Origin of the sequence: Flavihumibacter cheonanensis, assembly GCF_022352215.1 — a bacterium.
Taxonomy (GTDB): domain Bacteria; phylum Bacteroidota; class Bacteroidia; order Chitinophagales; family Chitinophagaceae; genus Flavihumibacter; species Flavihumibacter cheonanensis.
In genome coordinates this window covers 1613991-1671661 of sequence record NZ_JAKRWF010000001.1, presented here as the reverse complement: position 1 = coordinate 1671661, position 57671 = coordinate 1613991, and the positions used below count along the sequence as shown (strand labels likewise).

Here is a 57671-nt window from a genome sequence, read left to right as displayed (position 1 = left end):
GTGCGCACCACAACGGCAAAACCATTTCCTTTTGTTACAAAAGTGCCTTTGTACAGCATATTGTCCCGTTCGGCCAGGGGAACTGTTTCCAACAATTGGCCGGTCTGTTTTTCCACCGGCAAGGACTCGCCGGTAAGTGCGGATTCATCCGATTGTAATTGAGCCGAACTGATCAGCCTGGCATCTGCTGTAACCATGTCTCCGCCTTCCACAAATAAAATATCACCCGGTACCAGCTCCTCGGAAGATATTGCACCAAGCGTCCCATCTCGCAGCACGCGGGCCGGTACGGTGGTTAGTTTTTTCAAGGCTTCCATTGAGCGTTCCGCCTGAAACTCCATCAAAAACCCGATGACGGCATTGATCACAATCACGGCGATGATGGCAATCCCATCGAGCCATTCCTGGAAGAAAAACGACAGCCCTGCAGCAATGGCCAATAACAGCACAAACGGGCTGATAAACTGGTTGACCAGGATCATGAGCGGGCTTACTTTTTTCCCCGATTCAATCCTGTTGTACCCCGCAATGGAAAGCCTGCGTTCGGCTTCCGCCGCAGTAAGCCCGGCTTCCTGCGTGGTATCCAGTTCATTCAGGATGGTTGAGCGGTCAACTGACCAGGGTTTGCTCACCTTATTAAATTCTTGTAGTAACATATCTTATTTATTAAGTCAAAGCAGTATTACTGACGTGCTCGGTTTTAGTCACTGTTTACAAATTATCCGCACCTGTCTGTCTCCGTTTTCTTTGGCAATGAAGTCCAGGGCTGGCGCAATACTTTCCTTCTGTTGTTGGCGATTTGGAGACGCTGTTACATCTTCATTCCCTCCATGCCGGTGCCCTTCTTCAGCACCAATGCGCTGTTTAACAGGTAAGCGCCACTGGTTACCACCAGTTCGCCCTCCTTGAGGCCACCGGTCACCTCCACTTCCTTTTTATTCTGAATGCCTAATTGAATGACCCGGTTTTCATACATCCCATCGCCTTTTTTCACCCATGCCGTTACCATGTTGCCGACCAGGATGGAAGACTTGGGAATGACCATCGTATATTTTTGATTCCGTTTAATATTGACGTATGCCATCATACCCGGCTTTAGCGAAGCGCTTTTGTTACCGATCAGAAATCTTACAAGGCTGATCTTTTGATCTGGTTCCACGGAAGGATTATCGAACACCGGTGTAACGGAAAATACCTGGTTGGGATAGGCATCAAAATCCGCAGTAATGATGGGCTGTTCCGTTAACCACCTGAGTTCACCGGTGTACATCTGGGCTTCAATCCATAATTGTGACAGGTCTGCCAACCGGAAAAGCGGGGTTCCGATCTCCACATACTGACCCTCGCTTACAGAAAGGTCAACCAGCGTGCCCCCGATAGGGCTATGGATGGTAATCAAAGGGGAGGCTTCGCCGCTTTGTTCGATCTGTGTGATTTGCTCCCTCGATAATCCCCACAACAGTAATTTTTTTCTCGCCGCTTCCACCAGTTGCGCCATTACCTGCTTCATATCGGCGAGTTGCACCTCCTGCCGCAGTACATTGAGCAGTTCATTTTCATCAGACAATAACTCTTCACTATAGATGGCATATAAGGGCATGCCCTTGCTGATGTTTTCCTGCGGATTGCGGACAAATAATTTTTCGAGCCTTCCCCTGATGCGTGATGTGATAACACTTACGTTACGTTCGTCAATGCTGGTAGTGCCTACCAGCGTGGTATATTCCGAAATAGCCTGCCTCTTTACCGTGTCCACCGTAATGTTGGCATACTGTTCGTCCCGTTTTGAAAGCGTCACCATCTCCATTTTTTCTGGTGCCGGTGCGTCCGCGCCATGTTGGCTATGTTCCGGCTTTTGTGCATCCCCATCCTTTCCGGTGCATGAAGCAATGGAAACAATGAGCGGTAGCGCAGTAATGATCATCCATATTTTCTTGTTCATACCTACAGCATTAATATTTGATAATTGTCTCCCCGTCTGCGAGGTAAGCAGCATCCCTGGCTATCCATTCTCCTTTTTGCAGTCCTTGCAGTATTTCGACGCGTTCGTTATCCCGGTGACCGATCCGTACCACCCTTGACTGGAAGATGTTGCTTCCGTCCTTTGTGACACCGGCCCGCACCCACACAATGGCTACCTTTCCAAGATAATAGACACTGCCTGCCGGAACCGTAAGGGAACTGGCAGTTACGGATGCCGTGGCTGTGATCAGGGAATTTTGTTTAAGTATCCCCGAGGTATTGGGTAAATACACCCTTGCCTGGCTGAATTTTTGCCCGCCCTGATACACCAGCTCCAGGAATTGAACATTGGTTGTAAAGCTCTTTTCCGGCATCAGTTCGCTGGTAATGGACAGCGGTTGGCCTTTGCGGATATATTTTTCATTCTCTTTGGTAAATGCCACTATGCCCCATGCTTCCCTGAAATCATTGATCCAAAAAAGGGTTTGGTCTTTACTCACGTACATCCCTTCACGAATGCTATTATCGCTTAACCGCGTAGCCGGACTTACCGCCGACGAACCAGTACTGCCGGCCATTCCACCACCCATTCCTGCGTCATTACCTGCGCCCCCGGCCATAGCTGACGGTGCCGATGGATCAAAAAGCACAAATCCTTCAAAAGGGCTGTAAATGGCTATGGTATAAGGCGCTTCCCCTGATTTTTCAATCTGTTTTACCTGGCTGGAGGTAAGCCCGAGCAATAAGAGCTTTTGCCTGGCCCTGCCCGCGAGAATACTGTCGCCGGAAGACTTTTGCAGGTAAAGCAATTCTTCGATATAAGTGCTTATGTCGGGGCTGTAGAGTTCCAGTATCTTTTCGCCTTTGCGCACATACTGGTAATTGTATTTTACATACAGCCTTTCAATCCTGCCGCCAACGCGAACGGGTACTTTCCGGTTGCGCCTGTAGTCAAAGTCAATATACCCGTTACCGTGAACCGTAAAGCTCGCCGGTTGGTCAAGCGGTTCTATTGCCTGTTGGGTAGAGATCACGGTTCGGTTGGTGGGCAGGGTATTCCAGTACGTTTCATCCGCTATCGTATCAGTGGACGCCTGTTCACCGGGCATATCCATACCAGCCATACTGCCATGCGCAGCATGGGCGTTGCTGCTATCCTTTACCCCGCTCATTTTCATGCCGCTGCTGTCCTTCATAGTGGCATGATCTGCGCCGCCGGAATGCGCACCATGATCTGCGCTGCGATTGTTGCAGGCAAGCAACACAAGAGCAAACCCGATGCATATAAAATATACCCGGCTTTTGTGCCCGCTGAAGCTGGTATGTTGATTATGATTACACATGCTATTTTATTTCCCGTTGATATTCGTATTCAGATTGTATCGTAAACACCTGTCCCAATTTATCGGTACGTTCAAGTTCCTTCATGAGCAGCATGTTCCATGCATCCAGCAGTACAAAGAAGTTACCTGTGTTCTGGCGATAGGCCAAAAGGTTACTTTCCAGGTTCTTTTTGTAGGAAGGCACTACATTTTTATCATAGTTATCCAACTGCCTGGTCTCATAGAGCAGCATGGTGATCTTTTCCCTTACCATTTGTGTGGCCATAAGCTGCATGGTTGATTTTTCTTTCCGCATGGCATCAATCTCAAACTCCATAGACCGTACATCGGACTTGTACATCTTCGATGACCAGGGCACAATGGGAATGGTCATCATTCCCATGATGGAGAACTGGTTGGGCATGCCGAACATCTGCCCGTGTGATATTTGCACACCGAAGTCGGGCCGGGAGCCGGTAGCGGCCCATTTCTGGTTGAATTTCATAGAACGGATGCGGCTCTCCATAGAAAGAATATCGTTTCTCAAAAGTGCTGAGGTATCGTTGACCATCAGGTAATCTGCCCGGTAGTCAACAGGCAGCAAGAGCGTGTCAATGGCAAACGGGGCATTCACGTCACGGCTCATCAGGGTATTAAGGCCGATATTGCTTTCCGCGATCTGCGCCAGGCTCATCGTTTCCATGTTTTCCAGTTCGCTCAGCGCGGCTTCCCCCTTGAATATTGCCGGCAGGTCAGACTGGTTATAGGTGTATTTATCCTTTGCTGTTTGGATCAGTATCTTCAACAGGTCGCGGTATTGTTGAATGGTCTTTAGTTTGTTTTCGGCAATAAACCGCCGGTAGTAATAAAGCCTTGCGGCAAAATGCAGGGTGTTTCGCTGCCACTCAGCGTCATTGCGCTGTACATTTTCCAGGGAACCGAGGTAATCTTTTTTTGCATTTAATTTGGCAGCGTTGGGAATCATCTGTTGCACGGACACCATCATACCCGCCTGGTTATCGGGCATCATTTCCTTTATCAGGGACAGCCGGTAAGGGAACCGGTCAAAGGCCAGTGACACGGTGGGCGGCATCCATGCTTTTGCACCGTCAACCAGCGAACGAATGGAAGCTATTTTAGCGTCGTAATACTGAAGCTGGGGATAGGATTTGTCTATAGCGGTAAAAACTTCCTGCATGCTCAGCTTCACGCTGTCTTGTGCCGCAACATTTACAGAAGCGATCAGCAGCAGGAAGATTGTATATAGCTTATTACTTTTCATGAATCCGGGTTTTAGTCTTTGATTTCAAGCACCACCAGTTTGCCATGCTTTTTCAGTTCCCATTCTTTTAAAAGATTATAGATTACCGGCAGTACAATAAGGACAAACAGCGTGGAGGTGATCAGGCCGAATACAAAGGGAATCGCAATTGGCTTCATCACATCACTACCGGTTCCTGTAGCGGTCATTACGGGTATCAGGCCAAGTATATTAGCTAAAACGGTCATGAGCAGTGGCCGCACCCGTTGGGTAGCACCCAGCAGGAAAGTTTCTTTCAGATCATCATCGCTGATGTTTTCAGGGCCGTTCCCTTTAGCTGTTACAAGCTTTTTGATGGAGTCATTCAGATAGGCGATCATCAGTACGCCCGTTTCCACGGCAACACCGAACAATGCTATAAAACCCACTGCTACAGCCACCGAGAAATTGACATTATAGTAGTACAGGGAATATACACCGCCCATCAGCGCCACCGGCACGCTGATAAACACAATAGCCACTGCCTTGAATGAATTAAAGGTGACGTAAAGAATGAAGGCGATGATCAGCATCACAATCGGTATGATTACCTTTAACCGCTGCTCTGCTCTTACCTGGTTCTCATACTGGCCGCTCCAGTCTATATAGTAACCCTGGGGAAGTTGTTTGAAGGTTTCTTCTATCCTTTTTTTGGCATCGTTTACCACGCTGCCCATATCCCTTCCCCGCACATTGAAAAGCACTGTGCCCCTGAGCATGGCGTTTTCAGAATTGATCATCGGAGGCCCTTCCGATACTTTTACATCCGCAACGGAAGAAAGTGGTAATACCCCGTACTTCATCGTTTGGATGGGAATGCGTTTGATCTCGTCAATATCATTGCGGTATTCCTGCGCCAGTCTCAGGTTTACACTGAACCTTTCCCGGCCTTCAACGGTGGTGGTGAGGATCATGCCGCCCAACGCACTTTCAATAACCATGTTCACGTCGTCAATATTCAATCCATACCGGGCAGCATCCTTTCTCCTGATCTTAATATCAAGATATTTGCCTCCGGTGAGTTGCTCAACATACAGATCTTCCAAACCCTCAATTCCTTTGAGGGACGCTTCTACCTTACGGCTTATGTTATAAATGCTGTCAAGGTTACTTCCATAGATTTTAACGCCCACATCTGTCCGGATACCGGTGGATAACATATTGATGCGATTGATGATCGGTTGTGTCCAGCCGACAACAACACCGGGTATCTGCACTTTTTCATTCATTTCCTTGATCAGTTTCTCTTTGGTCATCCCACTGCGCCATTGACTTTTTGGCTTCAGCACGATGATCGTCTCGATCATGCTGATGGGCGCATTGTCTGTGGCAGTATAGGCGCGTCCGGCTTTACCAAGTACATTATCCACTTCCGGGAAGTCTTTGATGATCTTGTCCTGTAACTGGGTGATGCGTTTAGCCTCTGAATTGGATACATCCGGTAAGGTTACGGGCATTAATAACAAAGAGCCTTCATCCAGCGGTGGCATAAACTCTGTCCCCAGGTTCATAACCAGGGGCACGCTTCCTGCAATGAGTACGAAACACATGGCCAGCACTGTTTTGCGCCATTTCAAACACCATCTTGCCACCGGCTGATAAAGGAGAATAAAGAAATTGGATACGGGGTTTCTGCTTTCCGGCACTAAGCGGCATTTCATCAAAGTGCGCGTTAACATCGGCGCAACCGTTATGGCAAGAATGGCCGCACCGATCAGGGAAAACGTTTTGGTAAGCACCAGCGGTGCAAAGAGTTTCCGTTCCTGGCCGGTCAGGAAAAGAATGGGTGCAAAGGAGATGACCATGATCACCACAGAAAAAAATACCGAGCGGCCCACCGTCCGTGATGATTCTTCTATAATAGCCACTCTTTCCGCTTCAGGGATCTCCCTGGTGTGGCCTATTCGTTCTTTTACTTTCGTTTGTTTTTCGCTTGCCATACCTGGTTACTTGTTTTCTACGTTAAGAACTCTGTTGGTTAACATCCTGTAGGCATTCTCTGCCATGACAATACCGGGATCTACCACATCACCAATGGCAAGCGCAATACCGCCCAATGAGAGGATATTGGCTGTAACCCCGAATAATTTCATGAGGATAAATCCGATAAGTACCGACAGGAGAATGGAAACAATCGCGACCAGCCCGCTTTTGCCACTAAAGAGAAATAAGATGACAACGATACAAACAATCAGTATTTCCTGCCAAAGGGCCTCTTTGAGGGTATCTATTGCAGCCAATATGAGGTCGCTGCGGTCGTAGGCCGTTTTGAATTTGACACCGGCAGGCAATCCTTTTTCAATGTCTTTCATTTTGGCCTTTGCCCTTTCAATCACGTCCTTCGCGTTTTCCCCGAACCTGGCCACAACAATGCCTCCGACCACTTCTCCTTCGCCATTCTCATCAACGATCCCGAGCCTCAGATCGGGACTCATTTGCACTTCCGCAATATCACTCAGTGTAATCGGTATGGATTTGTAGGTGCCGATAGGGATTTCCTTGATGTCGTCGAGGCTGGTAATATAGCCCTGACCCCGGATCAAATAGCCGGTTGAGTTCATCTCATACAAGCTGCCCCCGACATCTTTATTATTGGCGGAGACGGCACGGGTTACATCCATGAGTGAAACCCCATAGTACACCAGCTTATGCGGATCTATTGTAACCTGGTAGCCTTTCTGGAAGCCGCCAAAGGAAGCCACTTCGCTGACACCTTCCACATTCTGAAGCGCGAACTTTACGTACCAGTCTTGCAGCGCCCTGAGTTCCCCAAGATTATAACCCTTTCCATCGAGTGTGTACCAAAAAACATGACCCAGCCCGGTACCGTCCGGCCCCAAAGAAGGCGTAACCCCCTGTGGCAGGAATTTCTGCGCATAATTGAGCCTTTCCAAAACCCTGGTTCTTGCCCAATAAACATCCACGTCATCCTTGAACACGACAAATATGAAACTCATCCCGAACATGGATGCTGCTCTGATGGACTTGATGCTGGGTATGCCTTGCAGGTTGGAGACTAACGGGTAGGTGATCTGGTCTTCCATGATCTTTGGATTTCGCCCCATGTATTCTGTATAAATGATCACCTGGTTTTCGGAAAGGTCGGGCAATGCATCTACCGGCGTCTCTTTTATGGAGTAGATGCCACCAACTACGATCATGATAATGCCGATCCAGACAAAGAACCGGTTCCGTATAGACCATGAAATTATTTTTTCTATCATGATATCACTGTTTTAGTAGTTGTCTTTTCATAACACTACGATGGTTGTGGTTTTAATCAAAGGGCTGCCGCCCGCAAAGAGGCAGCCCCTGAATAATCAGAGATGGTTTTTCAACACCCAGTTTACTTTATACATTTTGTGGAAATTGTCATATGCGGTAAGTTCTCCGTCTTCTTTGAAGGTCTGATCCAAAGCGTCGTGGAAAGGATGGTTTTGCGGAAACGCTTTTTTCAGGTTTGTCTTTGTAAGCGGTTGCAGTACGTCGGAATCTCCCGTTGTAAAGAAATAGGTGATTGGATATTTGTCTGCCTGTTTGGGCGCATGTGCCTTGTGTTCGTATTTATACAGGACGACTTTCTCCCCGGCGTTCAGAACGGTATAGCCGTTCTTTTTAGTAGCGGTTGCAGCCGTTACTGAATTTTTCTGTGCTACTGAATTTTGTGAGAATGCCAGCAGGCTTCCTGCCAGCATAAAAAAGAAAAGGAACCTTTTCATTGTTTTTGATTTTAATTGTGAAATATTGATTAATGAACGAATTGAAATAACAAACGGCTGAGCTGCCTGCGGAAGCTTTGGCAGCATTCACCAAAGCAAACAGGACTGGAAAATCATTCATGCCAACCGAAGAATAGACATAAGTATATCTTCAGTCTGAATGTAACAGACCGGCAGCGCCGCACACAAGGGGGATCTCATCAACCTGCCTGAGCCGGGCGTGTTGGTTGATGATTTTGAACATCAAATCCGGAAAACCCGGTTTAAAACATACAGCCGGGGATGTAGCTGGTCGGGGGGATGATAGAAGGATGGTTTGGGACTGGCTGACCAGGAGAATAGTTGAAAATCGGAATGAGAGGCTGGTACCAATGCGATATCAACGTCAAATGTTTTGGACAGGTCGAAGGATACCTGCGTTGATTTTTGATGACCATCATCCAGATGCAGGTAAAAATCTTTGTCATGGCAGCAGTCCTTCATATCCTCGCTGCCACAGGCACATTTATTGGTATGGTTGTGCCCAAAAGAAACAGAGGCAACGGTATCGCCGCAATAGTGTATAGAGCCGCTGATACCTGATGATGCGATCAGGTAAACGAACATTAACGCTATGACGGCTATTGGTTTCATTGTTTATTTTACAACTATTTCAATTTCAGCAAAGTTAGTTTTAGGTGTTTTGAACTTTGTACGCATTATTTTGGATTTTGTATAAAATTTTGCACCTCTATTTTATCCAGATGAACACGCGCCGGAACCGGACTAAGCCGGTATTGTCCAGGTGTTTTTCCGGTAACTTTTTTAAACTGGGAGGACATGCTTTGTGACGAACTGTAACCCAAATCGTATGCGATATTGCTGATTGTTGTTTCGTCCTGTAAAAGCAGTTCCTTCACCCGTTCCACTTTTAACAGGATCAGGAACTTTTCCATTGTTATCTTTTCTGCCTCTGAAAAAATGCGGCTGATGTAGTAATAACTCATGCCGACTTTTTTTGCTACATAATCTGATAACCGCAATTTTGAGGTCTTGCCTATCATCTCATTCATATACTCAAAAATGGCTGTCTTTGCTTTGGCAACTACCTGCTCTGTATGTGAGTTCACCACGGTAAAGCCCCAGGTTGCCAGCTTTCGGTTTAAAGCCGCCAAATCCTTTTCTGTCAGTTTATTTTCAAGCGTTACTTCGCCGAGGGTCGTTTTCAGGGCCTTGTAATTTCCTTCACCAAGCAGTTGTTTCACCTTGTCAATACAACGTTCACAGCACATGCCTTTGATATATAACTGATTTTGTTTCATTCTTTATTACGCTTGCAATAGACTTCGCATTTTGAACGTCCTGTATTAAAAACCAGGTTGTATAAAATCTTGCATAAAGGTAAACCGTGAACAGCCGTTTAAAGAATGACCGTTATCACGGGAAAACCTGATTTCCGTCATGCGTGAAACCCCGCCTTTATTTCACTGTGCTAACCATGATGTTATGCTAACATTTCAAAGAAATCCGCTTAAAATTATATCTTTGCACAAAATATTCTTGAAGCGTTTTAGCTTTAAGTCCCGCACTGAAACTTAGGAACTTTCAAAGAGGCAATGGGACAATAAGTGAGAACGCTCATGCTACGGCGTGGGCGCACTTATCGTTGCCGGGTTTCCTAAGACCTCAGTGCGGTGAGTTTTCACTGCTGAATAAATTATCAGTCTATATTTTTATTGGAACGATTGCCGGAGCCCGGTTAGGTCACACACTGTTTTATGAATTTGGCTACTATAAGAATCATTTGCTGGAAATTATTTTACCATTCAGTATTAGAAACGGAAAATTTGAATTGACAGGATACCAGGGATTGGCAAGTCATGGCGCTGCCATTGGGATAATTATTGCAGTTATATGGTATTGCTGGAAATATAAACAATCATTTTTATGGATAATGGACAGGCTTGTAATTGTTGTAGCCCTCTCCGCTTTTTTTATCCGTATTGGTAATCTTTTTAATTCCGAAATTATTGGTAAGCCAACCAATGTTGCTTGGGCTTTTATTTTTGAAAGAGTTGATATGATTCCACGGCATCCTGCACAATTGTATGAGGCTATATCATACCTGATTATTTTTGGTATTCTCTGGTTCCTATATAAAAAGAAAATAGAAAAAGTACAGCAAGGTTTTGTTTTTGGAAGTTTTCTGATAATGCTGTTTTCTGTAAGATTTTTAGTTGAATTTGTAAAGGAAAACCAGGAGACTTTTGAAAATACTATGATAATAAATATGGGACAAATACTAAGTATTCCTTTTATTCTGATTGGTGTCATCCTAATGATCTCAAAATCAAAACAAAACGGCGATAAAGAAATACCTAGTCTGTAAGAAATCAATTATAAAAACTATCTTTCATTTCAAGACTTTTAGATAATATACTGAATCCAACTCATTAAAAATATTACTACACCAAACAAAAAAATATGAAACCGATTTACGTTTTAATTATAGCAGTTTTTGTTTTGTCCTGCAATAAAAATGAGTCCACGGAAACTATTCAGCAAGACGATCTTTCTGCTTCTGTTGCTATGACCGGGGAGTTATCCGATATGCGACAGTCAGTGAATAGCCTCATAACCGCTCCGAATCATACGCAGCGTCTTTATTGGGACAGCGTCTATCATCATCATGACTCCTTGTTCTGGCATCACCACAATGTCTATCATCATGGCACATACATTCATGATGACCATAGCCATCAATGGGTACCTTATAATCCAACTATTAATCACCATGGCCATCATCATCCCAAATATCCCGGGCACCTCAATGATTCACTTGTTACCATAACCAACAATCATCACCACGTTAACTGTGAACATCATCCGGGACATCATATTTGTCATCACCATACAATGGATTCTTTACATCATGTTCACAACTTACACCATCCATAATGTCAAATATGTTACTACAAAAAATGAATACTCTCCGGCTATTAAGCCTCTCAGTTGTTTTGTTGTTTATAAGCTGCAAAGAAGTGAATAAAGACAAGCCGGTTACTATTCTGCCAGATACGACATTTGAGAAAATAAAATTAGCAGACTTAAAAAGTAATTCTTTCAGTTTAAAAAAATATGCAGGGAAAACAATATTTCTCAATTTTTGGGCTACCTGGTGCAAGCCTTGTATTGCAGAAATGCCAACGATTGAAAAAGCACAGAATATTTTGAATAAGGAAAAAGTCGTTTTTTTAATCGCTTCCAACGAAGCAATAGAAGAAATTGATGCGTTCAAAAAAGCTCATAATTTTAATCTCACTTATTGCCAAATTCAAAACAGCGAAGAGTTAGGCCTCCAGGTTTTGCCAACAACTTATATATTTAATCCTGACGGTAGTCTTGTGTTTTCTGAATCGGGTTATCGCAAGTGGGACGAAAAGAGCAATATTGACATGATACTTAAAATTGTAAATAAAAATGAATAAGCTAGTAAGTACTTTATTATTTATCGTTGCGTTGTCTTCCTGCAAAAATTCACCAAAACAAACAGACAGTCAAAAAAATGAGTCGGCAGATATTGCTAACAGTAACTTAAAATATCTTTCATCACCTGCTGATTCAGGAAGCGCAGAACCGTATTTATTTACTGATAAAAATGGGGTGGTTTATTTATCCTGGGTAGAGAAAACAAAGGAGAAAAGTTTATTGAAATTTTCTGCTTTAAATATTGAGCAATGGTCTGAACCTATTGTGATAAGTTCAGGCGATAATTGGTTTGTGAATTGGGCGGATTATCCTCAATTGGCTACCGATGGAGGCAAAGCCATGGTTGCACATTTTTTAGAAAAAAGCGAAAAAGGCACTTATACCTACGATGTAAAAATAACTACATCTGTTGACCAGGGAAAGACATGGAGTGATCCAAACATTCTTCATGATGATGGAAAAAAAGCAGAGCATGGTTTTGTTTCAATAGTTCCATACGAAGACAATTATTTTATTTCATGGCTCGATGGAAGGAATGCTGCAATGGAAGGCGAAGGAAAACATGAAGAGGGGCATCATGGACAAATGACAATTCGTGGTGCCATAGTAGATAAGCAGGGAAAGAAATCCAGTGAGTGGGAATTGGATAACCGTGTATGTGACTGTTGCCAGACAAGTGCTGCCATCACTGCAAATGGGCCTGTTGTAGTTTATAGGGACAGGTCAGAAGCAGAAATAAGAGATATCTCTATTGTTCGGTTTGTAAACGGTCAGTGGACATTGCCGAAACCTGTTTTTTCCGACAAATGGAAAATTGAGGGATGCCCTGTCAATGGACCCAGAATTGCTGCACAGGATAATACTGTTGCCGTGGTATGGTTTTCATCTCCTGATAAAAAAACACAGGTGAATGTCGTTTTCTCTGCAGACGGGGGTGCTACGTTTAATGCGCCTGTTCGTATTGATGAAGGAAAAGGGATTGGCCGTGTTGACGTTGTTATGCTGGATGATAAAAGCGCAATGGTCAGTTGGATGGAAGGGGCCGTGATAAAAGCAGTGAAAGTTTACAAGGATGGTAAAAAAGAAGCTTCTATAACAATTGCTTCCTCAGCAGAATCGAGGTCAAGTGGATTTCCCCAGATGACAAAATCTGGTAACAATTTAGTTTTTGCATGGACGGATGATAAGGAAAAGACAATTAAAGTGGCGAATCTTGTCCTTTAGTGTACTTTGGCTTGCCTGTCGAAATACGTAAAAAACTCCTTGATTTACTGGTTTTTGCAACCATATTACCATTTTAACCTCCAATTTTATACGAATTTGCAACATATCCCGTTACTTTTGCAACAATGAAATTTTTATTCTCCTTTTTGGCTTTTTTCCTGCTCTACCTGTCATGCCTTCCGTGCAGCGACAGTACAGAGTGCAGTGCAAAAGCAGAAGTAAAAATTTCGGCTTCCACCAATCACCAGGAACATAATCATACTAAAGAGGCCTGTACACCTTTCTGCACCTGCTCTTGTTGTGCTGCATCTGCCTTTTATAATCCCTTGAACAAAACACAGGTTGTAAAAATATTTTTCAAATCAGAAAAGTATCCTCTGCATAACGAAAACCTTAATACAGAAGTTTCTTATTCCATCTGGCAGCCACCCAAATTAGCTGCTTAATTCTCCCATTCGCATCAGTGCATCAATCATGCACTGTCTATTACATTTTTATCATTTCGTTTACCATGTGGTTATGGCTAAAAACAAAAAGTCATCAACACGTAGAAAAACAGTTTACAGCAAAATAAAAGACCCTGTAAAGCCAAAGTGGATGCGGGTTATAAAAATAATTACAATGATACTGTTTGGTATTATTATGTTGATGGCTATTGCAGGAATTGCAATTAAATACTACCGATTGGTTTCTAAACACTAAAAATCATGTTTGAAAAAATCATCAAATTCTCTATAAAAAATAAAATGGCCATTGGAGCCATGACTGCCCTCTTAGTTATTTGGGGAGTTTATTCTTTAAGCAGGCTACCGATTGATGCTGTTCCTGATATAACGAATAACCAGGTTCAGGTGATAACGCTTGCTCCCACATTAGGTGCACAGGAGGTTGAGCAAATAATTACAGCTCCGATTGAACTATCAATGGCCAATGTTCCCGATGTAATTGAAAAAAGGTCCATTTCCCGATCTGGTATTTCTGTTATCACAATAGTATTCAAGGATAAGGTGGATGTTTACTGGGCAAGAGCACAGATAAATGAAAGATTGAAAGAAGCCGAAGCCAAAATTCCACAAGGTGTTGGAGAGCCTTCCTTAGCTCCCATCACAACAGGGCTTGGCGAAATTTATCAATATGTCCTGCATACCAAACCGGGTTATGAAAAGAAATACTCTGCTATGGATCTGCGAACCATGCAGGATTGGATCATTAAAACTCAATTAGCAGGCACACCAGGAGTTGCTGAAGTAAGCGGATGGGGTGGATATGTAAAGCAATATGAAATAGCTGTTGATAATGAGAAATTAAATTCTCTGAACCTAACCGTTGTAGACATATTTGAAGCACTGGAGAAAAACAATGAAAATACCGGCGGCTCTTACATTGAGCAACGCAATAATACATATTTTATCAGGGGCTTGGGTCAGATAAAAACGCTGACTGACATTGAAAAGATTGTTGTTAAAAATATCAACAATATACCCATCTTGATCAGAGATGTGGCTACAGTTCAATATGGAAATGCAACACGTTATGGTGCAGTCACCCGAAATGGTGAAGGGGAAGTAGTGGCGGGTATCACTTTGATGCTAAAAGGAGAGAATTTTAACCAGGTAATTAAAAATGTAAAAGAGCGAATGACTCAGGTTCAAAAATCACTGCCCGAAGGTGTGATCATTGAGCCATTCATAGACAGAACAGAATTAGTAGGAAGGGCCATCGGCACTGTAAGAAAGAATTTAATTGAAGGTGCGTTAATTGTAATATTTATTCTGGTATTGCTTTTAGGAAACCTGAGAGCGGGTCTTGTTGTTGCATCAGTAATTCCGCTGTCAATGCTTTTCGCTTTTTCATTAATGAAATTATTTGGAGTATCCGGAAACCTTATGAGTTTAGGTGCTATTGATTTTGGATTGATTGTAGACGGTGCAGTAATTATTGTTGAAAGTGTAGTTCACCGGATTTCTATGAGTAAGCATCATCACCAGGGAATTCCAAAATTATCCAAACAACAAATGGATGATGAAGTATTTGAAAGTTCAAGGCGTATGATGAATTCGGCTGCCTTTGGACAAATCATAATTCTAATTGTTTATTTACCCCTGCTATCTCTTATTGGAATTGAAGGCAAAATGTTTAAGCCTATGGCACAAACAGTCGCATTTGCCATACTTGGTGCATTTATCCTTTCACTGACCTATGTTCCCATGATGAGCTCATTATTTCTGAGCAGGAAGACAACACACAGACGGAACATATCAGACAGGATAATCGATTTTCTGAAACGCATCTATACCCCTATGCTTGCTTCGGTATTGAGATTTAAGAAGCTAACAATTACTATAGCTGTTTTACTTTTTGCCATATCAATTTGGATATTCAGCAAAATGGGAGGTGAATTTATTCCCAATCTCGAAGAAGGTGATTTAACTGTAGAAATAAGTATGGCGCAGGGGACATCTTTAACTCAAGTGGTAGAAACGTTTGGCAAGGCCGAAAAAATATTAAAGGAAAACTTTCCTGAAGTGAAACAGGTTGTTACAAGAATAGGAAGTTCTGAAATTCCAACCGACCCTATGCCAATAGAGAGAGGTGATATGATGGTAGCTATGAAACCGAAAGAAGAATGGAAAACCGCTAAGACGAAAGAAGAGATGATGGAGAAAATGGAAGAAGCATTATCTGTATTACCCGGTGTGAATATGGAAATAACACAGCCCATGCAAATGAGATTTAATGAGCTTATGACCGGAATAAGACAGGATGTAGCTATTAAAATTTATGGAGATGATCTGGACATATTAACCCAACATGCAAATAAAGTTGCCAAATTAATTGCACCAATAAAAGGAGTAGGCGAACCCTTTGTAGAAAAAGTGACGGGTTTACCCCAGGTAATAGTTGAATATAACCGTGATAAAATGGCGCAATATGGATTAAACATTAGTGATGTAAATATGATATTGAAAACAGCCTTTGCTGGTAATGTATCAGGAGTTGTATTTGAAGGTGAAAAGCGATTTGATATGGTCGTCAGGTTGCAAAGAAACTTGCGTGAAAATATTGTCAATATTGAGAACTTATATATTCCATTGCCTTCAGGAAGCAAAGTGCCTTTAGACCAGGTTGCAAAGGTTGAATTTAAAGATGCCCCCGCCCAGGTTTCAAGAGAAGATGGTAAAAGAAGGATTTATGTTGGCTTTAATGTTCGTGGACGGGATGTAGAGAGAACAGTTGCAGATATTCAACAAGTTCTTGATCAAAAATTAAAATTGCCAACCGGCTATTATATAACATACGGCGGGCAATTTCAAAATCTGAAGGAGGCTAAACAGCGATTGTCGGTTGCTGTGCCTGTCGCTATGTTTTTGATCCTTTTACTATTGTATATCACTTTCAGGTCTTTTTCACAAATGCTACTCATTTTTACCGCTGTTCCATTAGCAACCATAGGAGGCGTTTTCGCTTTATTGATTAGGGGCATGCCTTTCAGCATCTCTGCAGGTGTTGGTTTTATTGCGCTTTTTGGAGTTGCAGTATTAAATGGTATTGTATTGATTGGATATTTTAACCAGTTGAAACAAGAAGGTATGACGGATATATATCAGCGGGTAATAGAAGGAACAAGGGTACGACTTCGCCCTGTAATCATGACTGCCTCTGTAGCATCATTGGGCTTTTTACCGATGGCATTATCAACGGGTGCGGGAGCAGAAGTTCAAAAGCCTTTGGCGACGGTCGTTATCGGGGGCTTAATAACAGCTACCATTCTTACCTTATTTGTATTGCCAGCCTTGTACATCCTTTTTTCCGGTAAAATAAAATTCAAAAAGAAACGTATGAAAACTCCGCCACCGGCCTCCGCAATTATAATTTCGATATTATTTTGCATACTGCCTGCAACCATAATCAAAGCCCAAACAGTTCAAAAATCGTTGGATGAAACGATCAATATTGCTGTACAAAATAATTACCAGCTTAAATCTTCTTCCTTAAGTATTAGGCAAAATCAATTACTACAAAGAACAGCTTACGACATTGAGAAAACTAATTTCCTGGTGACGCAAGATCCTACAAGCGGCGGCAATATTGACAATAGCATTGGAGTTACTCAAACAATTTCCTTGCCTGGAAAATACAAAGCACAGAGTAATTTTTTACGTCAGCAAACGATTCTATCCGAAAAGTCGCTGGAGGTTGCAAAATATGAATTGATCAGAGATGTCAAGCTTGCTTATTATAATCTTATCTACGGAAAGGAAAAATTGAAATTGCTGAATTACCAGGATAGTTTGTATCGAAATTTTAATGACAGAGCACAGGTGCGTTATAATGCCGGTGAAACCTCGAACCTTGAAAGGCTTACAGCCGAAACACGATATCGTGAAATTCAATTGCAAAAGAGACAGGCAGAAATAGACATAACTATAAATCAACTGGCATTGCAAAGATTAGTGAATACCACTGATGCTATTGTGCCATTAGAGTCAGAATTTTACAAACTGGCCAAAGAGTTTTCAATTGATACTGCCGGTTTGTATAATCATCCCATAATTGATTATTATAAGCAACGAATTACTGTAGCAGAGGCCGAAATAAATGCAGAAAAGAAAAAATTGCTTCCGGATTTCAATGTTGGTTATTTCCATCAATTCGTTGTAAAGGGATTTGACCCGGCTAAACTTAACAGGGGCTACACGCCATCAACCCGTATTGCAGGTTTGCAATTAGGCGTTGCAGTTCCTATTTTTTCCAAATCTCAAAAGGCCAAAATAGAGGCTTCAAAAGTTCAATCTAAAATTGCCCAGACCGAAGTGCAACTTGCATCAGCTAATTTAAATAATTCTTACTACCAACTATTAAATGAATACTTAAAACTTCAACAAGCCATTGATTATTATCAATCAATTGGTAATAGCCAGGCAAATGAATTATTGCGGATTTCCCGCTTTTCATACGAAAAGGGAGAGATCGGGTACATTGAGTTCATCCAAAATATTACTCAGGCTATTTCAACTCAATTAAATTATATAGAAACCGTTTGTGAATATAATGAAGTTATAATCCAATTAAATTCTCTAAAAGGTAAATAATATGAACACAGTTAATAAAATTAAAGATATAGTTATTATGAGCGTTACAATAATTGTCATGCTTATTTCAGCTTTTACAATGGTCTCCTGTAATTCATCCGGTAAACAAGAAGTCGAAATATCCGATAGCACAGCGGCGAATAAAAAGAAAATTTCTGATAAAGCAGAAGAAGAACATTCTGAAGCGATTGAACTTACTACAGAACAGATGAAAGCTGTTGGAATAGAAATAGGAAAGGTTGAATTAAAAAACCTTAGCAGTGTTATTAAAGCAAGTGGCCAGCTTGAAGTTCCTCCTCAAAACAAAGCCGATGTTACTTCTTTAATAGGAGGTGTTATCAAGAGAATTTTTGTTTTGGAAGGTAACTATGTAAAAAAAGGGCAAACTCTTGCGATGATTGAAAATCCCGAATTTATCAAATTACAGCAAGAATATCTGTCTATTAAAAAAGGCCATACCTATACAATGCAGGAATTTGAAAGACAAAAAGAGTTAAAAGAAAATAATGCCGGAACGGGAAAAATTTACCAACAGGCCGAAAGCAACTTATTAGCTGAACAAGCCCGGTTAACGGGCTTGGAAGCTCAAATGAAACAATTTGGTATAAATCCGGCATCCATAGCGAATGGTAATATAGTAACCCAACTGCCCATTCGTGCTCCTATTGGGGGAGTTATAGGACACATAAATATTAATGTCGGGTCCTACGTTGATGTGACAAAATCCTTAATGGACATTATAGATAACTCGAACATTCATTGTGATCTGCTTGTTTTTGAAAAAGACTTATTCAAAGTGAAAGTTGGGCAGGAAGTTAATTTCATTTTGACCAACCAGGATAATCGCCAGATAACGGGACGTGTCTATGGTATCAACCAATCATTTGAAAGCGAAAATAAAGCGGTCATAGTTCATGCAGTTATTAAAGATGGAGCGAAATATAAATTGATTCCCGGAATGTATGTATCCGCATTGATTAAAGTTGGAAACGAGAGTGTAACCGCAGTACCTGTTGATGCAGTGGTTAAATCTGAGGGGAAGGAATACGTTTTCATTGTAGATGAAGAACTTCAGGAATCTGTGAAAGATAAAGATCAGGAGGAAAAGGAAGAAAAAACTGATAAAAAGGAGGAATCGAAAGGTGATGAAAATAAACTGGCTTTTAAAATGGTTGAAGTGATAACAGGTGTTGCTGAATTAGGATATATTCAAATCACATTTGCTGACAAAGCACCAGAAAATGCAAGAGTAGTTACCAAAGGGGCGTTTTATATTTTATCAAAAACAAAGGGTGGCGAGGAAGAAGAATAAACTAAAAACTATTTTATGACAATGCAATCTTCATATATACCAGCATTAAAGTATAACTGGTTGACAAAGTTTTATGACTTTCTAATTCAAAGATTCCTGAAAGAACAAACCTGGAAAACTTTCGTTATTCAAAGCTTCTCAAATAAAAAGCCTGAGAGGATATTGGATATTGGTACTGGTACGGCAACGCTGGCAATAATGATGAAGCGTAGTTACCCAAACGCAAAAATTGCAGGACTTGATGGCGACGAAAATATTTTAGCAATAGCACGAAGCAAAATTCAACAGCAAGGAATAAACATTGAATTGACACATGGAATGTCTTATCAACTACCATTCCCTGATAATTATTTTGATGTTGTAACCAGCAGCTTAATGATTCATCACTTAATGGATGCAGACAAAATAAATACGTTTAAAGAAGTATTAAGGGTGCTAAAGCCAGGAGGTGAATTCTGTATAGCAGATTGGGGAAAACCGAAAAGTTCTTTATCACGACTTTTGTTTTATTGGGTTCAGTTCCTGGACGGGTTCAAAACCACTACAAGTAATGTGAAAGGATTACTTCCCGGGTTCTTAAAAGAATGTGGTTATGATGATGTGAATGAATTGAAGAAGTTCGGTACAATAGGTGGAAGTATTTGTATCTACAAGGGCAAAAAGATTAATTAGCGAAGCATAGGGATTGCCAAGCATGGAAAGACAACTACTATTCAGGCTTTGAAAAACAATCACAATTAAGTTATAACCATTCAATAGTTTGTAATGAACAAGACGACTTACAAGATTTCAAAAATGGATTGCCCTTCGGAAGAAAACATAGTACGAATGAAATTAGAAGGTTTTGAAAGCATTAAATCACTGCAGTTTGACATACCTAGCCGCAAACTTGATGTAATTCATGAAGGCAAAGCCGAGCCTATAACGTCTGCCATTGACAGCCTGAATTTCAATTCAACAGTTTTGGCAACAGAAGAAATAAACGATGAAGAAGAATTATTGTTCACAGATACCACAAAACAGGAAAGGAAATTGCTTTGGCAGGTTCTGGCAATAAACTTTTTCTTTTTCGCTCTTGAAATTGTTACGGGCTTCATTTCCGGTTCGATGGGACTGGTGGCAGATAGCCTTGATATGCTTGCCGATTCAATTGTATATGGTTTAGCTCTCTTTGTAGTAGGCAAAGCGGCAATTCACAAAAGAAGAATTGCACATATCAGCGGTTACTTCCAGTTGCTTCTTGCAGTATTTGGCTTTATAGAAGTAGTGAGAAGATTTTTAGGTTATGGTGAGCCGCCAGAGTTTAAAACTATGATAGGCATTTCATTTTTCGCTCTAATCGGTAATGCAGTTTCACTTTATTTATTGCAAAAGTCAAAGAGCAAAGAGGCCCACATGCAGGCAAGCACAATATTTACTTCAAATGATGTAATGGTAAACATAGGCGTAATGATAGCAGGGGCGTTAGTGTATTTTACATCATCTAAGCTACCCGATTTAATTATAGGTATTATAGTATTTATTTTGGTCGGATTCGGAGCTTACAGGATTTTAAAATTGTAATGTGCATCAGCACAAAAAGTACACATATCTGCAGTCTAAAAAACCACTGTCAGTAAAAATGGAATACAGTACGAAATTGAAGAGAGCGAATCTTGGTGGAGCAATCACAATACAGGCTTTAAAAAAATAAAAAAAACATGATGGCAACGATACAACTTTTTTTTAATGTGACTATCAGGGGAAATGATCCCACCTGGTATGAGCATCTTACAGCTGCCTTGAAAAATTATTGCGCTACAGAACAAGTAGAGATAATTAGGAAAGATGAAAAATTCGCACAGATTTACATTAGTTATGAATTGAAAAATGCATCGCTTGACGAAATTGAATTAATAGTAACCAATACGGAGACTGCTATCACTGGAGTAAATATTCACCTGCCCACATCAGTAACGGGTATTGCAGACCCATACCATGCTAGTGGCATAAGTATTCCGTTGGAAGAGAGCTTGAAAAAGATAAAAGGAGTGTTAGGTGGTGGTATTTCATCAAATGGCGAAATAAAAATAGAGCTTGATCATTTTGCAAAGGATAAACAAGCTGTAGTGGAAGAAATTTTTAGAAACCTGCCTTTAAAAATGGATAATTTGTAGTTCTATGTTTTCAATCATAACCGGAAGTTTAATAATAAGTCTCTTACATGCTGTTATTCCCAGTCATTGGCTGCCAGTGCTTGCAATAGGCAAAAGGGAGAATTGGGATTTAGGCGAAACTGAGAGGGTGACATTTGTTTCCGGTCTGGCCCATGTTCTTAGCACTATTATAATCGGAATTTTGCTTGGCCTTATTGGGCTTGAATTAAATGAAAACATTGAACATTTCACTCGCATTATTGCTCCATCCATTTTGATACTAATCGGGCTATTTTTTGTCAGGCAGCATTATGTCCATCATCACTTTCATTTGGAAAAACAAAAAATAGCCGGTAAGTCGAAAGGCAAAATAATCAGTGCTTTGGTAATAGCCATGTTTTTGTCGCCCTGTTTGGAAATAGAGGCCTATTTTTTATTGGCAGGAACAAAGGGATGGTGGATGCTGGGATTGATAGCGATGATGTACGGTGTTATAACCATCACCGGCATGGTGATATGGATACGATTTGCTTACAAAGGTTTATTGAAACTCAACTGGCATAAATGGGAACACAATTCGGGAATTGTAACCGGGTTGGTTCTAATTGTCACCGGTATTATTTCATATTTTATTTAATTGAGCTATATGGAACACAAACACGAAGATCATCAGATTACAGAAATACAAAAAGGTGATTTGATAAAAACCAACGAAGAAAAAAAACGAACCCCTTTTGCTGATGATGGACACAATCATAAAGTAGAAAGCAAAGAAGACCCGGGATGGAAAAAACACTGGGATTTATTATTGGCCCTATTCATTTTAATCGTTTTGTTAATATTGGAATATGGCTTTAAAATTGAACTACCTAAAACACCGTCACTGGGAATAAACGGTATTGCCTATTTCTTAGCTGGCAGAAACGTTTTAGCCCTTGCTTTCAGGAAATCAAAACGAGGAGATATATTCAATGAGTTTGTATTGATGAGTGTTGCCACCATTGGCGCATTTGTAATTGGCGAATATGAAGAAGGTGTGGCAGTAATGGTATTTTATCAAATCGGGGAATGGTTCCAGGATGCAGCGGTTAATAATGCAAAAAGAAGTATCAAAGCTCTGCTGGATGTAAGACCTGATGAAGTAACGGTGATAAGAAATGGCTCACCGCTTGTTGCCGATCCCTCGATTATTGAATTAGAGGAAACTATCCAGGTGAAGCCGGGAGAAAAAGTAGCATTAGACGGAGAATTACTTTCAGAGAATGCTTCCTTCAATACAGCAGCATTGACCGGCGAAAGTAAACCTGATACAAAATACAAAGGTGAGACTATCCTTGCAGGAATGATCAACCTCAATACCGTTGCAGAAATTAAAGTAAAAGCGCTGTTTAGAGACAGCAAACTGAGTAAGATCTTAGAAATGGTACAGGATGCTACCGCAAGAAAATCACAAACACAATTATTCATTTCTCGGTTTGCAAAAATTTATACTCCCATCGTTTTCTTTCTTGCAGTGGCGGTATGTTTTGTTCCTTACTTTTTTGTGGATGATTATAATTTTCAAACCTGGTTCTACCGGGCATTGGTTTTCTTAGTTATCAGTTGTCCATGTGCATTGGTCGTTTCTATTCCGTTGGGATATTTTGGTGGAATAGGTCTTGCATCCCGCAACGGCATTTTATTTAAGGGAGGAAATTTTCTTGATGTAATGACAAAAGTGAATGCGGTGGTGATGGATAAAACCGGGACACTGACGAAGGGAGTATTTAAAGTACAACAAGTTGTTCCTGTAGATATGGATGAAAAGGAATTGGTAAAACTTACCGCCGCACTGGAAAAGAACTCCACCCACCCGATAGCCAAAGCAGTAACAGAATATGCGGGTGATACAATAAATGATATCAAGGCCGATGCAGTAGAAGAAATTTCAGGTCATGGCTTAAAGGGAAAAGTGGAGGGAAAGGATATGCTGGCCGGAAATGCAAAACTGTTGAGGAAGTACAATATACCTTACCCTTCGGAAATAGAAAAGATTGTTGACACAATCGTTGTTGTGGCAATCAACAATCAGTATGCAGGTTATATCACTATTGCTGACGAAATAAAAGAAGATGCAGTACAAGCCGTCAAAGACATGCACAGCTTGGATATTAAAACAGTAATGCTCTCTGGTGATAAGCAGTCTGTGGTTGATGAAGTCGCAAAGAGAATTGGTATAGATGAAGCTTATGGAGATTTGTTACCGGAAGGTAAAGTTGAGAAAGTGCAGAAACTAAAAGATGAAGGCAGGCATATCGCTTTTGTTGGCGATGGTGTGAATGATGCGCCTGTTGTGGCTTTAGCTGATGCAGGAATAGCTATGGGCGGTTTAGGCAGTGATGCCACTATTGAAACAGCAGATGTGGTTATTCAGAACGACCAGCCCCATAAGATTGTTTCTGCAATCAAAATTGGTAAGATAACCCGGAACATCGTTTGGCAAAATATCATTATGGCGATGACTGTGAAAATATTTGTATTGATTTTGGGTGCAGGTGGCATAGCCACTCTATGGGAGGCGGTGATAGCTGATGTGGGAGTGGCTTTACTGGCTATTTTAAATGCAGTGAGAATACAGAGAATGAAGGTGTAAAAGATGATGTCATGCAGCTTGTTCTATTATTTAAGCATTTGCTTAAATAATTATTTATCCTATCTTTGCCCTCATGGAAAATAATACTTGCATCAGGCTATTTGCAGATCAGGAGCAAATAAAGAATTGTAAAAGCAAGTTGAAGACTGCACAGAAGTCTTTTGCAAACCTGTCTAATATATTGGCTTTAGCAGGCAATGAAGTAAGGCTGAAGATCATCTATTTATTGGAAGAAGAAAAAGAATTATGTCCCTGCGACCTTGCTGATATTTTAGGCATGAGTATACCTGCCGTATCACAGCATCTGCGAAAGTTGAAGGATGGAAACATTGTCGAAACCAGGAAAGAAGGGCAAACAATTTATTATTCTCTTATACAGGAAAACTTAAAGATATTAAAGCCATTCTTCAAACATATTAATGTACAAACTCAAAAACTGGAAACAGTATGATAAGTATAAAATCTACAGGCACATTTACCGGCGCAGGTGTTCTTACTGCTATTGCAGCTTCACTTTGCTGTATTACTCCTGTTATTGCATTACTTGCCGGTAGCAGCAGCATTGCCGCTAACTTTTCATGGATAGAACCAGCAAGACCTTATTTAATAGGACTGTCAATTGCTGTATTGGCATTTGCATGGTATTTAAAATTGAAAGCAATAAAAACTAATGATATGGATTGCAATTGCGAAACAACTAAGAAGGCTTCATTCCTTCAGTCCAAAACATTTTTGGGAATAGTAACTGTCTTTGCTATTCTGATGATGACTTTTCCATTGTATGCAAAAGTGTTTTATCCAAAACCAAAAGTGCAGGCAACACTTGCAGTGGTTGATAACAAACAAGAGGTAAAGTTCACAATACAAGGTATGACCTGCGAGGGTTGCGAGGAACATGTAAACAATGAACTGTCTAAAGTAAATGGAGTATTAGCTTATAAAACTTCTTATGCCACCCGGAGCAGTTTAGTCACTTTTGATAAATCAAAAGTTGATGAAAAGACAATAGAGGCAGCAATTAATAAAACAGGATACAAAGTAAAAAGCTATGATTTTATGAATGCAGATAATACAGGCGTTTCATTCTACGAAGCTCCATTAGTTTGTCATGCTGCCCCATCAATTGGTTGCGGCAGTAAAGCAAAGTTTTTGTTAGTTGATTTAGAAAAGTATAATGATGCAGTAGAAGGGGCATGGTTAAATAAAACGGGAACAGTTGTAGCAGTAAAATGGAATACTAAAACCGAAGCAGATAAAAAAGTAGAAATTATTAAAACGGTTAGCACCAATCATAATATTGAACTTACTACTTTAGCCCAAACAGAAGCAACTGATTATGCTAATACATTTCCGAATAGCAGTGAATGGTATAGGGGCAAAGAGGTTGATAAATTAAGTAAAGAAGAAGCAGGTATTATTGCAAAGAATACTATTGCCAGTTACAAAGAAAAGAAATTGATAAAGCCATCATTTGAAAAACAGTTTCAGGCGGATATTGAAATGATTTATGCTGACCTGTTTCTTTCAATTTCTTCTTACAAAGACTTAACAACAGAAGCGTATAATAAAGTAGAGAGCCAGATACAACAAGCCGGAGAAAAATATGTAGGCAAAGGCAAAATGCCTCATGTAGAACTTTGTATTGCATCTGAAGAAAGTTGTGAAAAAGATAAATCATGTTCACCCGGAAGCGGTAAATCTTGCTGCGATAAAAACTAATAAAGAATGGAGAAAACACTAACGCTACAATCTACTATTACTTGTCCCGAATGCGGTTTTCAAAAAGATGAAACCATGCCTACGGATGCCTGTCAATACTTTTATAAGTGTACAAACTGCGAAACAATATTAAAACCAAAGCAGGGAGATTGTTGTGTGTTTTGCAGTTACGGCACAGTAGCTTGTCCGCCAATTCAGATGAATAAATCTTGTTGTGCATAGCCTTATTAAAATAGTTTCTTACATCATTATTCTTCTCGGAATAGTGCATATTAGATTTGCTTTTCCTCTATACATGAATACCGATACACTCTGGTTTGTAGGTGCAGGTATGGCAATTGTTTTTTCAGGACTACTTAACCATGTTGCAATAGACAGAGGCGGTTCAAAGTTCACAAAATGGATAGCAGCAATAACAAATGCAATTAATGGTGCAATGTATTGTTTTGCTTTACCCATACTGAAAGAACCACAGGTATATGCAGGTATCACTATTTTTCTGATAACTACTGTAGCTTTTATTGGTTTACGGCAACGGTTTTAGCAGAATAGTATTTCTGAATTGTTTAGTTCTTTTTTGAAGAGGGGGAGGTTGGGATAAAATGGAAGTGATATCATAATATCAATTATTGCATATCCGATAAAGAGGTATCGGGCAGTGAATAAAGCAATTGAGCAGGAAATAAAACAGGAGAACAGGAACCAGATCAGTCTGAATTTGTAGAACTTTTCATATTCACTCATTCTTACATCAAAATCCTCTATTGATTGAATTTTAGAAAGCTGCTTTTTCTGGTAACTGGTGTGTATCCAGGCAAGGGCAATCATTCCAAAGAGAATATGTAAGGTGAATTTTGATACAGGAATTGTATCGATAAACACCAGCCCGTTTTTTAATAATAGGTAGGAAACTAGTACAAAAATTGCCTTAACAGCAAGCGATTGAAAGAAAATGGTGCTGTACTTGTTCTTCTGAATGGGGTATAAATTCATTGTGTTTTAATTAAAATATTCTTCATTGTCTTCCCTGGTGTGGTTTGAAATCCAATCCAAATGTGTTTCATATATTTCTCTTAAAGGGGTAGGCTCATCGGCCCATACGAAAAAACCTCTATCGTCGTATAGGTGAAACCCCGTATTGTTTTCAGCATCTAAGAAATAATCACTTTGACCTATTTTGGGGTCAATCCCATTATCTCGGTTCGCTATGCCTGTAAGTATATTTTCGATATTTATTTTTTCGATTGGAAATTTTCCTATTGATATGGTAGCACCAATCTTTTCGTAATATTCGTTTCCATTTTGGTCGAAACTGATCATCCCGGAATGGACGATTTCGTTCGTTGTGATGAATTTATTATTGCTGTCAGATCCAAATTGTTGAAAGTAGTATTCATCATTGGTTTTAATAAGTTGTTTGCCATCGTATTTATAAGATATAATCCACAAAGGGTTTTGGGTTTTACCAAACAGTTTGTTCCAGATGAGGGTAGCGCGACTTGCAGCCTGACTAATCCTCTTGTTATTTTCCACAGTTTCTTCTTCAGAAGTATTGATTCGGATGGTTATTTTTCCGCCTAATGTATGTTCAGTATCTATTTGGGTATCGGGGTAAAATATTTTCAGGTAATTTTCTAATTTATGGCGGATACTATGCATAGTAAAGCGGGTGTTTAAAAGCATTTAAGCATGCCCATATTTATTGGAATGTAGTGATTTGCGTATTGTTAATCACTAATAATTCAACATTGAAGCCTGCCTTTACAAGGTTTTGAACCACCTCATCTGCAATTTGCTTTGCTTTTTGGAAGCTGCATTCTTTGTTGAAGGTCATTTGGATACCCGGTGGTTCCCAGGAATAAGAAAACTCATCACCTTCAGTTTGAAAATAGCTCCATCCATCTCGCTCAATCTTTTTTACCTGATAGGTGGTAGGAAAAAGTAAGGTGTTGAACTGCTCTGACGATAATTCATTGTCACCAGTGATTAGAAATTCAAATTTCCCAGGCATATAAGCTTGCATTACGGGGTTGTATTTAAAATAAAAGTAGATAAATTATTCGCAAGAATAAACGCTGGCACCATATTGGAGTGCATATTCCTCCGAACTGGCCACTTTATTCCGGGGCAAATTGACCACTAAAAGTAAGTGCCATTTTAGTATTTAACTAGTTAGTATCATTTTCTTGACAGATTCAAAATAGTATCTGAATTCTCCTCGTTCATATCACCAACAACTATAAATTAGCCTTGGAAATCAGTAATCAATTAAGACCAGAATCCAATGATCAATTATTTGCGGAATTCAATGGTCAATTTATCCGGAATTTCCAACTAACACATCCTGTTTTGGATAAACAAGATAAAAACGGTCTAAAGTAGTTTGTCAAGATTTCGAAACTATTGGTAAAATTTATGTATTTTCAGCACACACTACAAAGTAAAAAATAGTGATTGAATAATTCATTGAACTAATAGGTTTTGTCATTTCCATCTTATTGATATTTAATTAGTTGTGAGCTTTGTTCGACTCCCCCCAGCTCCACATTCACAATGATTTATGTTCGACTTCAATTAAAAAGGTGGCTAAACGGGTCGCCTTTTTAATTTCTGGCTTCCGATCATTTATTACACATACATTATATGACCTATTTCTTTCATGATAAGTTTATTCCTGCCTTTGAGGTTAGGATGAGGTTTCCATGAGGTTTCTATGAGGTAAGAAAAAGGTAAGGATAAGGTAAGGACAAGGTAAGGACTACCATTTTCCAAAAAAATGACTGCCTTGAAGATTCATGAAGCAGTTACAATTCTTCGAAACATTGAATCTGAAATTGATGTTGTGGTGGCAAATTTTGAATCCTCACAAACTTGACCTGGCTGATTATGGGAGCTGAATTTGGAGTTGAATTTGTTGAAACGCCTGCACGCTAAAAAATCCAATCGTTTACTTTGTTTTCGTTCTACCGTATTTATTTAGAAAAGGCTTCACCGCATTGTATAAGTTTTTCTGGTTTTCCAAATACAATGCATGCCCCCCTTCCAGATATTTTATTTGTTTGTTTGGAAAGCGCATCAATTCCGGATGCCTGATTCCGATAGTGTAGTCTTTTGTTCCGCCTATTATTAAAACAGGGCATTTAATACTGGCTGTTTCCGGTATAAAGTCTGCAAAATATTCCTTGTATCCCCAGACTTTATTGCCAAAATCCCATTCTTTTCCATACGCAAGCGTAACTGAATCATGGTACTGAAAATTTTCCCGGCTGTTAAACATCAGCCCATAGAACAAATCTTCTTCTCTAAGCTTTCCAAATGCTTGTCCCCATCGTTGCAATAATGGAAGAGAATCGTTGGTTAGTTCCGGATAGGTTTTTCCCTTTTTTTCCAGGAGTGCTACTGCATGTTCAATTCCACTAGTTGCTGAGGAATCTATATTTACGGTGCAGTTCAGGTATACCATCGCTTTAATTGCATCAGGGTGTGCTGTTGCATATGCCGTTGCCAGTATACCGCCAAAAGAATGCGCCATCACTATCCATTGTTTAATTCCCAGTGATTTCCGGACTTCTTCAAAGTCCTGTACCATTCTTGTGAGTGAATAGTTACTGCTTTCCGACTTGCCGGAACGGCCACATCCGCGTTGGTCGAGGTAAACCATTTGAACGGCCTGTTCAAATATATTTCCCCCGGTATGTTCAAAATAACCGGAGTTAGAGCCAGGCCCGCCATGGAGAAACAATACCGGTGCGCCTTTTCCACTAATATGCACAAAAAGATTAACGGAATCTGATGTTTGGATTATTCGTGTCGTATCCGAAGAAAAAGCCAGCAGGGTAGCTAAAATAAAGGTTGCCAGTAAAACAGTTATTTTCATATGGGTGCCTGTTAGGGAACTGCAAATGTACTATTGTTTCTTACTAACTTTATTGTTTGAGGTAGTATGCATAATCATCCGCTTAATCTGCTATTACGTTTCGGGCTGGAACTCGCACTGGTTGGCATCTATGCTTACTGGTCGTGGCATAGTTTTGAAGGGTTTCAAAAATACCTGTTCAGCTTGCTTATACCACTCGCTGGTATGCTGCTTTGGGGAATTTTCAAAGTTCCCGGTGACCCTGGTAAAGCGATCGTTGCCATTCCCGGTTGGGTTCGGATACTGCTGGAAGTCTTTTTATTCGTTGCAGGATATTGGATGCTGAAAAATTTGCATCTTAGTAAAGCTGCCAATCTGTTTGCGACTATATCGATATTGCACTACCTGATCTCCTGGGAACGCATCCGGTGGTTGCTTTCATAATAAATTTAATTATGAGTGAATCTTTATTTCAGGGAATTGACACCATCATTATTCGTGTTTCGAATCTTGAAAGGTCAAAATCCTGGTACTTAGAAAATTTACAGCTTGTCTGCATGTATGAAGATCCTATCCATCAACTGGCGGTGTTGGATACAAAAAGTGCTACCAGTTTAACCATCTGGCAGACAGATCAGCCAATAGCGGCTAAATCAACTACTAGTTCTTATCCCATTTTCAGAACTAGTAATGCGGTGCTTGCTCTTGACCAATTAAAGGTAAATGGTGTGCAGGTTTCTGATCTGATTACTGATCATGCAGTTACTTATTTTACTTTTCAGGACCCGGATGGAAATATATTGGAAGCCTGTCAGGTGCATGAATAAGCCTGATGAAAATCATTCCTGTTCCTGATAAATGCTTTTTGGAGTAAGTGTACTGTTGTTGTAATTTCGCAGGGTAGATAAGTCAGGTGCGATTACTTCACAACATAGTAACCAGCGTTTTATTACTGGTAGTGCTTACTGGAGCAATGAAGAACTCCCTGTTGTTAATGTATTACCAGGTTGATACCACCGCTTTTATCAACACATTCTGTGTGAATAAAGACCGGCCGCAGTTGCATTGTGATGGAAAATGTAAACTCTCCCAGCTGCTGAAAGAAAAAGAATGTAAAGAAGCCAACGAAACCCTTGTTTCCCTTCAGGCAGAATACCTGCTTTTTCAACCAACCGAAAAAATTAAGTTGCAATTACCCTCTCTTCTGGTAACTGATCAGCCTGCTCCTGTTGCTGTATATTCCAATTTATATAAGTTTCAATTTCTCTCCCGTTCGGATCGCCCTCCGCAGACAATAGCATAAGCACTCTAACCCATCTATTGTCTAATTATTTAATTTATAAAAATGAAATCTCTGTTCATATGGGGACTGTTATCCCTTACCCTACTATTTACCGCCTGTTCCAAAAATGATGAAAAACCCGCACCCGCGGATGAACTGGAAGGCCTTACTCTCGTTAAATCAATCTCGAATGCCACGCATATTATAGACCTGTACACAGCAAATGGAAAGTTTGAAACCGGATATAATCCCATTTATTTCCAGATAAAAACCACCAGTGGTAGCCTGGTTGACAATGCTACCAGTAGCTGGATGCCGGTTATGAAAATGATGAATATGAGTCACTCCTGTCCTTTTTCAGCAATTGAAAAAAAACAGGGTGCTCAATACACCTACCAGGGATTTATTGTTTTCCAAATGCCGGGAAACGATATGGAATATTGGGAATTAAGTCTTACTTATACGATCAATGGACAAACCTATACGATAAAAGAACGCATTCAGGTTACAGATCCAACACGCAGGAAAGTACAATCTGTAATGGGATCTGATAACAAACGGTATGTGCTGGCGATGATGGAGCCTTCCAATCCAAAAGTTGCATTAAATGATATGAGTGTGTTGCTCTACACCATGACCAACATGATGCAATTCGACCCGGTAGATAACTATACCATCCAGATTGATCCGCGTATGCCTGGTATGGGTAATCATGGATCCCCCAATAATATCCATCTTACACAGAGTGCAGATAAGATGTACCGGGGCAAACTGAGCCTGACCATGACCGGTTACTGGAAAATTAATCTCCAACTGCTGAATGCAAATGGAACGGTTGTGAAGGGAGAACCTGTTGCAGGTGATAATGAATCCAGCAGCCTGTTTTTTGAAGTTGAATTTTAAAGCACCTACAATGAAGCAGCTAATATGCTGCGCATTGTTACTGTCTGGCCTGTCCTCCACAGGTCAGACAGTACCTGCGCAAAAAGATTCTACAAAAGTTCAGGAATTAACCGAGGTAATTGTGATTTCCCGCCAGGCAAGCCGGAATAAAAACAGTAATCTGCTGAGTACCGTGGATCAATATCTTTCCTCACACGAACAGGTTGATCTGATCAAAAGAGGAGCCTATGCATGGGAGCCCATGTTAAATGGACTCTCTTCAGAGCGTTCTGTAATTACAATTGATGGTATGCGCATTTACGGTGCCTGTACCGATAAAATGGACCCGGTCAGTTCCTATGTGGAAACAACGAATCTGTCGAGGTCCGATATAAAAAATGGACAATCAGGAAATGCGCATGGTGCATCCATTGGTGGAAGTCTGGACCTGGTGCGAAAAAAATCCGGTTTTGGAAACAATCTTTTTTTGACCCATCTCTTCAGTGGTTTTGAGTCCAATAACCAACAACGCATTTTGGGTTCGGACATTTCGTATAGCAGAAACCGATGGTATACTGATCTTGATTTCACCATTCGAAAAGCGGAAAATTATCGCGACGGAAAAAACCAGGAAATCCTTTACAGTCAATTTTCCAAATTCAATCTTTCTGCAGCTGCAGGATTTAAATTGAATGAGCATAAGCAGCTGGAAGCTTCTGTTATTGTTGATGATGCACGCGATATCGGATACCCCGCATTGCCGATGGATGTATCCAGCGCAAAAGCAGTTATTGCTTCTATTGGGTATACCCGTCACCACCTGTCAACCACCTGGCAGGAATGGGAAACTAAACTATATCATAACAAAGTGACGCATATCATGGACGATACGAAACGTCCGGTTGTGCCGATTCGTATGGATATGCCCGGTTGGAGTACAACAACGGGCATGTATAGCCGAATGGAAGGGAAATCATCCCGTCATCAGTTCAAACTAACTGCCAGTGCGCATCATAACCGATCGCTTGCGGAGATGACCATGTACCCAAATGATCCGAATGAAAAGGAGATGTTTATGCTGACCTGGCCAGATGTGCATACCTGGTATGCCGGACTTTTTATGGAGGATAATTTTCAGTTCCACCATCAATGGACGCTCAACAGTTCAGCCGGTGTTGCTTTTCAGCAGCATCATTTGAAAGATGAATCCGGAGTTAAATCACTGCAAATTTTTTACCCGGATATGAAGTCTGTAAAAAACCGATTCCTGAAAAATTTCGGATCGAATTTGCAGTACCATCCCGGCAATTGGCGATTTTCGTTTGGGGCTTCCTACAGCGAACGCGCACCCAGTGTTTCGGAGGGTTATGGATTTTATCTGTTTAACAGTTTTGACCGGTTTGATTATATCGGTAATCCCGGTTTAAAAAATGAGCAATCATTTTCATTGAACGGAACTGTTGCTTTTGCAACGGATCGGTTTAGTTTGAAAGGGCAGGGTAGCTCGTTTCAGATCCGAAATTATATTGTAGGAATGCCATCACCCGGATTGATACCCATGACAATTGGGGCATCCGGCATCAAAATTTATCAACAGGTTCCATTTGCAACAGTTTACTCCGGCAGTTTGAATGCCAGTTATGGTATTGTTTCCGGTTTATCGGTTTCCGGAAAAGCTATTTACCGCAGAGGATATACGAATGAGCAGCTGGATTTACCAATGATGCAGCCATTTTCTTATGGCGTTCGTTTGCAATATGCCAGAAATGCGTTCTCTGCAGAGGCCAGCCTGGATGGGGCGGTAAAACAATGGAAGTACAGTCCACTATTTGGTGAAACTGCTGCACCGGCATATACCATCGCAAGCCTGGGGGCCGGATACCAATTTAAATGGAAGAAAAATACCTTTCAGCTTAGAAGTGGAGTAGAAAACATCTTCAACAGGTATTATACCACATTTGCTGATTGGAACAGGATACCCCGTATGGGAAGAAATCTGTTTCTGAATCTTATTATCGGGTTTTCGGAACCGTTAAAAGCAGGGCTTTAGTATTTTAGCGGCTGTTATGGAGCAGCAGTCAACAGCCAGTCCGGCATCAAACCAACGGCAACGGCTAACCGAAGTGGCGCGTGTATTTCTGAAACTTGGAATAATCGGGTTTGGTGGTCCGGCTGTGCATATCGCCCTGATGGAAGAAGAGGTGGTGCGCAAGCGCAATTGGATGACCGCGCAACATTTCCTCGACCTGGTGGGTGCCACCAATTTAATACCCGGTCCCAATTCCACAGAAATGACGATGCACTGTGGTTTTGAACGGGTAGGTTGGAAAGGTTTGGTAGTTGCGGGTGTTTGCTTTATCGTTCCTGCGGTGCTGATAACAGGTCTGTTGGCCTGGGCCTATCAGCGATACGGGCAATTGCCGGAAGTAGCTCCTTTTATTTATGGCATCAAACCGGCCGTACTATCAGTAGTGCTGGCGGTGATGATCAGTCTGGGTAAAAAAGCGGTGAAAAACAGACAGCTGGCACTGTTGGGTATATTGGCGCTGATAGCTGTACTGGCAGGTATGCATGAAGTATATGTTTTGTTTGGAGCCGGGGCAATTGGTATACTACTGTATTATGCACTCACCAATCGCAGTTTGAAAGGATTTCTGCCAATTCCACTATTACAGATTGTTCAGGAAGTTCCTGATCTGATGAATGGGAAAATCTTCTGGATGTTTTTAAAGATCGGTTCTATTTTATATGGCAGCGGTTATGTCCTGTTTGCTTTTCTGGATGCAGAATTGGTAAGTAAGGGATGGTTATCGAAACAGGTGTTGATTGATGCCATTGCTGTGGGACAGTTTACACCTGGTCCTGTATTTTCGGCAGCAACTTTTATTGGTTGGCAATTGGGTGGTTTTGGAGGTGCAGTTGCGGCTACTGTTGGCATTTTTCTACCTTCTTTTTTGTTTGTCGCACTGTTACAGCGAATAGTTCCGTATCTGCGAAAATCTCCGGTTATGGCAGCTTTTCTCGATACGGTAAATGTAGTTTCGGTAGCCATCATCCTGGCGGTATTGATTGAAATGGGCCAGCAAACCATTTCCGACTGGAGAATGATCGTAATTGCGGTTGCAGGATTTTTGGTTTCCTTTTTTTATCCCCGCGTCAACAGTGCATTGATAATTGTGGGTGGTGCGCTGCTGGGGTATATTTTAACATTTGTGCGGTAAACTCTTTTCATCCCTTCCTGTTTCTCTTCCAAATAACTTCGTCATGAAATCAGTACTACTGGCAGTTTGTTTTGCCTGTTTTTCTATGGTTTGTTTTTCGCAGTCGAATAACTACCAGCTTTCGAGTCATATCCTGGATATTGCTAAGGGTGCACCCGCGGCTGGTGTACCCATTCGCTTAGAAAAAATGGATCCTGCAGCCAAATCGTGGACAGTCGTGGATCAAAAAACAACAGATAAAAATGGCCGGGTTGGTGATTTTTTGCCGGAAGGGAAGTCCAATACAGGTATCTACAAGCTGGTTTTTCTGACCAGCGACTATTTCAAAAAACAGCAGCTGGAAAGCTTTTATCCCTTTGTGGAAATAGTTTTTGAAATCAAAGACAACTCTCATTATCACGTGCCGATTACTTTATCCGCATTTGGTTATTCCACGTACAGAGGGAATTAACTTATTTTTCCCGGGGTTCCAATCGTATACGATAAGCCTGGATTTTAGCTGGTTGCTCGGGTGATAAGGTAAAATACACGTTCAAATCAGCTTTTTCTCCATGAAGGGTAAACGTTCCCCGCAGGTTGTTTTCCGCGATAATCGGAGAACTCCGGAGAATTTTCCCCGCAGCCTGGAAAACTGATTTGGCTTCTTTCCGTAAGCTGTCAACCTGGTAATCGAAGAAGAAATTTTCTGCGAAGATGGACGATTGTTCAGCATTTTTCCAATCCGGCAATAAGGCAGTTAGTTCCTGTTGACGTTGCAATAGGATAGGGGATGGTGGAACAGCCCGGGGTTGTAGTTCGGCTTTCTTTACCAGCAGGTCGAGCGATTGAATATTCAAAGTGGTGGCGGGTGCATAGGTCTGGTTGATGAAACTCACAATGCCGATTCCATACTCAGGAAGGATGGTCCAGTTGCTGCCAAAACCTGGTAATCCGCCACTATGCCCCACCGTTATACGACCTTCACAATCCTTGCTCCAGCGAAGTCCGTAGCCATAGCCGGCTGCAGTTGGACAAATCCTTCCATCCGGGTACTTGTAGTTGGGGTTCAGCCCTGCGAAATTCCAGGGTTGCTGCATTTCTCGCAAAGAACTTCTTTGAAGCGGACTGTTATCGGATCCATTTCTGGCCGGCCAGGCACTTAGCATGAAGTTCATATACCTTGAAAAATCTTCTGCGGTAGTAAGGATGCCGCCCATGATGCCATATGCACCATCGTGTTCCATCGGTTGTGCTTCCCAGCTGGAATTCAGCCAACGGTATCCAATTGCTAGTGTACTATCGGGTACAGCACTGTATTCCCAATAGGTATGGTGCATGCCGAGTGGTTTCCAGATATATTCTTCAATGTATTCCTGGTAGGACATGCCGGATACTTTTTTAATGATGGCACCCAGCATGGCAAATCCCATATTGCTGTATTCATAAGCGGTACCCGGACTTGTAGAAAAGGATATCCCTCTTTTGAACATGGCGTGCATGCTATCTTCTGAAATATCCAGTTGCCGGTCGCCCCACGGATTGTCTTCCGGAAATCCGGCGGCATGTGTCAGTAGGTGCCGGATGGTGATCGGTGGTGCATCGGTGGTAGGATACTGTATGTCAGATAGTTCCGGTATATAAAGCTGCGCCGGTTCATCGAGTTGCAGTTTGCCCTGGTCGCGTAATTGAAGAATAGCTACTCCTGCGAAACTTTTCGACATGGATGCAATACGGAAAACAGAACCGGGTTTAACCGGATTTCCCATCTCCCGGTTAGCCATACCCGAAGTTTTCAAATGCACCAGTTTCCCATTTGCAACAATGCCATAGATGTATCCTGGCTGGTTGTTTTTGGTGGCAAAATCTGTAAAAAGCTGATCTGTCTCTTTTATTACACTTTTCCAAGCGTTGGAATTGATATTAACGGATTGAGCCTGTACGAACACTGTTATAAATGAGCAGATAAAGAGCTGAATGATTTTTTTATACATAAATGATCAGGATGTAGGGATGAATTCAACTTCCAGGCAGGCACCACGTGCATTGGCTTCACTTACCACCTGCGGGATGCCGTTAATGATATCCAGTGAAGGGCGGTGAATATGTCCGGCTATTACACCGAGCATATTGGGTGCATTGAATACCGTATGATGAAAATCCATGGTTGCAGTTGTATGGCCTGTTTCGGGCCATCGTTCGCGGCGTTCCAATTCGAAATTTTTATCAGATTTGGCATTCCATTCCGGATGGCCGCAACCAAAACCTACGGACCTGCCCGGTGCATAGAGTGGAATATGAACCATCAGCACAACAGGTTGCCCGTATTGCAGCTGCTGTTTGAAAAACTGCAACTGCTCTGTTGTAATCTGGTAATTGGAATTATCGAGGATTACAATTCGTACACCCTGCAATTCCGTTACCTGCATCAAGGGGTTCTGTTGCTGGTAAAGCGGGAGTAAGCGCTTTTGAATCCATTCGCTTCGTAAACTTGATAAACTGCCGGGCATGCCTTCATAATGCCAGTCGTGATTGCCAGCCGTATATACATATGGCAATCCAGCCGTTTTCATCTTATCCAGCACAAAATCAACAGCTGCTTCTGATGGAAAGCTGACAATATCACCGATCAGGGCAACCAGTGCTGCTTTTTTATCGGCCGCGAGGTTGAGCGCGGCAGCCAGGCTTTTTTCAGGGTTGGTGGCTTCCCCGGTAAGGTAATGCTGGGTTTGATTATAGGCGTTGGCCATTCGGCCACTGTAGGATTGGTAGGGAATACCGCGCTCATCGTCCCGAAACAAATGAGTGTCAGCGATCACGACGGTTTGAAAAGCCTGTTTGATATCCGGATGATAAAACCGAAGGCGCGTGCCATCCAGTGAAAAACTGCCTTTACTTTTAGATTGCATGGTTGCAGGCGGTTGTGCCCAGGCAGGTAGGGAGGCTCCAAGGGTAGAAACACCCAGTAATTGGAGCCAGTCTCTTCTTTTCATATATCAGAAAGCTTTCCCTAAGCTACTGAAAAAACTGCTGGTAAGTGGCGGTGCTGTAATCACGTGCACCTTCAATACGGTCAATGAGTTCACCGTTTTCATTGAAGATGAACGTGGTCGGAATACCCGAAACTTCAAAGACAGGGGGCAGCGCCTGATCGGTAAAATAGACGGGCGACTGGATATTATTTTTCAATGCATAGTCAACTCCCTTCTGGCGATCCTTGTCCACATTCAACAACACAATAGTGGCTTTGCCGGGATCCATGGTTTTGTACAGCGCATCAAGCGAGGGCATTTCCTCGCGACAGGGGGCACACCAGCTTGCCCATAGGTTTACCAGTACTTTTTTACCCTTTAAGGAAGCCAGGTCGAACGGTTCATTTTTAATATTCACGAGTTGTAATGAGGGCAGGGGAGTGCCGGCCAGTCTGTTTTTCTGGTTCTGTTCTTCGAAACTGTTGCTGGTTCTCGGTTTCATGGAATTATCGCAACCGGCCAGCAGAAGCCCGGTAATAAGCAGCGCAAAGGATACCTGTTTCATGGCCTGAAAATTACCAAATGATTTCATTTCCTTATCCAATTAAGCTGTTAAAGATGGAATACTCCGAAAAATCCACAGATTGTGTCCTGGTAAGCTCTCAACTAAAACGATTGTTATGAAAAAAGGCGCATTGCTGTTTTGTATTTTATTGCTCCTGACGGGTCCCTTTGCAATGGCACAGGTCAATCTCCAGGCGGGAGAACTGGCACTTAAGCTGGATGAAAAGGGATTTCTGACTGCCATCACGCATTTGCCGAATCAGCAAAATTACCTTGCCACAGATACGATTGCTCCTCTTATGCAATTGGTTATTGGGGATAAAAAATACCTGCCAGCCAAAGCGACCTGGAATAAGGCCAGTCAAACCATTCGTTTATTCTATCCGGATATTAAAGGCCAGGCGGATATTAAAGTGAGCATCCGGTCTACCCACCTGGTAGTTGAATTGGTACGTGCAGAACCTAAACAATTGCTGGATGCAGTGATCTGGGGTCCTTTTCCAACTACTGTTACAAAATTGGTTGGAGAAGTGATTGGGGTAGTGCGCGATGACCAGGTAGCCATTGGCATACAGGTATTGAATCCCAAAACACTGGGTGGAAATTATCCCAATAAAGAAGGAACTACCTGGGAAAGAGGCATTGCCGCCAGTAAGTATACCTGGGGTAGTACCATGCAGGCCTATAGCATCAATCGCGATAAAAACCGAACCGTGGATGCCTGGGTAGGTGTTCAGAAAAACATGCCGGTTCCTGCATTGAAAGGGGAGTCGGTAAATGGAAGCAAGCTTGCATTTTTTAGTTGCGAGGAGCCGGGAACCCTGGACCGCCTGGGAGCCATTGAACTGGCTGAGGGATTACCTCATCCTACGGTAAATGGTGTATGGTTTAAGAAGTCGCCCTATTTTGGAAAATCCTACCTTATTTCCTCCTTTGGAGAGAAGGATGTGGAAGAGATGATTGCGTATACCAAAAGAGCGGGACTGATCTCGCTCTATCATGAAGGGCCGTTCCGTACCTGGGGACATTTTGAGCTGGATAGTACCCAATTCCCCAATGGAAGAAAAGGGTTGAAGGAAGCTGCCGCAAAAACAAAAGCGGCCGGTTTGTTTTTTGGGGTACACACCCTTACCAATTTCATCACTACCAATGATGCCTACATCACCCCGCTACCAGATGATCGGTTAAGCGTTACCGGTAGTTCTATCCTGGTTTCGGCTATAGATGCCAGTGAAAGTGAATTGGTGGTGAGATCTCCCGAATATTTCAACGCAGAACAGGGAAATGAATTACATACTATTAAAATCGGAAAAGAGCTGATCCGGTATCGGGCAGTGACCAAAGAAGCGCCTTACCGTTTGCTTGATTGCCAACGGGGTGCTTTTGGAACAAAGCCAACAGCACATGCTGCGGGTTCAGTGGTAGGTAAATTGTTTGATCATGGCTACAAAGTATTTTTTCCTGATTTCAATATGCAGCGGGAAGTAGCATCCAATATTGCGCAGCTGATGAATGAAACGGGTGTGAACCACCTGGATTTTGACGGGCATGAAGGTGCATTGGCCTCCGGCCAGGGTGATTATGCGCTGGAAATGTTTGCAAAGGATGTGTACGATCAGGTGAAACATGATTTTATTGCCGGTACCAGTACCAGCAAAACCTTTTACTGGCATATCGGATCCTATTATAACTGGGGTGAACCCTGGTATGGTGGATTTAAGGAAAGCATGCAACAGTACCGGATCGATAACCAGGGATTGTTTCATCGTAACCTGATGCCACCGATGCTGGGTTGGTATTTGCTTACAGCCAGTACTACACTGCCGGAAATGGAATGGATGCTGGCCAGGGCGGCTGGATATGGGGCAGGGTTTGCGATGGTGGCAAGACCGGATGCGCTTCGAAAAAATGCAAGAACCGGCCTTTTATTGGATGCTATCCGTGAATGGGAAGCTGCGAGAAATTCAGGTGCATTTAACGCGGATCAGAAAGAGCGATTAAAAAATACGCAACTGGCTTTCCACCTGGAAAAAATTGCAGAAGGCAGGTGGAAATTATTTCAATATGAACAATCTCCTTTGTTCAAACGGGAGCATTTTATTCGTCAGCCAGGTGAACCAACTCATAGCCTGTTTGAATTCAGCCAGCAATGGAAAGAACAACCACTTCAGTTCCGGATGAATGCCGAAGGCAAGGAAGGGAAAATCGGCAAGATTAGTTTACAGGTGGATGATTATTACGAAATCAGTTTGCCAGTAGAACTGTTAGCAGGAGAGTCCCTGGTTACAGAAGGCAAACGGCAGGTACAGGTCTATGATGCAAAAGGAAATCACCGGCAGACCCTGACACTCGATCGGGACCTGCCGGTGATGGTACCGGGTAAACATAAGATTACAGTGGACTGCCAGTTCAGCGAGGATGAAAAACCGGTCCTCTATTTTCAGGTTAGCGGTCTGAGCAAAGAGGAAACGGTTACAAGTGCTCCGACCCGATAATCGTCCAGTCTTTTTCCGCCATCCCTTTTGCAAGCCAGCGATCCATTTCGGTTGCGCATGCGGGTAAGATAGCGAGCTGTTTGCCGGCTGCTTCGGCAACTTCCAGCATCAGACGCGCATCTTTCCGGCTCATTTGCAATTCCCAGGAAGGCTGGTCGTATTTTCCACTAAGCATACGGGTTAGGCGCGCAGGAGCAGTGGCGCCTGCATTCCAGTTCTCAAATAAGTTGGTAATGTCTTCATTAGGCACACCCATTGATTTGGCAACGCCCAGCATATCGGCAATGCCAGTGGTCATGGTTATAAGGAAAGAGTTGCCCATTAGTTTGATGGCAGCAGCCCGACCAGGATTGGTTCCATATTGTAATACCTTTCCGGTCATTGGAAGTATCATCGGAAGAACCTGGTCCAGAATAGGTGATGCTTCGGAAATCAGCATATATCCGGTGCTTTCGAGTGCATTCGCGGGCCCCATGAATACCGGTACATGTACATAGTGGATGCCTTTTTCAGCCCAGTTCCTGGTGCGATCGATAGCACCCTGCATGGAGGTGGTGGTATGATCCAGGATGAAACAACCTTTTTCAAGTGCCGGTTCAGCGGCTGCCAATACACTGTCCACGGATGCATCATCCGAAAGCGTGAGGTGGATCCGTTTGATGCCCTTAACGGCTTGCTGTATATCCTGGATGGCTTTTGCTCCGGCGGATTCAAGAGCTACTGCTTTTTTATGCATACGATTCCAGACCTGTACAGTATTGCCTTGTTGCAGGAGCGCTTTGGTAAAGTTGGAACCAAGCAACCCCATTCCAATAAATGTGATCATATGAGTTCATTTGAACAACTAAGGTCCGAAATCCGGCCAATTTTCCATCAGCTTTACCAATGGTGTTAATTGATGTGCTTTCAGGAATGTTTTCCAGTCAGCATCTGAGAATCTGATAGGCTGGGATTTAAATGCTTTCCAAATTTGTTGCCCAAATGCTGGTCCATGTTGATCATAAAAATGACCAGCAGCTTTATGCCAGTTACATTGGTACCAGCCATAATTTTGCGGATACTCCTTGCCAATCTGGTCATAATTTTTTTCAAGTTCTTCCAGGCTGGTAAACTTGTAGTGCTGATAACCTCCGGATACTATAAAATTGGGAAAGACCGTTAAGGCCGGCAGCAATTGCGGTTTTTTTTCTGCAACAAAACTATGAGTCATGATATTACAGAATAATTCACCCATCCATTTGCGTTGCATGTTGATATTGGCTTGCATATGAAATGCATGGGACAGTTCATGAAGCGCCAGTATATCAAAAAAGGCACTTGCGCTAATACTACCATCAGGCCGGCTATAAGTGGACTTTATTGGAACTTTCCATCGTTCCGGGATTTCGCTGAGGGGTGGGATAAAACTTTTCCAGAAGGGGTTGTCTTGCGCGGCAACAATTAGTGTACGCTGGTCGTCATAATGTGGCATTCCATATACCACTCGAAACCTGGAATAGGTATTCCAGTCTGCTTCTGCCAGTACCAGCAGATCCACTTTCGGTTGAAAGGAGAGTTGATTGGTAAAATAAGTAAAAGCCGTATCCACCAGGTTGGAAATTTCGCTTGCACGTGCCTGATAGCCATTACTGAAATAAACAGTGAATCTTTCTTTTTCCAGTTTACCGAGTCGTGAATAATCCTGGGCTTGTGCCTGGTCTTGCAATAAGAAAGTCAGCAGCAACAGTAAATAAGATTTCATAACGAATTATTTACTGCAAAAATCTCTTTTGAAATGTGTGAAAACTAGTACAAATCCGACATTATAAGCGGAGGTCGCGTTGCATTTTCAAGGGAGCCTGGTTGATTTCTTTTTCAATACCCCGGGGTGATTTATAGGTGAATTCACGGAAATCCCGGATCAGATGCATCTGGTCAAAATAGCCAACATGGTGTGCGATGGTTGTCCAGGTTGCCTCCGGTTGTTCCTCGTGCATGCGGTAAGCGCGGGAAAATCGTATGAGTCGCGCAAAGTATTTGGGAGAAAGACCAATCCTTTCTTTACAAACCCGCTCAAATTGACGATTGCTGAGGCAGGCAAGGGAAGCAATCTGATCAATACTGCAATTACCACCGGTTTGCAGCATAACCTGCATGGCCTGGTCGAATGGAAGCATCGCCTTCTGGCAAATCCTTTGATCGAGGAGAAAAAGTTCCACAAGGCGCACCATTTCGTCGAATCCGTTGCAATGCTGCAACTGATTGACCAGTTGCGTAAGTGGCCGGCCAAAAAACTCAGTAGCATCAAAACTTTTATCCACCAGTTCATGCAGGGGCATACCCAAGAGATGATACAACCCGGAAGGATGAAAACCTATCCGGATAGCCAGGTGCTCCCGGTGAAGTTGGAGGTAAACTGGCTTTGTTTGTGGCCCTACAATAACCGCTCTGGGTTGTGGTATAAAATCCCTGGATGGATCGATTTGAGCACTGATGGGATCCCGCAGGTAGAGGAACAATGAATTTTGCGGTGTGGGTGGGTAAAAACAGGGAGTTGCAGGATCAGGGGTGTCAAAAATTGCATGCACCGGCATGATGCAGTGAATACTGTCCTGTAAAAGAGGATGAGGTAGGTAGAACCTGTTTTCCAAGCCGGTTGTTTTCAGTAAAATACGAACTAAATACTGATCTTTGCGCCCAAAATTGCCCTTATGAGAGTTGCGATCAATGGAATGGGCAGGATTGGCCGGTTGTTGTTCCGGCGCCTGCTGAACCAGGAAGGTATTGAGCTGGTAGCGGTAAACGATGTGATGCCGGTGGTGAACCTGGTATACCTGTTGAAATACGATTCTCTGTATGGGCCGTTGCATAAGGCAATCAGTAGGGAAGATGGATTGATAACTGTTGACGGCAAAAAGATTCAAGCATTCCAGGAAGAAGATCCTCTGCGGCTTGACTGGAAAGGCTTGGGCATTGATATGGTACTGGAATGTTCAGGACGATTTAGCAGCAGGGACGGAGCAGAAAAACACCTGAAAGCCGGAGCAAGAAAAGTATTGCTGTCAACCACCGGTTCAGAAGATATTCCCTTACTGATTTTTGGTTTCAATCAGCACCAACTGGATGCCAGTGTTGATATCGTTTCTCCAGGTGGATGTATGACCAATTGCAGTACGCATATCCTGTACCTGATGCAGTCCATTGGAATAGAATCCGCACACTTTAATATTCTGCATTCCTACACTTCCCGACAGGAGCTGGTGGATACCGCGCATCCGCAGTTCAGGCGGGGGCGTGCAGCGGCTGAATCCATCATCCCGGTAGAAATTGACCTGGTAAAATCGCTGGACAGACTGTTTCCTTTGAAAGGTCAACTGGCAGCCATGTCGATCCGTGTGCCGGTTACCAATGGGGCATTGACAGATGTTACACTTCAAATGAAGGAAGAAGTGAGCAGGGAGCAGGTAAATGCCATCTTCAAAAAAGCCGCTGAAAGCAATTATGCATCGGTGTTAGATTACACAGAGGATGAACTGGTTTCGGCTGATATTAAGGGAAATACGCATTCGCTGATTATTGATGGAAGTCTCACATCTGTGGTTGGCAAACAAGTAAAACTTATTGCCTGGTTTGATAACGAATATGGGTATACGAGTCGTATGCTCGACTGGCTGCATTACTGGAAAGCAATGCTATAAATGGATTGGATTACTAATCTCCTTTTTTTATTACTGTTTATCCTGTTGTCAGGACTAACAGTAAAAGCCCGTTTGCTGAATAAACCGGCAGCTGCTTCGGGTGCATTACTTGCCTGGCTGATCTGGCTGGGAACAGGAGTGACTGGCGTACTGTCCTTGGCGCTGTTTTTTATCTGCGGCGCAGGAGCAACACGCTGGAAAAAGAAAGTTAAACGGCAATGGATAACCGAAGTTCAACATACAAAAGCAGATCGTTCCGCCAGCCAGGTTTGGGCAAATGGAGGAATAGCGGGTCTGGGGGCTGTACTTGCGCTCATGTTTCCGGTATGGATGGAGGAAGGGTTGCTAATAATAGTCGCAGTACTCGCTGCTGCCTGTTCTGATACGCTTTCCTCAGAACTTGGAACCCTGTATGGACGTCGTTTTTTCAATTGCCTGACCTGGAAGGCAGATCAACGGGGAGCGGATGGCGTAGTGAGTTTGGAAGGATTTGTTTTCGGTCTTCTGGGAACTGTGCTAATTGCCCTGGTTTATGGGTTTATGCATTCATTTGGCTGGCAGTTTGCGGGGATTGTGCTGGCCGGATTCCTGGGTAATCTTGCTGATTCTTTCTTTGGTGCAGCCTTGCAGCGCAAAGGGTTGTTAAACAACGACTGGGTGAATGTGCTGAATACCATTATCGCGGCCATTTCCATCATTCTTCTTAGTATTGCTTTCAATTAAAATCCAACAAAATGAAAAAGATAGTACTGGCAGCATTTATGGTATGGGTAGTAGGAGCAGGGTGTGAAAGCACTCAACAGATTTTGAGTGGATTGCCTACTGGTAATGAAACCAATACGACCCAGATTGCTGCCGGATTAAAAGAAGCTTTAAGCGTTGGCGCAGCCAATAGTACCAGTCGCCTTAGTGCAGTAAATGGATTTTTCTCCAATGCTGCATTGAAAATCCTGATGCCGCCCGAAGCACAGAAAGTGGAATCTACCTTGCGGAGTATCGGTTTGGGTTCTGTTGTAGATAAAGCCATCCAGTCCATGAACAGGGGGGCGGAGGAAGCATCCAAATCTGCTCTTCCCATTTTTAAAAATGCTATCCAGCAAATGACTATTAACGATGCAGTCGGTATTTTAAAAGGTGGGGATTTTGCGGCTACGAATTATTTTAAAGAGAAAACCAATCTGGCCTTAACGGAAGCCTTTCGCCCTGTTATTGAATCCTCTTTGAAGCAGGTGGATGCTACCAAATACTGGAACGATGTGTTTTCTGCTTACAATAAAGTTTCCCGTACACCCGTCAATACCGACTTAACGGCCTACGTAACCGAGAAAGCGATTGCAGGTATTTTTCATGAACTGGCGTTGGAGGAGCAGAAAATCCGGAAGGATCCTGCTGCACGCGTTACCGAATTATTAAAAAAGGTATTCGCGCAGCAATAAGGGTTACATATACTCCCAGGCACTTTGGTAGGCATAACGTTGTTCAGCCAGTTCAATAAGTTCGCTGTAAAAGGCATGTTGGGCGAGGGTGCTGCTATCGCCAATGATGACCAGCTTTTTCTTTGCTCTTGTCATAGCCACATTCATGCGTCGTATTTCAGAAAGAAACCCAATCCGGCTGTCTGGATTGGAGCGGGTCATACTGATGAGGATAATATCGCGTTCCTGCCCTTGGAAGCTATCCACGGTATTGATGGATAGTTGCTGAATAAAAGGAACTGAACCTGCATTTTCAACTGCCTGCCGGATGGCTTCCAATTGTTCTTTATAAGGCGCAATGATCCCGATACTGAGGTCTTTGGCAGGTATGCCGGCATCCGTTACTTCCTTCCAGTACCGGGTGAAATAGTTTACCAGGAAGGTTGCCTCTTCCGGGTTGCTGGTACTGGTGCCTACCTGTTTCTCTTCAAAACCGCAACCGGCTGTATCAATAAAAAGAAAAGGAGCATCGGCCGGAAATATGGTATGGTTTGCCACAAGCGCATCCGCCAACAATTTACCTTCATAAAATTTCCGGTTTGAGAATTCCATGATACCGGCATTCATCCGGTATTGAGTTGTTAACATGGTAACGGTCTCGGGCAACCGCTGTACCAGTTTTTCAAAGAGTGACGTGGCGAGTCCGGCTGCTGCCGCTCCCTGGCTTTTTACGGTTGGTGCCAGTTGCTGATGATCCCCTGCCAGAACCAGTTTTCTGGTTTTCAGTATTGGAATCCAGGCTGCGGGTTCCAGTGCCTGAGTAGCTTCATCCATTATTACTGCAGCATACCGAAGGTCGGTGATGGTGTAATGAGCGGCACCAACCAGCGTGGCTGTTATCACCTGGGATTTTTCAATGATATCGCGGGTCATGTATTCCATGGTGTTATCCACTTCCTTCATGATGGCCCGGGCTTCTTTAAATAATGCTTTTCGTTGTTCCCATTCTACTTTGCCGAAACTCCGTTTATACTTATGCGCCATGGTTCGGTATTCATCCGCCTGTTTTTTCATTCGCCGGATTTCTTTCATGCGGGGATGAATTGACAGTTTTTCATCCAGTGTCAGTGCCTGCAATTTTTCTGATACTCTAACGGGATTGCCTATTCGAAGAACAGAGCATCCGGCATCTGCAGCTTTCTCGCTTAACAGATCAACCGCTGCATTGCTGGGCGCAACCACCAGCAGCGGGCCCTTTTCAGTTTGGCAGAGTGTTTTAATGGCTTCAATCAGGGTAGTGGTTTTGCCAGTGCCAGGCGGACCATGAACAATGGCCAGGTCCTGGGCATCTATAATCTTCCGTACAGCCGCCTGCTGGCTTTCATTCAGCGCAGCACTGGTGAAACTGGATGGTTCTCTTCTCCAGGCGGGAGTTTCTTCTCCTGTCAGAATCCGGATCAGTCTGCCTTCTTCCTTTTTGTCTTTTAAGGAATCTGCCAGCTGAAGTGCTTTTCGCATTTCCTCGTAGCTGTTATCGTCAAATGCCAGGTCAATACCCAGTTTACCATCATCTGCCCAATCGGGAAGTTCTTCGGTGCGAAAATTGATTTTCAGTGTATTACCCGAAACATGTGTAATAATGCCTTCCAGCCGGTTGGAATCTGGATGGTGTTGAGAGAAGAGGGTAGCAGCTCCCCCAAAACGGAATAAATGGGAGATTTCGGTATGTGTGGTGCGTTCAAACTGCACGGTAAGGTAATCTCCTTTACCCAATTCGGTATCTCTTATGGCCACAGGATACCAGCTGTATCCGTTGGCTCTTCGATCCTGAACAGAACTGCGGCGAACCTGTTCATCAAAGTTTAGCTTGTCTTCCTGCCATTCCTGTTTTAGTGCCAGGGCCAGTTGCCTGAAATAATCCATTGGGCAAAATAATGAAAAAATAACCTGTATAAGCGCTTGTCTTTCTTGCTCTATCAGGTTATATTGCAGTAAACCTGCCCCAGAACTAACTTGCATGGATTCCCCGCGACCTAAACTTCCTATTGTTATAGGATTGGCATTTTTGCTGATTCTTTTCAAGCTTCCGGCATACAGTCAGTTAAAGGCGGATTTTACCATTGATAAACCAGGAGGATGTGCACCTCATGCCGTTGGTTTTACCAATACCTCCACCGGTACTACTTCATCCACCACCTATTCCTGGACCTTTGGAAATGGGAACAGTTCCACACTGAAAAATCCAGGTGCCACGTACAATGAAGAAAAAATTTATACGGTAACACTGACTGCCCGTGACGGAAACCAGACTTCCACCAAAACATTGGAATTGACCGTATACAAAAAGCCCGAAGTTAATTTTGAAGCAAATGTTCTAAAAGGTTGTGCTCCGTTCCCTGTTGAGCTAACCAGTAATTCCACAGCCGGAGATGGTACGATTACCAGTTATTTCTGGGATTTTGGAGATGGTGGTTTGCAGCAGGGAGCAACTCTTCAAAAAGTAACCCATACTTACCAGTCGGCACAGAAAGCTTCTGTTAGTCTTACTGTAACGAATAGTTTTGGTTGTTTTCGTACGCTTGAAAAAACGGCCCTTGTTGAAATTCTGGAACCCATTTCTGCCGCATTTAATGTGCCTGAAGCGTCTGTTTGTAAAGAGTCGGATCCGGTTTCATTCATCAATACAAGCAACGGTCCGGGTACGCTTACCTATAGCTGGGATTTTGGAGATGGGGCTGGCTCAACTACCGGATCTCCGACCCATACCTACGGCAAAAAGGGACAATTTAAAGCACAGTTGACGGTAAAAAATGAGCTGGGATGTTCAGCTACCAGTGCTCCCGTTACGATCCGGGTTGCAGACTTCACAGCCGATTTTAAACTTCCGGATCTGATATGTAACAGTAGCGTGATTGAATTACAGAATACGAGCAGTCCAACTCCTGATTATGTAAGCTGGTCAGCAGATGATGGAAGCGCTGCCTATTCAACAGGAAATTCACCTGTACAGTTTGTATTCAATCAGTCCGGTACACGGAAACTGTCCATGACAGCCAATTTTGGAGCCTGTTCCCAAACGGTAACCAAAGAGGTGGAAGTGAAAACCGGTCCCGATTTACAAGGTTTTGTGGTGGATTTTGGTTCTGCCTGCGGAGCTCCGGCAACAGTACGTTTCAAAGACACTTCTGCAACTGCTGTTAAATGGAGATGGGCAGTGGACAATGGTAATTCATTTTCAACAACAAAAGAAGGGTCGTATACTTTTACAAGCAATCGCTCCTACCTGATCGGCTTGCAGGTTGAAAATGCCTCGGGGTGTGTGTCAACGGTTCAACGGTATATTGATATTTACAAACCTAGTGTTTCAATAAATCTGTTATCCGGTGCCTTGTCAGGTTGTATCAATCTGACAAATAAATTTGGTACTAATTCATCAGAGGAAATTGATACATATGCATGGGATTTCGGCGATGGTGGCAGTTCTACGGATGCGGAACCAACTCATACCTTTACCAAAGAAGGAGTGTTCACTGTAAAACTGAACTTCACTACTAAATCGGGTTGCAAAGGAACTGAAACCATTCAAGTTCTGATCAACCGGCAACCAACAGCTGATTTTACTACCGACACGTTAATTATCTGCGGAAATTCACCGGTAGAATTTGAAAACTTGACTACGGGTACCGTTACCCGTTATATCTGGGATTTTGGTGGAGACTGGGGTCCAACTTCGTTTAATGGAAGCAATGCCATTCACCAGTTTCAAACGGAAGGTATTTATTCTATTCAATTAATTGCTGTCAATGGAAACTGTGCAGATACCATTCGGAAAGAAAATTACATCGAAATTAAAAAGGGTTTCCCTGATATCAGCTTTTTCACCAATAGTTGTGAGAATACAAGAGGAGAAGTTACCCTCTATCAAAATAGCCGGGATGCTGAAACCTATACCTGGGATTTTGGAGATGGTTCGGCACCGGTTCAATGGACATCCGGCCAGGAATCAATCCGTCATACCTATACAAAAACGGGTGCATATAAAGTACGGCTTACGATCACCAATGGCAGTTGTACGGTGAGTGATTCAGTGGAAACAGCGGTGCTATTGAAACAGCAGCCGGTTTTGAGTTCAGTTACCAAAGAACTTTGTTCCAACGACGCAATTGATATTAAAATAGACGGATTGGAAGGCAACCCCCGGCCATCTACCTGGAGTAATAGTTCGCACTACCTGATTGTGGAAGGACAATACCAGGATGGCAGCCGCCTGGAGGGATTTAGTGAGCAACTGGTTCCTAACTGGACTACTGTTTACAGTGCCAGGTATCGCAACCTGGATCCGGCTAAAAAAGGAATCAAAATGATCCTTCAATCGCATTTCTTCGGATGTTATGATACCACCAATTTATTGCCACTGGTGATAAAAGGCCCCATTGCTGACTTTGAAATGGCGAAGGATTTTTATTGTTTCAAAGATTCGGTTCAGTTGGTAGATCGATCTGTTGGGCAAAACAATGTTCCAATTGTGAAATGGGAATGGACGTTAGGTGATGGTCAGTCAATTACCCGTAACAATGCGGATCCGGTTAAACATCTCTATGAAAATCCCCAACCTTATTATGCACGCCTGAAAGTTACGGATGCAGAGGGTTGCTTTCATGTTACGGGTGAGTATGCGAAACAGGTGCTGGTGTATGGCCCGAAAGCAAGTTTTGATTTCAGTCCGCAGCGGGTAATTCCTCAAAACACCGTAAGCTTTTTCAGTACCTCCAATTTGTATCCATACAATCCGATGGATTATCGGTGGCGCTTCCAGGATGGTTCTATCAACCAGGGGGCATTTGTCAGCAAATATTACCCCCGTGTTACCAATGATACCGTACGAATGATCGCGCGCGACCTGATAACCGGTTGCCGTGATACAGCCTACAAAGTAGTTGTCGTAAAAGACGTTTCCGCCGGATTTACCTATACTACCTCCTATATTAATAACAATAGTTGTCCACCTGTAGTAGCCAGCTTTATCAATACCTCCGACAACTACCAATATATACGCTGGGATTTCGGGAATGGCAGAAGTGCCGGTAATCAGAACAATGTATCCAGTACCTATGAGTTGCCGGGCGTTTATACGGTAACCTTGTATGCATACGGATTTAATAATTCAGTAGACTCACTAAAAGTACCTATTGAGATCAAAGGGCCTTATGCGATTTTATCTGCCGATACCATTTTCGGATGCCAGGATCTTTCTGTTCAACTGAGTGCCGTTGTAAGAAATGCCAGTTCTTTTACCTGGGATTTTGGTGATGGTACACTCCTGCAAACCACCGATACATTCGCCGTGCATAGGTATTTAAGTCCGGGTATTTATCAGCCTGCTCTCATTATGAAAGATTCATCCGGTTGTGCCGGAACATCCCGGATTGATGATAAAATAATTATTGATCAGCTTAAAACAACCGCAAAAGCGGAGCCAGCCCTGGTATGTGATTCCGGATTTGTTCAGTTGGATCCGACAACCATCAGCCTCGCAGCAACAGAACTTGGATTACCGTTAACCTACCGCTGGCAATCTGGAAATGGTCAGAGCAGCAATACCGAAAAACCTTCTTTTTATTTAAATCGACCCGGAGAATATATCGCAACAATTGAAATCGTTTCGCCTTTTGGCTGCATAGCCAACTCTGAAGTGGATATCAAAGTCAACAGGGTGACACAGGCCTCAATTGCAGGTCCGCAGGCAGTATGCGAAAATGCGGACGTTACCTTTACCGGTAGTGCCGACAGGGAAGGGGATCTGGAATGGTTATGGTCACTTGGAAATGGAGCGATAGCATCGCAACCCACACCCGGAATCATTCGGTATGAAAGGGCAGGCAATTATCCTGTTCAATTGATTGTTGCGCATAATGGTTGCCGTGATATTGTCAACTGGAATTTAACGGTGCATCCGAATCCGGTACCCGGACTAACACCAAAGGATCCCGTTTTGTGTTTGGGTAATAGTGTGCAGTTGTCTGTACGGGATGGGGTTCAGTACCAATGGAAACCTGCTCAAGGGATAGCCAACCTCAACATTCCTAATCCATTTATATCGCCTACCGTAAGTGCGAGCTATCATGCTACTGTAATAAATCAGTTTGGATGTGTAAGTATGGATTCAACTACTGTTACAGTAGCACAGCCGATACAGTTGCAGGTCGCAGCCGATACAGCTGTTTGTCGGGGATTTTCTGTTAACCTTCCGGTAAGTGGTGCCTCCAGTTATCAATGGATAAGTGGAGAAGGCTTGAATTCATCCACCAGTCCGAATCCAATTGCAAGTCCGGTTACGGATACTCGTTATAGAGTAGTTGGATATGATGCTTACAATTGCTTCACAGATACTGCTGAAGTATTGGTCTTGGTAAGGGAACTACCAACTGTAGAAGCTGGTAATGATATCCGCCTTGCAACCGGTGAGCAGGTACAGTTAAAACCAACCTATAGTGCTGATGTGGTTAGTTATAATTGGTCGCCCCGCTGGTTTGTAAGTTGCGCCACCTGTCCGGAGCCACTTGCATTTCCGAGAGATAATGCCCCAATCACGATTACTGTACAGAACCAATATGGTTGTGTAGCTACTGATGCCGTAGGGTTCCGGCTGGAATGTGCTGAGAACGTTTCCATTCCCAATGCCTTCACTCCCAATAACGATGGTAAAAACGACCGGTTTAACCTGATGGGTAAGGGAATCCGGGAGGTTAAAAGCCTTCGGATTTACAGCCGTTTAGGTGATGTAATCTTTGAGCGAGAAAATTTCCAGATCGGTGAACGACAGGCGGGATGGGATGGTACCATTACCGGCAACCCCGCAGCAGCAGGAACTTATGTTTATTTTGCTGAATTCATCTGCGATACCGGTGAATTATTTACTCGCAAGGGTACCATCATAGTAGTCCGCTAAGGTTGATTTACCTTCAAAAAATACCTGGGTAGCCATCAGTTTTTTGACATGATGTCTTGTTTCTTTCGGGAGGTATTGTTGAAGATCCCAATAGTTATTAGAGCCGGCTTTTTTAATGGCTTTAAAAACGGGGCCGGGGCCGCAGTTGTAAGCAGCAATAGCGAGTGACCAGTCGTTAAAGGTTCTGTATAAATCGCGCAGATATAGGGCAGCTGCTTTTGTGCTTTTCTGCAGGTGTAAACGTTCGTCAACTATTGAATCAACACGAAGGCCAAGATCCATTGCAGTTGATGGCATTAGCTGCCAAACACCAAGCGCTCCAACTCTTGATGTAGCGGAACTTTTCATTTCCGATTCAACAATGGCAAGGTATTTTAATTCTCCGGGTAGTTTATAAGATGTAAAAATCTTATCAATTAATTTGAGCTTTGCTTTTTCTGTTTTTTGAATTTTAGTGAAAAGCTCCGACTGCATTTTATTATACTTGCTAATGTACAGTTGCAGTCCATAATGATAAGAATAGGTTTCTGGTACAAAAACATTGAAAGCGCTTAAGCTGCGGGTTGCTGCTTCTGCCTGTACATTTCGCGAACGCATGGAATTGCGGGCGGATGCACTGATGAACACGAACAAAAAAAGAACCAAAATGAGTTTCAGCGATTGAGATCTTAACATACGGGTACATTAAAGATGAACAATGCCGACCCAGGCTTATGGATAATAATAATCAGAACTGGAAAATCACAGGAAGATTGGATGAATTAATCAGGAAACCGGGGGGCGGACGAGTTTAGGTTTTTCAATTGTCCGGGTGCCTGATCAAATAAGATGGTGCAAAAATAATGCACAGCTTCCTGCATTGCAAGGTTTAAGTACGAAGGGAAACTACGATGCGTAATAAAAGACTCCTGTATAACTTATGTATTTTCATTGTAATCAATCAATTAGACATGTGTATAGCTGTGGATAAGTTAATTGTTAAAATGTAGTATCATTACGCTTTAATTCATTCCATTGCCTGTAAAAGTAATTTTAGCATTTGCGGCTGTTTACCTTATATGGGGTTCTACCTACCTCGCTGCACAGTTTGGGTTGGCAACTATTCCACCTTACCTGATGGGTTCGATGCGCTTCGCAATAGCGGGACTAATCCTGCTTGCGTGGTCTTTTTTTAGTAAAAAACCTATGCCCGGGAAAAGAGCCATAATCGTAAACAGTGTCGGTGGTATACTGATGCTGGTTGGTGGTAGTGGTTCGGTTTTATGGTCGCAGCAATACCTGGGTTCAGGATTAGCTGCCATCCTGGTAGCCTCCCTGCCCATCTGGTTTGTTTTACTGGATCGGAAACAATGGCCTTACTATTTTGGCGATAAGCGGGTGATCATGGGTGTTATACTCGGTTTTATAGGCATACTCTTTTTATTCGGAGCGGGCGTAAGAAATGGCTTGCAGGCAGAAAAAGGCTGGATGCAGGTAATCGGGATCGGGGTGATTTTGCTCGGTTGTATAGCCTGGACGATCGGATCCTTGTATGTGAAATATAAAGCGGTTCAAGTAGATGTTGCCACCAGCGCAGGAATTCAGTTATTCTCAGCCGGATTGTTTTCACTATTTCCAAGTTTTCTCACTGGCGAGTGGAATGGTTTCGAATGGAGCCAGGTAAGTACCGGCGGATGGCTGTCCTTATTGTATTTAACCATTCCTGGTTCAGTGATCGCTTTTATGAGTTATATCTATTTGCTGTCTGTTCGTCCGGCTGCACAGGCGGGCACCTATGCGTATGTTAACCCGGTTATCGCAGTATTGCTGGGAGTGATTTTTGCCCATGAAACAGTAAGTGGCTGGCAAGTGCTTGGCCTAATCACCATACTGCTGAGTGTGCTCATGATCAACTGGTCCAATTATAAAAAATAGCGGGTATTTTTGAGCAGTATGACAGGCAGCAATCCATATGAAATGCGAACAATAGCGGTTACCCGTTACGTTACACCCTTGCGTGAAGGAGGATCCTTGCCTGCAATTGCAGAGGGAGATGATGGTTTTTTATACGTGTTGAAATTCAGGGGAGCCGGGCAGGGAACAAAAGCATTGATTGCGGAATTAATTGGTGGAATGATTGCCAAACTATTGGAACTGAAAGTACCGGAGCTGGTATATGCAAACATCGATGAGGCATTTGGAAGAACAGAACCCGATGAAGAGATTCAGGATCTGCTAAAAGCCAGCGTTGGATTGAATATCGGGGTTCATTACTTATCCGGTTCTATCACCTATGATCCGAATGTTATCCAACCAGATCCACAAACCGCTTCCAGGATTGTTTGGATGGATGCCTTCCTGACCAATGTTGATCGTACCTGCAGGAATACCAATATGCTGATGTGGTACAAGGACTTGTGGGTAATTGATCATGGAGCCTGTTTGTATTTCCACCACAGCTGGGACGATTGGGAAGCGCACAGTTTGAAACCTTTTGCTGCGATCAAAGATCATGTGCTTCTGCCGTTTGCCAGTGAATTGGAGGCAGCAGACCAATGGGCAAGAAAAAAGATTAATAAATCCGTGCTTGATGCTATTGTTGAACTCATACCGGATACCTGGTTATTTACAGATTACCAACTGAGCTTTGATGAACAACGGACTGTTTATAAAACCTTTTTGTGGAATCGTTTTACTCATTCATCCATCTTTTTAAACCAGGCGATTGATGCAAGGAAAGCGCTTATTTGAATACGCGGTTTTGCGGGTGGTACCCAGAGTGGAGCGGGAGGAATTCTGCAATATAGGGGTTGTTTTGTATAGCAAAGAAGCCCGGTTTCTGCAATGTAAATTTCATCTGGATGAGCCGCGGTTAAAAGCACTGTTTGCAGCGCTTGATATTGAAGAATTAAAACAGTACCTGGAATCCTTCGAAAGGATCTGCAATGGTAGTAAATATGGAGGTCAAATTGCACAATTGGATCAAGCCAGCCGCTTTCGCTGGTTGACTGCTACCAGAAGTACGATACTACAAAGTTCAAAAGTACATCCGGGATTTTGTGAAGATCCCGGTATGGCGCTGCAAAAACTTTTTGAAGAGCTGGTGCTTTGAATTTTATTTTCGTATCTGTCCATTACCTTCCAAAATCCATTTCTCCGTAACCAGTTTCTCCAAGGCAAAGGGACCGCGGGCATGTAATTTTTGTGTAGAGATTCCAATCTCTGCTCCAAGGCCAAATTCTTCGCCATCTGTAAAACGGGTGGAGGCATTGGAATAGACGGCTGCAGCATCTACTTCGCGAATAAAGCGCGCACATTGTTTTTTGTCTTCCGAAACAATAGCTTCCGAATGTTTGGTGGAATAGGTATCAATATGTTCCAGCGCTTCATCTATTCCATCCACAATTTTAATAGCACATTTCAAACTGAGGAATTCCCTGCCGAAATCTGCTTTGCTTGCTTTACGCAGGAATGGATACCCCTTTAATAGTTTATAAGCTGAAGGGTCAGCAAAAATTTCCACTTCAAAAGCACTGAAGGGTGCCTGCAATTCTTTCAGTACTGCTGGCGCAATAGCTTTATCGAGCAGGATAGCATCGGCAGCATTACAAACGGATGGCCGGGAAGTCTTTGCGTTAACAATGATATCCACCGCTTTTTTAAGATTCGCTTTTTTCTCGACGTACACATGACAAACGCCGGCACCGGTTTCAATTACCGGAACACGGCTATGCTGGCGAACATATTGAATCAGCTGATCCGAGCCACGGGGAATCAGCACATCCAGGTAGTTGGTAGCTTCAAAAAGTTGCTGCACTACTTCCCGGTCGGGTGGCAATAAATTCACAAGCGCTGTAGGTAGTCCGTGTGCTTTTAAAACGGAATGGATGATTTTAACGGCCGCTGCATTGGTTTCCACAGCTTCACTGCTTCCTTTTAATACCGCTGCATTCCGGCTACGAATGCAGAGCGCTGCAATATCAAAGGTGACATTCGGACGGGATTCATAGATCGCACCAACCACTCCCAATGGAACCGCGATTTTTTTTAGATGGATCCCATTGTAGAGGGTTCGTTCTTCCAGGATCCGGCCGGTTGGATCGGGCAGTTTAGCTACTTTTCGCATACTCGCGGCAATGTTTTTGATTCGCTGTTCATTCAACAACAGCCGGTCGTTCCGCGGATTGTCTGTTGGCTGACGGGAAAGATCGCTTGCATTGGCTTTGAGTAAGGCGGATTGTTTTTCTTCCAATGCTTTTGCTAGATCCAGTAGCAGCTTTTGAATGGCTGAATTGGAAAGCGTTTGTAGTGTTCTGGCTGCTTTATGGGTTTTTTGCAGTGAGTTGGTTATGTTGATCATGATTAGTCGTTGAATAGTACAATGTCATCCGCATGTGCTGCAATTATATTTTTGCTGGCACGATGTGTTTCCATGGCGGCTGCATCCAGTTTCGCTTTGGCTACGCCTAAAATTGTGTTATCCTCTTCCATCAATTGAATGACTTCTCCTTCCACAA

The 57671-nt window shown here is 42.7% G+C and carries 52 protein-coding genes and 1 pseudogene (2 of these 53 cut by a window edge); 31 read left to right on the top strand and 22 right to left on the bottom strand.

What is annotated here, in order from left to right; genetic code table 11:
* The 8 genes and pseudogenes from MD536_RS07385 to MD536_RS07350 form a co-directional block, all read right to left on the bottom strand.
* Window positions 1-656: the start of a cation-translocating P-type ATPase gene (locus tag MD536_RS07385; RefSeq protein WP_239597233.1), read on the bottom strand. 2044 nt of this gene lie to the left of the window's left edge; 656 of the gene's 2700 nt are visible here — the first part of the coding sequence; the start codon lies at window positions 654-656; its stop codon lies beyond the left edge, outside the window.
* A gap of 155 nt (window positions 657-811) precedes the next feature.
* Window positions 812-1942 (bottom strand): efflux RND transporter periplasmic adaptor subunit, encoded by a 1131-nt coding sequence (locus MD536_RS07380; protein ID WP_239597231.1) that lies wholly within the window; start codon window positions 1940-1942, stop codon window positions 812-814.
* A 10-nt stretch (window positions 1943-1952) separates the two neighbouring features.
* Entirely contained in the window at window positions 1953-3305 is a 1353-nt protein-coding gene (locus MD536_RS07375; RefSeq protein WP_239597229.1) for an efflux RND transporter periplasmic adaptor subunit, read from the bottom strand.
* A 1-nt stretch (window position 3306) separates the two neighbouring features.
* Complete coding sequence (locus tag MD536_RS07370) at window positions 3307-4566, bottom strand: TolC family protein (RefSeq protein WP_239597226.1); 1260 nt, start codon at window positions 4564-4566, stop codon at window positions 3307-3309.
* Between the two features lie 11 nt (window positions 4567-4577).
* Window positions 4578-7808: pseudogene (locus MD536_RS07365) on the bottom strand (efflux RND transporter permease subunit).
* Window positions 7809-7904: 96 nt separating this feature from the next.
* Window positions 7905-8303 (bottom strand): hypothetical protein, encoded by a 399-nt coding sequence (locus tag MD536_RS07360; RefSeq protein ID WP_239597222.1) that lies wholly within the window; start codon window positions 8301-8303, stop codon window positions 7905-7907.
* A 243-nt stretch (window positions 8304-8546) separates the two neighbouring features.
* Entirely contained in the window at window positions 8547-8936 is a 390-nt protein-coding gene (locus MD536_RS07355; protein WP_133176933.1) for an HYC_CC_PP family protein, read from the bottom strand.
* 65 nt (window positions 8937-9001) lie between these two features.
* Window positions 9002-9604 carry a helix-turn-helix domain-containing protein gene (locus MD536_RS07350; protein WP_054282549.1) on the bottom strand — a complete coding sequence of 201 codons (603 nt, stop codon included), beginning with the start codon at window positions 9602-9604 and terminating at the stop codon, window positions 9002-9004.
* Window positions 9605-9948: 344 nt separating this feature from the next.
* Here MD536_RS07350 and lgt point away from each other — a divergent pair, with 344 nt between their 5' ends.
* The 16 genes from lgt (at window position 9949) to MD536_RS07280 (ending at window position 26430) form a co-directional block, all read left to right on the top strand.
* Window positions 9949-10671, top strand: a complete 723-nt coding sequence (gene lgt, locus MD536_RS07345; protein ID WP_239597219.1) for a prolipoprotein diacylglyceryl transferase — start codon at window positions 9949-9951, stop codon at window positions 10669-10671.
* Between the two features lie 95 nt (window positions 10672-10766).
* A complete protein-coding gene (locus MD536_RS07340) occupies window positions 10767-11240 on the top strand; it encodes a hypothetical protein (RefSeq protein WP_239597217.1) in 474 nt (157 codons plus the stop codon).
* 8 nt (window positions 11241-11248) lie between these two features.
* The gene (locus MD536_RS07335) at window positions 11249-11770 is read left to right on the top strand and encodes a TlpA family protein disulfide reductase (RefSeq protein ID WP_239597215.1); all 522 of its coding nucleotides are present in this window, start codon (window positions 11249-11251) and stop codon (window positions 11768-11770) included.
* Window positions 11763-12995: a sialidase family protein gene (locus tag MD536_RS07330; protein WP_239597214.1), complete on the top strand. Its 1233-nt coding sequence runs from the start codon at window positions 11763-11765 to the stop codon at window positions 12993-12995. The genes MD536_RS07335 and MD536_RS07330 overlap by 8 nt, the downstream gene beginning before the upstream one ends.
* Window positions 12996-13120: 125 nt before the next feature.
* Window positions 13121-13441 carry a DUF6660 family protein gene (locus MD536_RS22140; protein WP_369075798.1) on the top strand — a complete coding sequence of 107 codons (321 nt, stop codon included), beginning with the start codon at window positions 13121-13123 and terminating at the stop codon, window positions 13439-13441.
* 261 nt (window positions 13442-13702) lie between these two features.
* Entirely contained in the window at window positions 13703-18088 is a 4386-nt protein-coding gene (locus MD536_RS07325; protein ID WP_239597212.1) for a CusA/CzcA family heavy metal efflux RND transporter, read from the top strand.
* 1 nt (window position 18089) lies between these two features.
* A complete protein-coding gene (locus tag MD536_RS07320) occupies window positions 18090-19400 on the top strand; it encodes an efflux RND transporter periplasmic adaptor subunit (protein ID WP_239597209.1) in 1311 nt (436 codons plus the stop codon).
* Between the two features lie 15 nt (window positions 19401-19415).
* Window positions 19416-20072 carry a class I SAM-dependent methyltransferase gene (locus MD536_RS07315; RefSeq protein ID WP_239597207.1) on the top strand — a complete coding sequence of 219 codons (657 nt, stop codon included), beginning with the start codon at window positions 19416-19418 and terminating at the stop codon, window positions 20070-20072.
* 93 nt (window positions 20073-20165) lie between these two features.
* Window positions 20166-20963 carry a cation diffusion facilitator family transporter gene (locus MD536_RS07310; protein WP_239597203.1) on the top strand — a complete coding sequence of 266 codons (798 nt, stop codon included), beginning with the start codon at window positions 20166-20168 and terminating at the stop codon, window positions 20961-20963.
* A 137-nt stretch (window positions 20964-21100) separates the two neighbouring features.
* A complete protein-coding gene (locus tag MD536_RS07305) occupies window positions 21101-21556 on the top strand; it encodes a hypothetical protein (protein ID WP_239597200.1) in 456 nt (151 codons plus the stop codon).
* A gap of 310 nt (window positions 21557-21866) precedes the next feature.
* Window positions 21867-22172, top strand: coding sequence for a PepSY domain-containing protein (locus tag MD536_RS07300; protein WP_239597198.1), 306 nt, complete (start codon window positions 21867-21869; stop codon window positions 22170-22172).
* A 9-nt stretch (window positions 22173-22181) separates the two neighbouring features.
* The gene (locus tag MD536_RS07295) at window positions 22182-24167 is read left to right on the top strand and encodes a heavy metal translocating P-type ATPase (protein ID WP_239597197.1); all 1986 of its coding nucleotides are present in this window, start codon (window positions 22182-22184) and stop codon (window positions 24165-24167) included.
* Between the two features lie 73 nt (window positions 24168-24240).
* Window positions 24241-24618 (top strand): ArsR/SmtB family transcription factor, encoded by a 378-nt coding sequence (locus MD536_RS07290; RefSeq protein ID WP_239597195.1) that lies wholly within the window; start codon window positions 24241-24243, stop codon window positions 24616-24618.
* Window positions 24615-25886, top strand: coding sequence for a mercuric transport protein MerTP (merTP, locus tag MD536_RS07285; RefSeq protein ID WP_239597187.1), 1272 nt, complete (start codon window positions 24615-24617; stop codon window positions 25884-25886). The genes MD536_RS07290 and merTP overlap by 4 nt, the downstream gene beginning before the upstream one ends.
* Window positions 25887-25892: 6 nt before the next feature.
* Window positions 25893-26108, top strand: coding sequence for a GDCCVxC domain-containing (seleno)protein (locus MD536_RS22050; protein WP_290792337.1), 216 nt, complete (start codon window positions 25893-25895; stop codon window positions 26106-26108).
* A 73-nt stretch (window positions 26109-26181) separates the two neighbouring features.
* Window positions 26182-26430 (top strand): hypothetical protein, encoded by a 249-nt coding sequence (locus MD536_RS07280; protein WP_239597184.1) that lies wholly within the window; start codon window positions 26182-26184, stop codon window positions 26428-26430.
* Here MD536_RS07280 and MD536_RS07275 read toward each other — a convergent pair.
* The 4 genes from MD536_RS07275 to MD536_RS07260 form a co-directional block, all read right to left on the bottom strand.
* Window positions 26427-26879, bottom strand: coding sequence for a hypothetical protein (locus tag MD536_RS07275; RefSeq protein ID WP_239597182.1), 453 nt, complete (start codon window positions 26877-26879; stop codon window positions 26427-26429). The two genes, MD536_RS07280 and MD536_RS07275, sit on opposite strands and share 4 nt — an antisense overlap.
* A 6-nt stretch (window positions 26880-26885) precedes the next feature.
* A complete protein-coding gene (locus MD536_RS07270) occupies window positions 26886-27545 on the bottom strand; it encodes a DUF3885 domain-containing protein (protein ID WP_239597180.1) in 660 nt (219 codons plus the stop codon).
* A gap of 40 nt (window positions 27546-27585) precedes the next feature.
* The gene (locus MD536_RS07265; protein WP_239597178.1) at window positions 27586-27909 is read right to left on the bottom strand and encodes a hypothetical protein; all 324 of its coding nucleotides are present in this window, start codon (window positions 27907-27909) and stop codon (window positions 27586-27588) included.
* Window positions 27910-28833: 924 nt separating this feature from the next.
* On the bottom strand, window positions 28834-29763 hold the full coding sequence (locus tag MD536_RS07260; RefSeq protein ID WP_239597177.1) for an alpha/beta fold hydrolase: 930 nt from the start codon (window positions 29761-29763) through the stop codon (window positions 28834-28836).
* Between the two features lie 66 nt (window positions 29764-29829).
* Here MD536_RS07260 and MD536_RS07255 point away from each other — a divergent pair, with 66 nt between their 5' ends.
* The 7 genes from MD536_RS07255 to uraH all read left to right on the top strand — a co-directional run bounded on the left by MD536_RS07255 (window position 29830) and on the right by uraH (window position 35578).
* On the top strand, window positions 29830-30186 hold the full coding sequence (locus tag MD536_RS07255; protein ID WP_239597174.1) for a YrdB family protein: 357 nt from the start codon (window positions 29830-29832) through the stop codon (window positions 30184-30186).
* 11 nt (window positions 30187-30197) lie between these two features.
* Complete coding sequence (locus MD536_RS07250) at window positions 30198-30569, top strand: VOC family protein (protein WP_239597172.1); 372 nt, start codon at window positions 30198-30200, stop codon at window positions 30567-30569.
* An 86-nt stretch (window positions 30570-30655) separates the two neighbouring features.
* The gene (locus MD536_RS07245) at window positions 30656-31045 is read left to right on the top strand and encodes a hypothetical protein (RefSeq protein ID WP_239597170.1); all 390 of its coding nucleotides are present in this window, start codon (window positions 30656-30658) and stop codon (window positions 31043-31045) included.
* A gap of 42 nt (window positions 31046-31087) precedes the next feature.
* A complete protein-coding gene (locus tag MD536_RS07240; protein ID WP_239597167.1) occupies window positions 31088-31927 on the top strand; it encodes a FixH family protein in 840 nt (279 codons plus the stop codon).
* 10 nt (window positions 31928-31937) lie between these two features.
* Window positions 31938-33956, top strand: coding sequence for a TonB-dependent receptor (locus tag MD536_RS07235; protein ID WP_239597164.1), 2019 nt, complete (start codon window positions 31938-31940; stop codon window positions 33954-33956).
* Window positions 33957-33972: 16 nt separating this feature from the next.
* Window positions 33973-35127: a chromate efflux transporter gene (gene chrA, locus MD536_RS07230; RefSeq protein WP_239597157.1), complete on the top strand. Its 1155-nt coding sequence runs from the start codon at window positions 33973-33975 to the stop codon at window positions 35125-35127.
* Between the two features lie 43 nt (window positions 35128-35170).
* Entirely contained in the window at window positions 35171-35578 is a 408-nt protein-coding gene (gene uraH / locus MD536_RS07225; RefSeq protein WP_239597154.1) for a hydroxyisourate hydrolase, read from the top strand.
* Window position 35579: 1 nt separating this feature from the next.
* Here the strand turns inward: uraH and MD536_RS07220 are convergent, their stop codons facing one another.
* The 3 genes from MD536_RS07220 to MD536_RS07210 are packed head-to-tail and all read right to left on the bottom strand — an operon-like array spanning window position 35580 to window position 38640.
* A complete protein-coding gene (locus tag MD536_RS07220) occupies window positions 35580-37097 on the bottom strand; it encodes a serine hydrolase domain-containing protein (RefSeq protein ID WP_239597150.1) in 1518 nt (505 codons plus the stop codon).
* Window positions 37098-37103: 6 nt separating this feature from the next.
* Window positions 37104-38096 (bottom strand): metallophosphoesterase family protein, encoded by a 993-nt coding sequence (locus MD536_RS07215; RefSeq protein ID WP_239597148.1) that lies wholly within the window; start codon window positions 38094-38096, stop codon window positions 37104-37106.
* A gap of 22 nt (window positions 38097-38118) precedes the next feature.
* Window positions 38119-38640 carry a TlpA family protein disulfide reductase gene (locus MD536_RS07210; RefSeq protein ID WP_239597145.1) on the bottom strand — a complete coding sequence of 174 codons (522 nt, stop codon included), beginning with the start codon at window positions 38638-38640 and terminating at the stop codon, window positions 38119-38121.
* Window positions 38641-38755: 115 nt separating this feature from the next.
* Between MD536_RS07210 and MD536_RS07205 the strand changes: the two genes are divergently transcribed.
* A complete protein-coding gene (locus tag MD536_RS07205; RefSeq protein ID WP_239597142.1) occupies window positions 38756-41134 on the top strand; it encodes a hypothetical protein in 2379 nt (792 codons plus the stop codon).
* Here MD536_RS07205 and MD536_RS07200 read toward each other — a convergent pair.
* The 3 genes from MD536_RS07200 to MD536_RS07190 form a co-directional block, all read right to left on the bottom strand.
* A complete protein-coding gene (locus tag MD536_RS07200) occupies window positions 41112-41960 on the bottom strand; it encodes an NAD(P)-dependent oxidoreductase (RefSeq protein ID WP_239597140.1) in 849 nt (282 codons plus the stop codon). The genes MD536_RS07205 and MD536_RS07200 overlap by 23 nt on opposite strands.
* Window positions 41961-41978: 18 nt before the next feature.
* Complete coding sequence (locus MD536_RS07195; protein ID WP_239597139.1) at window positions 41979-42875, bottom strand: hypothetical protein; 897 nt, start codon at window positions 42873-42875, stop codon at window positions 41979-41981.
* A 61-nt stretch (window positions 42876-42936) separates the two neighbouring features.
* Window positions 42937-43764 carry a helix-turn-helix domain-containing protein gene (locus tag MD536_RS07190; RefSeq protein WP_239597137.1) on the bottom strand — a complete coding sequence of 276 codons (828 nt, stop codon included), beginning with the start codon at window positions 43762-43764 and terminating at the stop codon, window positions 42937-42939.
* Window positions 43765-43824: 60 nt separating this feature from the next.
* Between MD536_RS07190 and MD536_RS07185 the strand changes: the two genes are divergently transcribed.
* The 3 genes from MD536_RS07185 to MD536_RS07175 are packed head-to-tail and all read left to right on the top strand — an operon-like array spanning window position 43825 to window position 46247.
* Window positions 43825-44811, top strand: a complete 987-nt coding sequence (locus MD536_RS07185) for a type I glyceraldehyde-3-phosphate dehydrogenase (RefSeq protein WP_239597135.1) — start codon at window positions 43825-43827, stop codon at window positions 44809-44811.
* On the top strand, window positions 44812-45534 hold the full coding sequence (locus MD536_RS07180) for a DUF92 domain-containing protein (protein ID WP_239597132.1): 723 nt from the start codon (window positions 44812-44814) through the stop codon (window positions 45532-45534).
* Between the two features lie 11 nt (window positions 45535-45545).
* On the top strand, window positions 45546-46247 hold the full coding sequence (locus MD536_RS07175; RefSeq protein ID WP_239597131.1) for a DUF4197 domain-containing protein: 702 nt from the start codon (window positions 45546-45548) through the stop codon (window positions 46245-46247).
* Between the two features lie 3 nt (window positions 46248-46250).
* On the opposite strand, the gene MD536_RS07170 is transcribed toward MD536_RS07175, so the two are convergent.
* Complete coding sequence (locus tag MD536_RS07170; protein ID WP_239597130.1) at window positions 46251-48149, bottom strand: AAA domain-containing protein; 1899 nt, start codon at window positions 48147-48149, stop codon at window positions 46251-46253.
* Window positions 48150-48243: 94 nt separating this feature from the next.
* Here MD536_RS07170 and MD536_RS07165 point away from each other — a divergent pair, with 94 nt between their 5' ends.
* Window positions 48244-53175: a PKD domain-containing protein gene (locus tag MD536_RS07165; protein WP_239597128.1), complete on the top strand. Its 4932-nt coding sequence runs from the start codon at window positions 48244-48246 to the stop codon at window positions 53173-53175.
* On the opposite strand, the gene MD536_RS07160 is transcribed toward MD536_RS07165, so the two are convergent.
* Complete coding sequence (locus tag MD536_RS07160) at window positions 53137-53850, bottom strand: lytic transglycosylase domain-containing protein (RefSeq protein ID WP_239597126.1); 714 nt, start codon at window positions 53848-53850, stop codon at window positions 53137-53139. The genes MD536_RS07165 and MD536_RS07160 overlap by 39 nt on opposite strands.
* Before the next feature lie 339 nt (window positions 53851-54189).
* Here MD536_RS07160 and MD536_RS07155 point away from each other — a divergent pair, with 339 nt between their 5' ends.
* From MD536_RS07155 to MD536_RS07145, 3 genes are read left to right on the top strand one after another with little or no spacing between them, the layout of a single operon-like run.
* Window positions 54190-55089: an EamA family transporter gene (locus MD536_RS07155; RefSeq protein ID WP_239597125.1), complete on the top strand. Its 900-nt coding sequence runs from the start codon at window positions 54190-54192 to the stop codon at window positions 55087-55089.
* Window positions 55090-55131: 42 nt separating this feature from the next.
* Window positions 55132-55905 carry a HipA family kinase gene (locus MD536_RS07150; RefSeq protein WP_239597123.1) on the top strand — a complete coding sequence of 258 codons (774 nt, stop codon included), beginning with the start codon at window positions 55132-55134 and terminating at the stop codon, window positions 55903-55905.
* Complete coding sequence (locus MD536_RS07145; RefSeq protein ID WP_239597122.1) at window positions 55883-56266, top strand: DUF3037 domain-containing protein; 384 nt, start codon at window positions 55883-55885, stop codon at window positions 56264-56266. Before MD536_RS07150 ends, MD536_RS07145 begins: the two co-directional genes overlap by 23 nt.
* 3 nt (window positions 56267-56269) lie before the next feature.
* Here MD536_RS07145 and MD536_RS07140 read toward each other — a convergent pair whose 3' ends face one another.
* Both MD536_RS07140 and proB read right to left on the bottom strand, forming a co-directional pair.
* The gene (locus MD536_RS07140; RefSeq protein ID WP_239597120.1) at window positions 56270-57514 is read right to left on the bottom strand and encodes a glutamate-5-semialdehyde dehydrogenase; all 1245 of its coding nucleotides are present in this window, start codon (window positions 57512-57514) and stop codon (window positions 56270-56272) included.
* 2 nt (window positions 57515-57516) lie between these two features.
* Window positions 57517-57671 carry the end of a glutamate 5-kinase gene (gene proB / locus MD536_RS07135; RefSeq protein ID WP_239597119.1) on the bottom strand. The gene runs 886 nt beyond the window's last position, so only the last 155 of its 1041 coding nucleotides appear in the window; its start codon lies off the right edge, out of view — the gene reads right to left on this strand; it ends in the stop codon at window positions 57517-57519.

Excerpts from the sequence above, each read along its gene's own strand:
- MD536_RS07380 (WP_239597231.1), bottom strand. The coding sequence starts at position 1,942 with ATGAACAAGAAAATATGGATGATCATTACTGCGCTACCGCTCATTGTT.
- MD536_RS07375 (WP_239597229.1), bottom strand. The coding sequence starts at position 3,305 with ATGTGTAATCATAATCAACATACCAGCTTCAGCGGGCACAAAAGCCGG.
- MD536_RS07370 (WP_239597226.1), bottom strand. The coding sequence starts at position 4,566 with ATGAAAAGTAATAAGCTATATACAATCTTCCTGCTGCTGATCGCTTCT.
- MD536_RS07360 (WP_239597222.1), bottom strand. The coding sequence starts at position 8,303 with ATGAAAAGGTTCCTTTTCTTTTTTATGCTGGCAGGAAGCCTGCTGGCA.
- MD536_RS07355 (WP_133176933.1), bottom strand. The coding sequence starts at position 8,936 with ATGAAACCAATAGCCGTCATAGCGTTAATGTTCGTTTACCTGATCGCA.
- MD536_RS07350 (WP_054282549.1), bottom strand. The coding sequence starts at position 9,604 with ATGAAACAAAATCAGTTATATATCAAAGGCATGTGCTGTGAACGTTGT.
- MD536_RS07340 (WP_239597217.1), top strand. The coding sequence starts at position 10,767 with ATGAAACCGATTTACGTTTTAATTATAGCAGTTTTTGTTTTGTCCTGC.
- MD536_RS07335 (WP_239597215.1), top strand. The coding sequence starts at position 11,249 with ATGTTACTACAAAAAATGAATACTCTCCGGCTATTAAGCCTCTCAGTT.
- MD536_RS07330 (WP_239597214.1), top strand. The coding sequence starts at position 11,763 with ATGAATAAGCTAGTAAGTACTTTATTATTTATCGTTGCGTTGTCTTCC.
- MD536_RS22140 (WP_369075798.1), top strand. The coding sequence starts at position 13,121 with ATGAAATTTTTATTCTCCTTTTTGGCTTTTTTCCTGCTCTACCTGTCA.
- MD536_RS07325 (WP_239597212.1), top strand. The coding sequence starts at position 13,703 with ATGTTTGAAAAAATCATCAAATTCTCTATAAAAAATAAAATGGCCATT.
- MD536_RS07320 (WP_239597209.1), top strand. The coding sequence starts at position 18,090 with ATGAACACAGTTAATAAAATTAAAGATATAGTTATTATGAGCGTTACA.
- MD536_RS07315 (WP_239597207.1), top strand. The coding sequence starts at position 19,416 with ATGACAATGCAATCTTCATATATACCAGCATTAAAGTATAACTGGTTG.
- MD536_RS07310 (WP_239597203.1), top strand. The coding sequence starts at position 20,166 with ATGAACAAGACGACTTACAAGATTTCAAAAATGGATTGCCCTTCGGAA.
- MD536_RS07305 (WP_239597200.1), top strand. The coding sequence starts at position 21,101 with ATGATGGCAACGATACAACTTTTTTTTAATGTGACTATCAGGGGAAAT.
- MD536_RS07295 (WP_239597197.1), top strand. The coding sequence starts at position 22,182 with ATGGAACACAAACACGAAGATCATCAGATTACAGAAATACAAAAAGGT.
- MD536_RS07290 (WP_239597195.1), top strand. The coding sequence starts at position 24,241 with ATGGAAAATAATACTTGCATCAGGCTATTTGCAGATCAGGAGCAAATA.
- merTP (WP_239597187.1), top strand. The coding sequence starts at position 24,615 with ATGATAAGTATAAAATCTACAGGCACATTTACCGGCGCAGGTGTTCTT.
- MD536_RS22050 (WP_290792337.1), top strand. The coding sequence starts at position 25,893 with ATGGAGAAAACACTAACGCTACAATCTACTATTACTTGTCCCGAATGC.
- MD536_RS07280 (WP_239597184.1), top strand. The coding sequence starts at position 26,182 with ATGAATACCGATACACTCTGGTTTGTAGGTGCAGGTATGGCAATTGTT.
- MD536_RS07275 (WP_239597182.1), bottom strand. The coding sequence starts at position 26,879 with ATGAATTTATACCCCATTCAGAAGAACAAGTACAGCACCATTTTCTTT.
- MD536_RS07270 (WP_239597180.1), bottom strand. The coding sequence starts at position 27,545 with ATGCATAGTATCCGCCATAAATTAGAAAATTACCTGAAAATATTTTAC.
- MD536_RS07265 (WP_239597178.1), bottom strand. The coding sequence starts at position 27,909 with ATGCAAGCTTATATGCCTGGGAAATTTGAATTTCTAATCACTGGTGAC.
- MD536_RS07260 (WP_239597177.1), bottom strand. The coding sequence starts at position 29,763 with ATGAAAATAACTGTTTTACTGGCAACCTTTATTTTAGCTACCCTGCTG.
- MD536_RS07255 (WP_239597174.1), top strand. The coding sequence starts at position 29,830 with ATGCATAATCATCCGCTTAATCTGCTATTACGTTTCGGGCTGGAACTC.
- MD536_RS07250 (WP_239597172.1), top strand. The coding sequence starts at position 30,198 with ATGAGTGAATCTTTATTTCAGGGAATTGACACCATCATTATTCGTGTT.
- MD536_RS07240 (WP_239597167.1), top strand. The coding sequence starts at position 31,088 with ATGAAATCTCTGTTCATATGGGGACTGTTATCCCTTACCCTACTATTT.
- MD536_RS07235 (WP_239597164.1), top strand. The coding sequence starts at position 31,938 with ATGAAGCAGCTAATATGCTGCGCATTGTTACTGTCTGGCCTGTCCTCC.
- chrA (WP_239597157.1), top strand. The coding sequence starts at position 33,973 with ATGGAGCAGCAGTCAACAGCCAGTCCGGCATCAAACCAACGGCAACGG.
- uraH (WP_239597154.1), top strand. The coding sequence starts at position 35,171 with ATGAAATCAGTACTACTGGCAGTTTGTTTTGCCTGTTTTTCTATGGTT.
- MD536_RS07220 (WP_239597150.1), bottom strand. The coding sequence starts at position 37,097 with ATGTATAAAAAAATCATTCAGCTCTTTATCTGCTCATTTATAACAGTG.
- MD536_RS07215 (WP_239597148.1), bottom strand. The coding sequence starts at position 38,096 with ATGAAAAGAAGAGACTGGCTCCAATTACTGGGTGTTTCTACCCTTGGA.
- MD536_RS07210 (WP_239597145.1), bottom strand. The coding sequence starts at position 38,640 with ATGAAACAGGTATCCTTTGCGCTGCTTATTACCGGGCTTCTGCTGGCC.
- MD536_RS07205 (WP_239597142.1), top strand. The coding sequence starts at position 38,756 with ATGAAAAAAGGCGCATTGCTGTTTTGTATTTTATTGCTCCTGACGGGT.
- MD536_RS07200 (WP_239597140.1), bottom strand. The coding sequence starts at position 41,960 with ATGATCACATTTATTGGAATGGGGTTGCTTGGTTCCAACTTTACCAAA.
- MD536_RS07195 (WP_239597139.1), bottom strand. The coding sequence starts at position 42,875 with ATGAAATCTTATTTACTGTTGCTGCTGACTTTCTTATTGCAAGACCAG.
- MD536_RS07185 (WP_239597135.1), top strand. The coding sequence starts at position 43,825 with ATGAGAGTTGCGATCAATGGAATGGGCAGGATTGGCCGGTTGTTGTTC.
- MD536_RS07180 (WP_239597132.1), top strand. The coding sequence starts at position 44,812 with ATGGATTGGATTACTAATCTCCTTTTTTTATTACTGTTTATCCTGTTG.
- MD536_RS07175 (WP_239597131.1), top strand. The coding sequence starts at position 45,546 with ATGAAAAAGATAGTACTGGCAGCATTTATGGTATGGGTAGTAGGAGCA.
- MD536_RS07170 (WP_239597130.1), bottom strand. The coding sequence starts at position 48,149 with ATGGATTATTTCAGGCAACTGGCCCTGGCACTAAAACAGGAATGGCAG.
- MD536_RS07165 (WP_239597128.1), top strand. The coding sequence starts at position 48,244 with ATGGATTCCCCGCGACCTAAACTTCCTATTGTTATAGGATTGGCATTT.
- MD536_RS07160 (WP_239597126.1), bottom strand. The coding sequence starts at position 53,850 with ATGTTAAGATCTCAATCGCTGAAACTCATTTTGGTTCTTTTTTTGTTC.
- MD536_RS07150 (WP_239597123.1), top strand. The coding sequence starts at position 55,132 with ATGCGAACAATAGCGGTTACCCGTTACGTTACACCCTTGCGTGAAGGA.
- MD536_RS07145 (WP_239597122.1), top strand. The coding sequence starts at position 55,883 with ATGCAAGGAAAGCGCTTATTTGAATACGCGGTTTTGCGGGTGGTACCC.
- MD536_RS07140 (WP_239597120.1), bottom strand. The coding sequence starts at position 57,514 with ATGATCAACATAACCAACTCACTGCAAAAAACCCATAAAGCAGCCAGA.